Consider the following 57,671-nt stretch of genomic DNA (forward strand, 5'->3'; position numbering starts at 1 on the left):
CCATGCGGTCTGCGGTTCCCAGCCAGCGTACCTGCCAGCCCTGATCCATTAAATGGTGCGCAACCGCCAGTCCCGGGAACACATGTCCGCCGGTACCGCCTGCCATCACCATTAACCGCTTCGGTTGATTCATCGTGAACCTCGTGTAAACGCCTGGGCTTTTTCCAGACGCGTTTCATAATCTATGCGCAACAACAGCATGATGGCCGTCGACATAATCAACAGACTGGAACCACCATAACTGATCAACGGCAACGTCAGACCTTTGGTCGGCAGCATACCCGCTGCGGCCCCGACGTTAACCAATGCCTGGAAACTAAACCAGATACCAATTGAGCAGGCCAGGAAGCCTGAGAAACGGTGATCGATCTCCAGCGCTTTCCGGCCGATGGACATGGCGCGGAAAGCGACGAAGAATACCATTAATAGCGCTAATACCACACCGATATAACCCAGTTCTTCCGCAATAATGGAGAAGATGAAGTCAGTATGCGCTTCCGGTAAATACTCCAGTTTCTGTACCGAGTTACCCAGCCCCTGTCCCCAGAGCTCACCACGACCAAAGGCCATGAGTGACTGCGTCAGCTGATAACCGCTGCCGAACGGGTCTTCCCACGGGTTCCAGAAAGAGGTCACGCGGCGAATACGGTAAGGCTCGGCGAGGATCAGCAGCACAACCGCTGAAATCCCCATCCCAATGATGGCGATGAACTGCCACAGCTTCGCGCCCGCCAGGAACAGCATGGCCAGCGTGGTCACAAACAGTACCACCACGGTACCGAGGTCAGGCTGCGCCAGCAGTAAGACCGCCAGCACCAGAATCACGCCCATCGGTTTTAAGAAGCCGCGCAGGTTGTTACGCACTTCATCTACTTTACGCACCAGGTAGTTCGCCAGGTAGCAGAACAGGGAGAGCTTGGTAAATTCCGCAGGCTGAATACGCAGCGGGCCAAAGGCGATCCAGCGTGATGCCCCGTTTACGGAACTCCCCACCACCAGAACGATCAGCAGCATAATGATCGAGGCGATCAGCATCGCCGTACTGTGCCGCTGCCAGAACTCCATCGGTAGACGCAAGGTCACCAGCGCCAGGCAGAATGCCAGGATGATGTACAGACCATCACGTTTGGCAAACAGGAAAGGATCGTTCGCCAGACGCTGCCCGACGGGCATTGACGCTGACGTCACCATAATAAAGCCGACCGCCGCGAGCCCCATTGTGAGCCAGAACAGCGTGCGGTCGTACATGATCAGGCTGTCGTTATCTTTTTGACGAGAGCCCATCACCCAGCCTTTGAGCGCCGCAAACAACCACACCAGGATCCCAAATCCTGGCAGGCGCGGCATTTTCAGGCGAGGGAGAGATAAACGCATCAGCCTAACTCCTTCGCCAGGCGGGTAAAGACATCACCACGCTGTTCGAAATTCTTGAATTGATCGAGACTGGCACAGGCCGGAGAGAGCAGCACCATATCACCCGGCTTCACGCGAGGGGCAATCAGCCGCATCGCCTGTTCCATGGTTTCGGTTTGCTCGGCGATCTCAGGGCGCAGTTCAGCCAGCTCGCTGCCGTCACGGCCGAAGCAGTAGAGACGGATGTTATCGCCGGAGAGATACGGCTTCAGGGACGAGAAATCAGCTGACTTACCGTCGCCACCCAGCAGCAGATGCAGGGTACCGTCAACGTGCAGCCCGTTCAGCGCGGCCTCCGTGCTGCCCACGTTGGTGGCTTTGGAGTCGTTGATCCAGCGCACGCCGTTGTGCTCCAGCGCCAGCTGGAAACGGTGCGCCAGGCCAGAAAACGTGGTTAACGCTTTCAGGCTCGAGGAGCGCGGCAGCCCCACGGCATCCGCCAGCGCCAGCGCCGCCAGCGCATTGGTATAGTTGTGCTGACCAGAGAGCTTCATCTCTTTCACGTTCAGCACTTTCTCACCTTTCACGCGCAGCCAGGTTTCGCCCAGCTGGCGGTTCAGATGGTAATCACCCATGGTGATGCCAAAACTGATGCAGCGCTCGTCTGCGCCACGCACCGGCATGGTCAGCGCGTCATCGGCGTTCACCACGCAGACTTTGGCATTCTCATAAACGCGCAGCTTGGCGGCACGGTACTGCTGCAGACCAAAGGGATATCTGTCCATGTGATCTTCAGTCACGTTGAGGATCGTCGCAGCGGCAGCATGCAGGCTGGAGGTCGTTTCCAGCTGGAAGCTGGAAAGCTCGAGAACATACAGTTCACAACCTTTATCCAGCAGCATCAGAGCAGGCAAACCAATGTTACCGCCAACGCCGACATTCATGCCCGCCGCTTTCGCCATTTCCCCCACCAGGGTGGTGACGGTGCTTTTACCGTTAGAACCGGTAATCGCGATAACGGGAGCCTGCGCTTCGCGGCAGAACAGCTCGATATCGCCGACAATCTCAACGCCCGCATCTGCGGCAGCGCTCAGTGAAGGATGCGCCAGCGCCATACCCGGGCTGGCGACAATCAGATCGGCTGCCAGCAGCCAGTCATCATTCAGACCACCCAGGTGGCGTTCAACCTGTTCCGGCAGCTTGTCCAGACCCGGCGGAGAGACACGCGTATCCATCACGCGCGGCGTCACGCCACGCGCGAGGAAAAAGTCCACGCAGGAAAGCCCCGTAAGGCCTAACCCGATGATAACGACTTTTTTGCCCTGGTAATCTGCCATGATTAACGTACCTTCAGCGTTGCCAGGCCAATCAGCACCAGCATCAGCGAAATAATCCAGAAGCGCACAATGACGCGCGGCTCCGGCCAGCCTTTCAGTTCATAGTGGTGGTGAATCGGCGCCATACGGAAGATGCGCTGACCGCGCAGCTTGAAGGAGCCGACCTGCAAAATCACCGACAGCGTCTCAACCACAAACACGCCGCCCATGATCACCAGCAGGAACTCCTGGCGCAGCAGCACGGCAATAATGCCCAGCGCGCCGCCCAAAGCCAGTGAACCGACGTCACCCATAAAGACCTGAGCCGGATAGGTGTTGAACCACAGGAAGCCAAGACCCGCGCCGACAATCGCCGTACAGACGATCACCAGTTCACCCGCATGACGCAGATAAGGGATGTGCAGGTAGTTCGCAAAGTTCATGTTACCGGTCGCCCACGCCACCAGCGCAAAACCGGCCGCCACGAAGACGGTAGGCATGATTGCCAGGCCATCCAGACCGTCGGTCAGGTTAACGGCGTTACCGGTGCCGACAATCACAAAGTACGCCAGCAGAATGTAGAACAGACCCAGTTGCGGCATTACGTCTTTAAAGAACGGCACGACCAGCTCGGTCGCTGGCGTGTCTTTCCCGGCAAGATACAGCGCGAAGGCCACGCCCAGCGCGATCACCGACATCCAGAAATACTTCCAGCGGGCAATCAGGCCTTTGGTATCTTTGCGGACGACTTTGCGGTAATCATCGACGAAACCGATGATCCCGTAACCCACCAGTACCGTCAGCACACACCAGACGTACGGGTTGGACGGGTACGCCCACAACAGCACGGAAACGACGATGGCAGTCAGGATCATGATCCCGCCCATGGTCGGCGTACCGCGCTTGCTGAAGTGCGATTCCGGGCCGTCATTACGCACAACCTGGCCGAAAGAGAGCTTTTGCAGACGGGCAATCATGCGCGGGCCCATCCACAACGAGATGAACAGCGCAGTCAGCAGGCTGACGATGGCGCGAAACGTCAGATATGAAAAGACGTTAAAGCCTGAGTAATATTTGACCAAATGTTCGGCCAGCCAAACTAACATGTCCCGTTCTCCTGTAATGCGTGCACAACCTCTTCCATGGCGGCACTACGTGAACCTTTCACTAACACTGTCACAATTTGTTTTTCTGTCATTAATGCCTTAAGGCGCTCAATCAACGCGGCTTTATCGGCAAAATGCTCGCCAACGCCGCTGGCCTGACTAATCGCCTGGCTCAATTTTCCTGTGCTCAGTACACAGTCCAGCCCCGCCGCTTTCGCCGCTTCACCGACCTGGGTATGACAGGCTTCGCTTTCGTCGCCCAGCTCTGCCATGTCGCCAACCACCATGATGCGGTAACCCGGCATTTCAGATAACACCTGCACCGCCGCCGTCATCGAGCCAACATTCGCGTTGTAGGAGTCATCCAGCAGCAGCTTGTTTTCCGAAAGCTGAATCGGGAACAGGCGTCCCGGCACGGCTTTCAGGTTCGCCAGCCCGGCTTTGATTGCCTCATGTGAAGCGCCCACCGCCGTTGCCAGCGCCGCCGCCGCAAGGGCATTGGCGATGTTATGGCGACCCGGCAGCGGCAACAACACCTCCACGCCACCCGTTGGGGTAGTGAGGGTGAACTCGGTGCCGTGCGACGTCACATGGATATTGGTCGCCGTAAAATCACTGTTGGCCGCATTTGGAGAGAAGCGCCAGGTTTTACGCGCACCAATGATGCTCTGCCAGTTCAGCCAGTCGTTGTTGTCGGCGTTCAGAATGGCGATACCGTTATCCGGCAGGCCGGTGTAAATCTCGCCTTTCGCTTTCGCCACGCCTTCCAGCGAGCCAAAGCCTTCCAGGTGCGCAGCCGCGAGGTTATTCACCAGCGCCGCTTCCGGGCGAGTCAGGCTTACGGTCCAGGCGATTTCACCCTGGTGGTTTGCGCCTAACTCGATCACCGCATAGTCATGCTCTTTGGTCAGGCGAAGCAATGTCATCGGCACGCCGATGTCATTATTGAGGTTGCCCGCGGTAAAAAGCGTATTGCCGCACTGGCTGAGGATCGCCGCCGTCATCTCTTTCACTGACGTTTTGCCTGATGACCCTGTCAGCGCGACGACGCGAGCCGGCACCTGCTGACGAACCCAGGCAGCCAGCTCACCGAACGCGAGACGCGTATCTTTCACCACAACCTGCGGCAGATCGATATCAAGCTTGCGGCTGACCAGCAGCGCACCGGCGCCGTTCTCTTTGGCCTGCTCGGCAAAATCATGCGCGTCAAAACGCTCGCCTTTCAGCGCCACAAAGAGACAGCCTGCGGTGACTTTACGGGTGTCCGTCGTCACGGCATCGATGGTCAGGTCTTGCCCGTGCAGGTCGCCGTGCAGTACTTCTGCGGCCTGGCTTAAGGAGAGGCTAATCATGCGACAACTCCCAGCAGGCGAGCTGCCGTTACGCGATCCGAGTAGTCCAGACGGCGATTGCCAACGATCTGATAATCTTCATGGCCTTTGCCCGCCAGCAGAACAACATCATTCTCCTGTGCCTGCATGATGGCGTTCGTCACGGCTTCCGCCCGGCCTTCCACGACGCGCGCGCGACCTGCGTCCAGCATACCCGCCAGAATGTCATTAATGATGGCGCGCGGCTCTTCGGTACGCGGGTTGTCATCGGTGACAACCGGAATATCCGCGAACTGTTCCGCAATCGCCCCCATCAGCGGGCGTTTGCCTTTGTCGCGATCGCCGCCGCAGCCAAACACGCACCAGAGCTTACCGGTACAGTGCAGGCGCGCCGCTTCCAGCGCTTTTTCCAGCGCATCCGGCGTGTGGGCATAATCAACCACAACGGTCGGCTTACCCGGCGCGCTAAACACTTCCATACGGCCACAAACCGGCTGCAGTCGCGCGGCGGTTTTCAGCAGTTCAGCCATCGGGTAACCCAGCGCCAGCAGCGTTGCCAGCGCCAGCAGCAGGTTGCTGACGTTAAACGCCCCCATCAGGCGGCTTTCAATTTCGCCTTCCCCCCAGGAAGAGGCAAAGCGGATGGTCGCCCCGCTGTCGTGATAATTTACCTCAACCGCCTTCAGCCAGCGGCCGTGGCAGTTCGGATTGATATGGTCTTCCATCGAGACGGCAACCGCATCCGGCAGCTTCGCCAGCCAGCGGCGGCCCACTTCATCGTCGGCGTTGATGATGGCCTGACCGTAATGGTGAGTAGAGAACAGCAGCCATTTCGCGGCTTCGTAGTGCTCCATATCGCCATGATAATCAAGATGGTCGCGGCTCAGGTTGGTAAACACGGATGCAGCAAATTTCAGCGCCGCGACGCGGTGCTGTACCAGACCGTGCGAAGAGACCTCCATCGCGGCAAAGGTTGCTCCCTGCCCTGCCAGACCGGCAAGCACGTGCTGTACGTCAACCGCCGAGCCGGTGGTGTTTTCCGTCGGGCTTACTTTGCCCAGCAGACCGTTACCTACGGTTCCCATCACTGCACCGGTTTCACCCAGCAGCTGTGCCCACTGCGCCATCAGCTGCGTGGTGGTGGTTTTACCGTTCGTACCCGTTACGCCAACCAGACGCAGCTGGTCGGAAGGTTCGTGATAAAAACGTCCCGCCAGTGCGGAAAGACGTTCGTTTAACTGGCTGAGATAGATGACCGGCACGCCGTGCATTTCACGGATCTCACCGTCGGTTGCCTCATCTTTAGCCTCAGCAATAATGGCAGCCACACCTTGCGCAATCGCCTGCGGGATATAACGACGCCCGTCCGCCTGATGACCGACCACCGCCACAAAAAGATCGCCAGAAGCCGCTACGCGGCTGTCCAGAACCATCTCTCGCAGTGCTCGCTCCGGTGCATTTGGCACCCACGGAGCGAGAAGGTCGCGCAAATTACGATCTGCCACCTGTACCCTCGCCTTGATTAATTACAAATTCACTTTTTTCGCCCGTCGCCAGCGCATCCGGTTCAATGTTCATGGTGCGTAACACGCCGCCCATGATGGCCCCGAACACAGGCGCGGAGACGGCGCCGCCGTAGTATTTACCCGCCTGTGGATCGTTTATCACGACCACCAGCGCAAAACGCGGATTGCTTGCAGGCGCAACGCCTGCGGTATAGGCAATGTATTTGTTGATGTAGCGGCCGTCTGGCCCCACTTTTTTCGCTGTACCGGTTTTAATGGCGATACGATAGCCTTTAATCGCCGCCTTCACGCCGCCGCCGCCCGGCAGCGCCACGCTTTCCATCATGTGCACCACGGTACGAACGATGGATTCCGGGAAGATACGCTCGCCCGGGACCGGTGGATCAACTTTGGTAATCGACAGCGGGCGATAGACGCCATAGCTGCCAATCGTTGCGTAGACTCGCGCTAACTGTAACGGGGTTACCATTAGCCCGTAGCCGAAAGAGAAGGTGGCCCTCTCTATGTCAGACCACCGTTGTTTTTGAGGATATAAGCCACTGCGTTCTCCGACCAACCCCAAATTGGTCGCCTTTCCCAGTCCAAAACGTGAGTAAGTTTCTACTAACGCTGAGGACGGCATCGCTAACGCCAGCTTTGAAACACCGACGTTACTCGACTTCTGTAACACCCCGGTCAGGGTCAATTCGCTGTAGCGCGCCACGTCTTTTATCTCGTGGCCGTTAATACGGTATGGGACAGTGTTCAGGACCGTGTTTTCATTGACAATACCGCGCTGGAGCGCGGTCATCACCACCATCGGCTTCACCGTGGAGCCGGGTTCGAACACGTCGGTAATTGCCCGGTTACGCATGGCATCTTTTGCGGTGCCGGTAAAGTTGTTCGGGTTGTAGGACGGGCTGTTGGCCATCGCCAGCACTTCACCGGTGCTGACATCCACCAGCACGGCGCTGCCTGACTCCGCCTTGTTGAACGCCACCGCGTTGTTCAACTCGCGGTAGACCAGCGCCTGCAGGCGCTCGTCGATACTCAGGGCCAGGTTATGCGCTGCCTGACTGTCCGTGGAAGAGATATCTTCGATGACGCGCCCGTAACGGTCCTTACGCACGATTCGCTCGCCCGGCTGGCCGGTGAGCCACTTATCGAAGCTTTTCTCAACGCCCTCAATCCCCTGGCTGTCGACGTTGGTAAAGCCAATGAGGTGAGCGGTTACTTCGCCGGATGGGTAGTAACGGCGGGATTCTTCACGCAGATGAATACCCGGCAGCTTCAGTTTGCGAATGTAGTCCGCCATGTCAGGGTTAACCTGACGCGCCAGATAGATAAAACGTCCTTTCGGGTTCGCGTTAACGCGGGAAGCCAGCTGATCCAGCGGCATTTTCAGCGCATCAGAGAGGGCTTTCCAGCGGTTATCAAGGGTAATGCCACCGGCGTCGTGCAGCTCTTTCGGATCGGCCCAGATCGCTTTCACCGGCACGCTCACCGCCAGCGGACGACCGGAGCGGTCGGTGATCATCCCGCGGGACGTGGAAACCTCCTGAACGCGCAGAGAGCGCATATCGCCCTGGCGTACCAGCATGTCAGGGGCGACGATTTGCAGCCAGGCCACGCGGCCCAGTAGAAAACCCAGCGCCAGTAAAATGCAGCCGCAAAGCAACGCAAAACGCCAACTGATAAAGTTGGCCTGTTCTTCCTGACGTTTTGGTTTTAGCGTTTTTGCCGCTGCTTTCATGCGTCGCGTTTTCCCTTATTTTTGTACTACGATATTTTCCTGTGAAGGATCAACATGCTGCAGCTGCAGCTTTTCCGTTGCGATCCGTTCAACCCGGCTGTGATCGCCGAGCGCGTTTTCTTCAAGGATCAGATTTCGCCATTCAATATCCAGCGCATCGCGTTCCAGTACCATCTGCTCGCGTTGCGCAGTCAATAAACGTGTGTGGTGGGCGGTGGTGACCACCGTCACAGCCGTGACAATGATGCAAATGAACAGACAGAGTGGCAGTTTCCCAAACCGCAAAAGATCGTCGCCGATCACGCCAGGCAAGGCATGGCGCTCGTTGCTTCCTAACGAATCCTTAACTTTGCTTAGGGTCTCTGTCACTCTGCCGATCATGCGTTCGTCCTCTCTGCAACACGCAGCACTGAACTACGGGCGCGTGGATTCTCTGCCACCTCTTCTTCGCCCGGCATCAACTTGCCTAATGCTCGCAACTGACGGCCACCCAGCTTCCTGAGTTGTTCTTCCGTCATCGGCAGCCCCGCGGGTACCTGTGGACCGCGGCTTTGTTCACGCATAAAGCGTTTCACAATACGGTCTTCCAGCGAATGGAAGCTGATGATGGATAACCGCCCACCCGGGGCCAGCACGTCGAGCGAGCTTTTTAGCGCCAGCTCTATTTCCTCCAGTTCACTGTTTACCCAGATGCGAACCGCCTGGAAGGTACGGGTCGCGGGATGTTTGTGCTTATCCTTCACCGGCGTTGCCGCCGCGATCACCTCGGCCAACTCTTTGGTGCGGGTCATCGGCTCAATGCGATTGCGCTCAACAATGGCGCGCGCAATACGTTTGCCAAAGCGCTCTTCGCCGAAGGTTTTGATGACCCATGCAATATCCGCTTCGTCAGCGGTCTGTAACCACTCGGCGGCAGACTGGCCGCGAGTCGGGTCCATACGCATGTCCAGCGGACCGTCACGCATAAAGGAGAAACCGCGTTCAGCATCATCAAGTTGGGGTGAAGAGACGCCAAGATCGAGAAGAATCCCGTCAATCTTGCCCGTCAGGCCGCGCTCAGCCACATAGTCCGCGAGCGCAGAAAAGGGTCCATGCACGATGGAAAAGCGTGGGTCATTGATAGTCTGTGCAACGGCAATTGCCTGCGGATCGCGATCGATTGCCAGCAGACGCCCCTCCTCACCCAGTTGGGAGAGGATCAAACGCGAGTGACCACCGCGACCAAAAGTGCCATCAATGTAGATGCCATCCGGACGAATATTCAGGCCGTTAACGGCCTCGTCCAGTAACACCGTTTTATGTTTATAATTTTCCATCATATTTATAGAGACAAGTCCTGCAGCCGTTCCGATAATGTCGCGGAATCAGACTGCTCAGCGTCGATATCTTCCTTGACCTGTTGATACCAGGTCGTTTCATCCCACAGTTCAAATTTGTTGAACTGCCCGACCAGCATCACTTCTTTGGTCAGACCGGCATGTTGCCGTAACACAGGTGCGATCAGTAATCGCCCTGCGTTATCCATCTGACATTCACTGGCATGTCCCAATAACAACCGCTGCACGCGGCGTTCCTGCGGGTTCATGCTCGACAGTCGCGACAGCTTTTGCTCAATAATTTCCCATTCAGGCAGGGGGTAAAGCAGCAGGCAGGGGGAGTTAATGTCAATGGTGCAAACCATTTGACCCGCAGCGTTCTCAATCAGCTGGTCGCGGTATCGGGTTGGTACCGATAAACGCCCTTTACTGTCGAGATTGACTAACGTAGCTCCACGGAACATGCCAGTCTCACCCCTCCTCACCACTTTAACCCACAAATTCCCACCTAAAGGAGTTTACGGAGCGAGGGAAAAGCTTGTCAAGCCAGGACTCTCGGCATAAGGACTCGAAAGCCCTCTATTTACAGAGATAAACAGTCCTGGTTAATAACTGCACAACTGGCGAGGCAAAATTAACGTTATGAATATTTGTAAGAAAAAAACCGAATATGCACACTAGCGTTAAGGCTCACTCAATATCATCGCAGATAAATATAAAGTGTCAGTTTGCGACGCGGGCAGCATTTTATGACAGATTCTCAGGGGATGACAGCGCCAGATTCACTCAGGCGAGCGGTAAGCGCAGTGGTTATCGCGTAAGCTGTCAAAGGAAGAGGAAAAAACGTCTGAATATTCATCGACCGAAGAGGGTTTGTAACAAAATAATACAAAGAGTGCCGTTTAAAATCGCTGAGATGTTGTTTAAAGGGCAATTTAAAAGCCAAAATGAATAAAGAAAAATAGGCGATTATGATCTCCCAAGAATTATCCTAATTTCTCTCCGGGAATTATCTGCACAAATTATTGCAGCAAAAAGGGGCAGATTTCACCGCCCCGGTCATTTCATTTTTGGCGGCTTAAAATTCCGCGATGGTAGAGGTTACGTTTGATACGCGTCAGGCCCGGCTTCGGTTTGCGGGGTTCATCCAGACTCGCCAGCACAATCTCCAGCACGCGTTCAGCCACATCGCGATGGCGCTGTGCAACCGCCAGCACCGGGCACTGAAGGAAGTCGAGCAGCTCATTATCCCCGAACGTGGCAATCGCCAGATCGGAAGGCAGTTTACCTTCACGACGTAAGGTCACATCCATGACACCCTGCAAGAGCGCAAACGAGGTAGTGAACAGCGCCTGAGGCATCGGATGCGTTTCCAGCCATTTTTCGAATAGCTGCGCGGCGGCTTCACGTTCGTAGCTGTTGGCATAGAGGTAGTGAACCTCGCGCGGATCGTCTTTCCAGGCCGTTCTGAATCCCTGCTCGCGCAGGAAGCTCACGGAAAGTTCAGGCAGCGCGCCCAAATACAGTACCGTTTCCGCCGGGAACGTCCGCAGCTCTGCGGCCAGCATTTCGGCATCGTCCTGATCGGCACCCACCACGCTGGTGAAATGCTCGCGATCGAGGGCACGGTCAAGCGCAACGATCGGGAACGGATCATTCGCCCAGCGCTGGTAGAAAGGATGCTCCGGCGGTAAGGAGGTCGAAACAATAATGGCATCCACCTGGCGCTGAAGCAGATGTTCAATGCAGCGCATTTCGTTATCAGGCTGGTCTTCCGAGCAGGCAATCAGCAATTGATAGCCGCGCTGACGCGCCTGACGTTCAAGATAGTTGGCGATACGGGTATAGCTGGTGTTTTCCAGATCCGGGATCACCAGACCAATAGAGCGGGTGCGCCCGGCGCGCAGACCGGCTGCGACAGCATTCGGATGGTAGTTATGTTCACGAACCACCGCCATAACTTTTTCAACGGTCTTGTCGCTGACACGGTACTGCTTTGCTTTACCGTTAATCACATAGCTGGCCGTTGTTCGTGACACGCCGGCTAGCCGGGCGATTTCATCCAGTTTCACAATTGCCCCTTAAAAAAAGAAAAGAGTCCATGGCCCTGTCAAGGTTATGGTTAAATCTTTTAACATCTAAACGCAGAAAAGCCTTCGCGGCAACCGCTTTTATCTGCGTTGTCGGCTGATTACGCAAAAAAAAGCCCGGCTTTGGTGACCGGGCAGAAAGAGGCGAACCTTTTTGACAACTAACGCATGATTTTCTCGCCGCGTGACAGACCCACAACACCCGATCTCGCCACCTCGACAATTTTTGCGACATCCCGTACGGACGCCAGGAACGCATCCAGCTTGTCGCTCGTCCCGACCAGCTGAACGGTATAAAGAGAAGGCGTGACGTCGATAATCTGTCCGCGGAAAATATCCGCATTGCGTTTGACTTCTTCACGCCCGTAGCCGCTGGCCTGAATTTTCACCAGCATGACCTCACGTTCAACGTAGGCCCCTTGCCCCAGCTCGCTCACGCGCAGCACGTCGACCAGCTTATGCAGCTGTTTCTCAATCTGTTCAAGCACCTTAGCGTCGCCGACGGTTTGGATCGTCATACGCGACAGCGTTGGGTCTTCCGTCGGGGCGACGGTCAGGCTTTCAATGTTATAGCCGCGCTGCGCAAAAAGGCCAATGACGCGCGACAGTGCGCCAGACTCGTTTTCCAGTAAAACTGATAATATCCGGCGCATATCAGGTTCTCTCCGTTTTGCTTAACCACATTTCATCCATACCACCACCCCGAATATGCATCGGATAGACGTGCTCGGTTCCATCAACAATCACATCCATAAAGACGAGGCGGTTGTTTTTAACGTGCTCAAGCGCTTGTGCGAGCTTCGTTTCCAGCTCGGCCGGATCGGTTACCCGCATGCCAACATGGCCGTAAGCTTCAGCAAGACGAACAAAATCCGGCAGCGATTTCATGTATGACTGTGAGTGACGGCCAGAATAAATCATATCCTGCCACTGCTTCACCATGCCGAGGTAGCCGTTATTCAGGTTCAGCACGAGAACCGGCAGTTCATACTGCAGCGCGGTAGACAGCTCCTGAATGTTCATCTGGATACTACCGTCTCCGGTCACGCAGACGACGGTTTCATCCGGCAGCGCCAGCTTCACGCCCAGCGCGGCAGGCAGACCAAAGCCCATGGTGCCTAAGCCACCCGAGTTGATCCAGTGTCGCGGTTTATCAAACGGATAATACAGGGCAGCAAACATCTGATGCTGGCCCACGTCTGAGGTCACATACGCTTCACCTTTCGTCAGTCGCCACACCGCTTCGATGACCGCCTGCGGCTTAATGTTTTCGCTCTGCGTGTCATATTTCAGGCACTGACGCGCGCGCCACTGTTCAATCTGCTGCCACCAGTCGCGGATCTCATCCAGCGGCTGGGTCGCTTTCTCCTGGGCCAGCAGCTCCAGCATCTGTTCCAGAACCTGACGTGCATCACCGACGATCGGCACATCAGCCGACACCGTTTTAGATATTGACGTCGGATCGATATCAATATGCAGCACGGTGGCATTCGGGCAATATTTCGCCAGGTTGTTGGTGGTACGATCGTCAAAACGCACACCGACGGCAAAGATCACATCGGAGTGATGCATCGTCATGTTGGCTTCATAGGTACCGTGCATACCCAGCATACCCAGCGCCTGGCGGTGGGTGGCGGGAAACGCCCCCAGCCCCATCAGCGACGACGCAACAGGAAGGTTGAGTTTTTCAATCAGTTCACGAAGCTGGGCTTCACAGGCTGCATTGATCGCTCCGCCCCCGACATAGACGACCGGTTTCTTGGCTGCCAGAAGCGTTTGCAACGCCCGCTTGATCTGACCTTTATGCCCCTGCGTTGTCGGGTTGTAAGAACGCATGCTCACCGATTCCGGCCAGACGTAAGGCAGCTTGTTTGCCGGGTTCAGAATGTCTTTAGGCAGATCGACCACCACCGGTCCCGGGCGTCCGCTTGCCGCCAGCCAGAAGGCTTTTTTCAGTACGCCGGGAATATCTTCGGTTTGCTTAACCAGGAAGCTGTGCTTCACCACGGGACGCGAAATCCCGACCATGTCGCACTCCTGAAAAGCATCGTAGCCAATCAGCGAGGTGGCTACCTGCCCGGAGAGGATCACCAGCGGGATAGAGTCCATATACGCCGTCGCAATGCCGGTAATGGCATTTGTCGCGCCGGGGCCTGACGTGACTAACACCACGCCCACTTCACCCGTCGCACGCGCCAGGCCGTCGGCCATGTGTACGGCCGCCTGCTCGTGACGTACCAGAACATGGTCAATGCCCCCTACCGTATGGAGGGCATCATAAATATCGAGGACCGCGCCGCCAGGGTAGCCGAACACTTGCTTTACGCCCTGATCGATCAGCGACCGGACGACCATTTCCGCGCCAGACAACATCTCCATGCTTTGCCTCCAGGCATTTTGTTATAGACGGACTGCCGAATTCATTTCCGCACCGTCTTACGATTGGGATGAACCAATCTTATATTTTGCAGAGTGTTCTTTACCTTAACCGCTCGTTATGAGGCAGGCAATTAGCAAACCCGGAGAGATAAACGGTGCGTAAAGCAGAAAACGCAGCCGTTAACAGAAGATATGGTTAATTCCTCTGAGAATAGAGGACGGTGTGATAAATCATCGCTGAAAAGCAGGACAATGCAGGAAATCATCTATTTTTGCGTGCCGAAGAGCCGCCCGAAAAAAAGACTCACAGAACAAAATAGCAACTATCCAAAAAAACTCAGGATAAATCACATGATCCGATGCGATTTATCCCGATGCGTTTACCGGCGACAGATACCAACCAGCAACTCTTCCATCCACTGATGTCCTTTATCCCGACCGGCCGCTTCATGCCAGGAGAGATAACAGGTTCGGCTATTTAACTTGAGCGGCAGTGGCAAAATTTGCAGATTTAATGGGTCAGAAAACTCTTCTGCCAGCCAGCGCGGTGCAATCGCCACCAGCTGTGTCTGGGAGACCACGTTTAATACGCTGACCATAGCCATGCCCTGATAAGCCACGCACGCCTGTTTATCCGCAGTGTCATACCACGGCAGGCTAAAGGAAGCATATCTGTCGAGAGCAACAACGGCGTGCTGTTCGTTATAAACATCGTGTTCTCGCAGCGGAGAATTCAGACGTGGGTGTTTTTTACTGGCGACGAGAACCATTTCATCTTTAAAGAGCGGTACGCAGGAAAATTCCGGACGGCGGAACTCTTCATACCCCAGAACGAATTCGATCTCCTGATAGCGTAACTGATGTTCCGTGTTTTGATTAAGGGATGATTTAAAAACCAGATTGATATTTGGTGCGATCTCTTCAACTTTATTATAAATAATCGACGTTAAATAATTATCTAATGGACTGCAGACACAAAGATGGAATACGCGCTCGCTGCTCAAGGGTTCAAAGCCCGATCCCGGCAGCTCATTTTGCACCAACTGCAACGCCTGGCGGATGGAACCGAACAGCTGGAATGCGCGTGCCGTAGGCTGGATCCCCCTCCCGTAACGAACGAATAATTCGTCGTTAAACATGAGCTTGAGTCTGGCAACGGCATTACTCACAGCAGGTTGCGACATCCCCAACGCCTGGGCGGCGCGGGTGATATTCTGTTCCTGCATGACCGCATCAAACACCGTCAGAAGATTAAGATCCACCGTGCGTAACTGCGGTTTAATCCCATCAGTAGCTTGAGGTTGTTTAATATTATTTTCTGGCACTTCTGACTCCACTGTCACGCTAAACTCCCTTTGCCAACGTACGCTAATCATCTCGAAAAATATGATTTATCATGCAAATACGATCAGCGAAAGAGAATTATTTAAAATTCAGAATATATAAAGACGCTATATAAACGAAAAGAAAATAGCGCAAATGATATGTTTGACTTTAGGATTCAAATGAAACCATAAACCAAACAAATACACAATGACCGCCAGGTTAATGATGACTTAAGTATTATTAAACTGTTATCGCCACCGCTCTGCAGTTAGTTAATAACATGTTATCTCTTTTCGTTTTTCAGCGAAGCGCAATAGATTCACCATAATTATAACTTAATGATATTAAAACCCTTTACGTACAGAAGATTCTCAGTAACGCGCGTCACTCATTTGAAACAATTATATTTATTTGTTTCTGCAACTGTTTTCTTCAGTCCAAAATTAGACAATTAGTCGGGTCGTAAAAGCCAAAACCAGCACAATTAGCTAAAGTAATTATCCTGCTGATTACGCCCGTCGGGCCCGTTTTTATCATCAGGGGTTGACATCAACTGGCGTATCCAGTACCACTAAAAGCATATTGAATTTAACGGAGCACGATTCATGATTCGCACCATTCGTTTCACCGGTCTACTACTACTAAACGCATCCACTGTGCGCGGTAGACTGGCGGGCGAAATTCAGCGTTGAATCGTCACCAGTAAGACTAAAAACCCGCGCCACTGCGCGGGTTTTTTTATGCTCGTAGCAAGGCGCCCTAAGACTGACAAGGACCTAACCCATGAGCCAGCAAGTCATTATTTTCGATACTACTTTACGTGACGGTGAACAGGCATTACAGGCAAGCCTGAGTGTAAAAGAGAAACTGCAGATCGCGCTGGCTCTCGAACGTATGGGTGTCGACGTGATGGAGGTGGGTTTCCCGGTCTCGTCTCCGGGTGATTTCGAATCCGTCCAGACTATCGCCCGCACCATTAAAAACAGCCGCGTGTGCGGTCTGGCACGCTGTGTTGAAAAAGATATCGACGTCGCGGCTGAGTCGCTGAAAGTGGCCGAAGCGTTCCGTATCCACACCTTTATTGCCACCTCACCTATGCACATCGCCACCAAGCTGCGCAGTACGCTGGATGAGGTGATTGAGCGCGCGGTATATATGGTGAAACGCGCACGCAACTACACCGATGACGTTGAATTCTCCTGTGAAGATGCGGGCCGCACGCCAATTGAAGATCTGGCCCGTGTGGTGGAAGCCGCCATCAATGCCGGTGCCAAAACCATCAACATTCCGGACACTGTCGGCTACACCATGCCGTTTGAGTTCGCCAATATCATCACCGGCCTGTATGACCGCGTACCGAACATTGATAAAGCGATTATCTCCGTCCACACCCACGATGATTTGGGCCTGGCCGTGGGCAATGCCATCGCAGCCGTCCACGCCGGCGCGCGTCAGGTAGAAGGCGCGATGAACGGTATCGGTGAACGCGCGGGCAACTGCTCGCTGGAAGAAGTGATCATGGCGATCAAAGTGCGCAAAGACATCATGGACGTGCACACCCGCATCAATCACAACGAGATCTGGCGCACCAGCCAGACCGTCAGCCAGATTTGCAACATGCCGATTCCGGCCAACAAAGCGATCGTCGGCACTGGCGCCTTTGCGCACTCCTCCGGCATTCACCAGGATGGTGTGCTGAAGAACCGTGAAAACTACGAAATTATGACCCCGGAATCCATCGGCCTGAATCAGGTCCAGTTGAACCTGACCTCCCGTTCCGGCCGTGCGGCGGTGAAGCACCGCATGGAAGAGATGGGTTATAAAGACAGTGATTACAACATGGATCAGCTGTACGACGCTTTCCTGAAGCTGGCCGATAAAAAAGGTCAGGTGTTCGACTACGACCTGGAAGCGCTGGCCTTTATTAACAAGCAGCAGGAAGAGCCAGAGCACTTCCGTCTGGATTACTTCAACGTGCAGTCCGGCTCCAGCGACATCGCCACTGCCTCTGTCAAGCTGGCCTGCGGTGATGAAATTAAGGCCGAAGCGGCGAACGGAAACGGCCCTGTGGATGCCATTTATCAGGCGATCAACCGCGTCACCGAGTACGACGTTGAGCTGGTGAAATATGACCTGACGGCCAAGGGCCACGGCAAAGATGCGCTGGGCCAGGTCGACATTGTTGTGACCCACAATGGCCGCCGTTTCCATGGCGTGGGCCTGGCGACCGATATCGTTGAATCCTCCGCGAAAGCGATGGTGCATGTGCTGAACAACATCTGGCGCGCCGCCGAAGTCGAAAAAGAGTTGCAACGCAAAGCTCAGAATAAAGAGAACAACAAGGAAACCGTGTAATGTCGAAGAATTACCATATTGCTGTGTTACCGGGCGACGGTATTGGCCCGGAAGTGATGGCACAGGCGCTGAAAGTACTGGAAGCCGTTCGCGCGCGTTTTGCGATGAAAATCACCACCAGCCACTACGATGTGGGCGGTATTGCGATTGATAACCACGGTACGCCACTGCCGAAAGCGACCGTAGAAGGCTGTGAAAATGCCGATGCCGTGCTGTTTGGTTCCGTCGGTGGCCCGAAGTGGGAACACCTGCCGCCTGCAGAGCAGCCAGAGCGCGGCGCGCTGCTGCCGCTGCGTAAACATTTCAAGCTGTTCAGCAACCTGCGTCCGGCGAAGCTGTACCAGGGCCTGGAAGAGTTCTGCCCGCTGCGCGCGGATATCGCCGCCAACGGCTTCGACATTCTGTGCGTGCGTGAACTGACCGGCGGGATCTATTTCGGTCAGCCAAAAGGGCGCGAAGGCAGCGGCCAGCATGAGAAGGCGTTCGATACTGAGGTCTATCACCGCTTCGAAATTGAACGTATCGCCCATATCGCCTTTGAGTCAGCGCGCAAGCGCCGCCATAAAGTGACCTCCATTGATAAAGCGAACGTGCTGCAGTCTTCCATCTTGTGGCGCGAGATCGTCAGCGAAGTCGCGAAGCAGTACCCGGACGTTGAGCTGTCGCACATGTACATCGACAACGCGACCATGCAGTTGATTAAAGATCCGTCCCAGTTTGACGTGCTGCTGTGCTCCAACCTGTTCGGCGACATTTTGTCAGACGAGTGCGCGATGATCACCGGCTCTATGGGCATGCTGCCATCCGCCAGCCTGAATGAAGAAGGTTTTGGCCTGTACGAGCCGGCAGGCGGTTCCGCGCCGGATATTGCGGGCAAAAACATCGCTAACCCGATTGCGCAGATCCTCTCTCTGGCCCTGCTGCTGCGCTACAGCCTGGATGCAGGCGATGCAGCAACCGCAATTGAAAATGCCATTAACCGGGCGTTAGAAGAAGGCGTTCGTACCGGTGATTTATCACGCGGCGCGGCGGCAGTCAGTACCGATGAAATGGGCGACATTATTGCCCGCTATGTCGCTGAAGGGGTGTAATCATGGCCAAAACGTTATACGAAAAATTGTTTGATGCGCACGTTGTCTACGAGGCACCAAACGAAACCCCACTGCTGTACATTGACCGTCATCTGGTACACGAAGTGACCTCTCCTCAGGCATTTGACGGCCTGCGCGCGCACAAGCGCCCGGTACGTCAGCCGGGTAAAACCTTCGCGACGATGGATCACAACGTTTCCACCCAGACCAAAGACATTAATGCCTCGGGTGAGATGGCGCGTATCCAGATGCAGGAGCTGATCAAGAACTGCAACGAATTTGGCGTTGAGCTGTACGATCTGAACCACCCCTATCAGGGCATCGTTCACGTGATGGGGCCAGAGCAGGGAATTACCCTGCCGGGCATGACCATCGTCTGCGGCGACTCCCATACCGCAACCCACGGCGCGTTTGGCGCCCTGGCGTTCGGGATTGGCACGTCTGAAGTTGAACACGTGCTGGCGACGCAGACCCTGAAGCAGGGCCGCGCCAAAACGATGAAGATTGAAGTGAAGGGCAAAGCGGCACCTGGCATTACCGCGAAAGACATCGTGCTGGCGATCATCGGTAAAACCGGCAGCGCAGGCGGTACCGGCCACGTCGTTGAATTCTGCGGCGACGCGATTCAGGCGCTGAGCATGGAGGGTCGCATGACCCTGTGCAATATGGCCATTGAGATGGGTGCCAAAGCCGGTCTGGTCGCGCCAGATGAAACGACCTTCAACTATGTGAAGGGCCGTCTGCACGCGCCGAAAGGCCAGGATTTTGACGACGCGGTAGCGTACTGGAAAACCCTGAAAACCGACGACGGGGCAAGGTTTGATACCGTTGTCACACTGCAGGCAGAAGAGATTGCCCCTCAGGTGACCTGGGGAACCAACCCGGGCCAGGTAATTTCCGTCAACGACGCCATTCCCGATCCGGCCTCCTTCGCCGATCCTGTCGAGCGCGCCAGTGCGGAAAAAGCGCTGGCCTATATGGGGCTGAAACCCGGCGTACCGTTGACCGACGTGACCATTGATAAGGTATTTATCGGCTCCTGCACCAACTCCCGTATCGAAGATTTGCGTGCGGCGGCAGAGATTGCCAAAGGCCGTAAGGTCGCACCGGGCGTGCAGGCGCTGGTGGTTCCAGGCTCCGGTCCGGTGAAAGCCCAGGCGGAAGCCGAGGGTCTGGATAAGATCTTTATCGAAGCAGGCTTTGAGTGGCGCCTGCCTGGCTGCTCCATGTGCCTGGCCATGAATAACGATCGCCTGAATCCGGGTGAGCGCTGTGCCTCCACCAGCAACCGTAACTTTGAAGGCCGTCAGGGCCGCGGTGGGCGTACCCATCTGGTCAGCCCGGCAATGGCCGCCGCTGCGGCAGTCACCGGTCATTTCGCCGACATTCGCAGCCTGAAATAAGGAGACAATCATGGCAGAGAAATTTACCCAACATACGGGCCGTGTTGTCCCGCTGGACGCCGCTAACGTTGATACGGACGCGATCATTCCTAAGCAGTTTTTGCAGAAGGTGACCCGCACCGGCTTTGGCGCGCACCTGTTCAACGACTGGCGTTTCCTGGACGATAAAGGCGAGGTGCCTAATCCGGAATTCGTTCTGAACTTCCCGGAGTACAAAGGCGCATCCATCCTGCTGGCGCGGGAAAACTTTGGCTGTGGTTCATCCCGTGAACATGCGCCGTGGGCGCTCACGGACTACGGCTTTAAAGTGGTCATTGCCCCCAGCTTCGCGGATATCTTTTATGGCAACAGCTTCAACAACCAGCTGCTGCCGGTGACGCTGAGCGACGAACAGGTCGATGAATTGTTCGCGCTGGTTAAGGCAAATCCGGGCATGTCGTTTGAAGTGGATCTGGAAGCGGAAGTGGTGAAAGCCGGGGATAAAACCTACAGCTTCAGCATTGATGCGTTCCGCCGCCACTGCATGCTAAACGGTCTGGACAGCATTGGTTTGACGCTCCAGCACGAAGACGCCATCTCCGCGTACGAGAAAAAACAGCCTGCGTTTATGGGCTAAAGGCAATGGCCCGCAAAAAGCGGGCCATTGATTTGTTTTGTGAAGCCGCCTTCCAGAATCAGACATCCTTAACCCGGCAAGTCAGCCCAAGCGTAACCACCGAAATCGCGGCAATCATCCAGTAAACTGAGCCATGCCCGTAACTTTGCGCCAGCGCCCCCTGAATCACGCCTGCCAGAATCACTCCGGTTGAAATACTGTTGGTAAAAAGCGTGGTCGCCGACCCGGCGCGGCCCGGCATTAAATCCTGGAACCAGAGCATGCCGATCCCGGCAACGATACCAATAAACACAGCATTAAACAGCTGCAGCGCCAGCAGCGCTTCACGCGAATGGAAAAGGATCAGTCCCGCGTAAAACAGCACCCCGGCCGCCACGGCGACGATCATCATCCGACGCTTCCCAAAGCGCTTAACGTAATAGCCCGCCAGAATCATCGCCGGAATTTCCAGCCCGGCAGCGGTGCCCATTAAGATCCCCGCGAGCTTGTCCGGTAAGCCCAGATCGCTGCTGATCCACAGCGGCATGTCGATGATGTACATGGTGTTGCAGGTCCACATCAGCGTGGAGGCAATAAACAGCATGCGGACGTTTTTGTCCTGCCAGCCGCTCACCTGGGTGAGCGGTTTATCCGCTGTCTGTTCGACGCGCGCCACGGACGGCAGCGCAAAGGCTATCAGCGCCAGGCTGATGACAAAAATCCCGGCCGCGATGGAAAACATCGCGGTAAAGCCGTAGTTCAACGCCAGCATGAAGGCCAGCGGCGGGCCAATGACCCACGCCAGCGAGAGCTGGGCACGCATCACCGAGCTGAACATCACCACTTCCCGCGCCGAGCTATCCGCATATTCCCGGGCCAGCGCAAACAGCTGCGGCATGGCGGTGTTCGCAAGAGAGGCCAGCAGCACGCCGCAGGTAATGAGCGTCAGGTAATGGCGGTTAAAGGCAAAGAGCAGCGCGTTGCCCACGGCCATGGCGCAGCAAAAGAGGATCAGCTTACGACGATCGCCCTGGCTGTCCGAACGCTTCGCCAGCGCGAGGCTGACCAGGATCCCGGCTATCGCATTGACGGTATAAAACAGCCCCACCCAGAACGGCTGTGCCCCCACCTCGCGGCTGAGAAACAGGCTCAGCGTCGGCGCCTGCAGCGCTCCCGCCACGCCCATCATAAAGGCCACCAGCATAAAAGCGGCATACACGCCGTTCAGGCGTCGCCCCATCGTCATCAACCACAGCATGCGCAAGTCCTTGTGAAAGCGAATCGAAATTGGGTGAAAGAATAAACGAAAAAAGCCAGCAAAAACATTTTGCTGGCGGGTGATTAGCACCAATACTCAGTCACACATGATCGAGGCGAGTCAGCGAGAAGAGGCCGGTTTCGTAACGTCCCACTGCATCAGTTCTTCTAACATTTTCAGCCGTTGCTCTGCACACGGGCGGGCCAGCCAGGACGATCCTTTTGTCGCTGAAAAGTACTGCTGATAAAACTGACGTGCGGTAGACCTCTTCATCATTTACCTCCTCGCTTCATCGGGAAGCATTATTGGCCTAATATAGGGATTAATAAATTGCTGGTTTTTTGTCAGGAGTTCCTCTTTTATGCCTTCCGGTCGTCTGCAGCAACAATTTATCCGCCTCTGGCAGTGCTGCGAGGGGCAATCGCAGGAAACCACGCTCAACGAGCTGGCTGACCTGCTTAGCTGTTCCCGCCGCCATATGCGCACGCTGCTCAATACCATGCAGCAGCAGGGGTGGTTAAGCTGGGAAGCGGAGGCGGGACGCGGTAAACGCTCGCGGCTGACCTTTCTCTACACCGGGCTGGCATTGCAGCAGCAGCGTGCAGAAGACCTGCTCGAGCAGGACCGTATCGATCAGCTGGTCCAGCTGGTGGGCGACAAGGCCGCCGTGCGCCAGATGCTGGTCTCCCATCTCGGACGCAGTTTTCGTCAGGGCCGACACATTCTGCGGGTGCTCTACTACCGTCCGATGAAAAATCTGTTGCCCGGCACGGCGTTACGGCGTTCTGAAACCCACATGGCCCGACAAATCTTCAGCGGCCTGACGCGGATAAATGAGGAAAACGGGGAACTGGAGGCGGATATCGCGCACCACTGGCAGCAGCTTTCCCCGCGCCACTGGCGCTTCTTCTTACGCCCCGGCATCCACTTTCACCACGGTCGCGAACTGGAGATGCACGACGTCATCGCCTCTCTGGAACGCGCCCGCAGGCTGCCGCTCTACTCGCATATTTCGCGCATCCACTCCCCCACGGCCTGGACGCTGGATATTGAGCTGTCGCAGCAGGACAAGTGGCTTCCCTGGCTGCTGGGCTATGTGCCGTCGATGATTTTGCCTGCCGAGTGGGAATCCTTGAACAATTTTGCCAGCCTGCCGATTGGCACCGGGCCCTACTCCGTCTCCCGCAATAACAGCAACCAGCTGAAAATCCGCGCGTTCGATGACTACTTTGGCTATCGGGCGCTGATCGACGAAGTGAACGTGTGGGTATTGCCGGATCTCAATGAGGACCTGAGCTGCGGGCTGACGCTTGAAGGCCCCACCACCGGAGAAAAGGCCGTGGAGAGCCGCCTGGAGGAGGGCTGCTACTATCTCCTCTTTGACCGCCGCACCCACCGTGGGGCAAACCCGGCTGTCCGCAAGTGGATCAGCCACGTGCTGTCTCCTTCCAATCTTATCTACCATGCGGAAGAGCAGTACCAGACATACTGGTTCCCGGCGTACGGCCTGCTTCCGCGCTGGCACCATGCCCGACCAACGCGCTGCGACAAACCCGCAGGGCTGGAGTCCATCACCCTGACCTACTACCGCGATCATGTTGAGCATCGTTTTATCGCGAGGATCATGACCCGCCTGCTGGCAGCGGAGGGAGTCAGGCTGGACATCAGGGAAGTGGACTATGACGAATGGCATCAGGGGGAAATCGCCAGCGATATCTGGCTCAACAGCGCTAACTTCACCCTGCCGCTCGATTTTTCCCTCTTCTCGCATTTGTATGAAGTCCCGCTGATCCAGCACTGCATCGACCGGGACTGGCAGCAGGATGCCGCCCTGTGGCGTGCGGGCGAGATGAATCTTGCCGTGTGGTGCCAGCAGCTGCTGGCCGAGCAGGCGATCGTCCCGCTGATCCACCACTGGCTGATGATCCAGGGCCAGCGCAGCATGCGCGGCCTGCGGATGAACACCCTGGGCTGGTTTGATTTTAAATCCGCCTGGTTTGCGCCCCCGGAGCCATAACGCTTTCGTAATATTCACCAAATCATTACAATAGCGCCGTTCTCAACGGGGTGCTGCATCACAGATGTGCGCTGAGATAATACCCGTCGAACCTGATCCGGATAACGCCGGCGAAGGGATTTGAGGCTGTCGCTCAAAATCCTTTGCCACTCAACCCTGAGGTGCAAAGTGTTAAAAAAAGTTCTCCCCCTGCTGGCGCTGTTCGCGCTGCCCGCTTTAGCCAAGCCCGTTCTGACGGTCTACACCTACGACTCCTTCTCCGCCGACTGGGGCCCTGGCCCGGTTGTCAAAAAAGCCTTTGAAGCGGACTGCAACTGCGAGCTGAAGTTCGTGGCGCTGGAAGATGGCGTTTCGCTGCTCAACCGCCTGCGCATGGAAGGGAAAAACAGCAAGGCCGACGTGGTGCTCGGGCTGGATAACAACCTGCTGGAAGCCGCCTCGCAAACCAAACTCTTTGCCAAAAGCGGCGTCGCGGCAGAGGCCGTTAACGTGCCGGGCGGCTGGAAGAACGACACCTTTGTGCCGTTCGACTACGGCTACTTTGCTTTCGTCTACGATAAAAACAAGCTGAAAAACCCGCCGAAGAGCCTGAAAGAGCTGGTGGAAAGCGACCAGAAGTGGCGCGTGATTTACGAAGATCCGCGGACCAGCACGCCGGGCCTGGGCCTGCTGCTGTGGATGCAGAAAGTCTACGGCGATAAGGCGCCGGAAGCGTGGCAGAAGCTGGCCGCCAAAACCGTCACCGTAACCAAAGGCTGGAGCGAAGCCTATGGCCTGTTCCTGAAAGGTGAAAGCGATCTGGTGCTGAGCTACACCACCTCCCCGGCCTACCACATTATCGCCGAGAAGAAAGACAACTATGCTGCGGCTGATTTTGCGGAAGGGCACTATCTGCAGGTGGAAGTGGCCGCGCGTACCGCCGCCAGCAAACAGCCGGAACTGGCCGAGAAGTTCCTGAAGTTTATGGTTTCACCAGCATTCCAGAACGCCATTCCAGCGGGCAACTGGATGTATCCGGTCACCAGCGTTGCGCTGCCTGCAGGTTTTGAACAGTTGACCAAGCCGAAAACCTCGCTGGAGTTTACGCCGCAGCAGGTCGCCGCGCAGCGTGCCGCATGGGTAAGTGAATGGCAACGCGCCGTCAGCCGTTAATTCCCGGCTGGTTACTCCCCGGATTGCTCGCCGCCGTCGTGATGGTGGCGGTCAGTCTGGGAGCCTTTCTTGCGCTGTGGTTTAACGCACCGGAGAGCGACCTGCTCGCCCTCTGGCACGACAGCTACCTCTGGCACGTTATCCGGTTCTCCTTCTGGCAGGCGTCTCTTTCTGCCCTGCTGTCGGCGATCCCGGCTATTTTTCTTGCACGCGCGCTCTATCGGCGGCGTTTCCCCGGCAGGCAGGCCCTGCTGCGCCTGTGCGCCATGACGCTGATCCTGCCGGTTCTGGTGGCCGTTTTTGGCATTCTGAGTGTCTACGGTCGTCAGGGCTGGCTGGCTTCGCTGTTCGGCCAGCTTGGTATTGAGTGGTCATTCTCGCCTTACGGACTGCAGGGCATTCTGCTGGCGCACGTGTTTTTCAATATGCCGATGGCAACGCGCCTCTTTTTGCAGGCGCTGGAGAACATTCCCGGCGAGCAGCGGCAGATTGCCGCCCAGCTCGGCATGCGCGGCTGGTCGTTCTTTCGTTTTGTCGAATGGCCGTGGCTGCGCCGCCAGCTCCCGCCCGTGGCGGCATTAATCTTTATGCTCTGCTTTGCCAGCTTTGCCACCGTGCTGTCACTTGGCGGCGGGCCGCAGGCCACCACCATTGAGCTGGCGATTTACCAGGCGCTGAGTTACGACTACGATCCCGGTCGCGCCGCACTGCTGGCGATAGTCCAGATGGCGTGCTGTCTGGTGCTGGTGCTGTTGAGCCAGCGGCTGAGTAAAGCCATTCCCGCAGGAAGTCATCAAATAACCGGCTGGCGCGATCCGCAGGACAGCCTGCACAGCCGCATCAGCGATGTTATCCTGATCGCGCTGGCGCTGCTGCTGTTGCTGCCGCCGCTGCTGGCCGTTATCGTTGACGGCCTGAACCTCAATCTTATGTCCGTCCTGCAACAGCCCGTTCTCTGGCAGGCGACCTGGACCTCGGTACGCATAGCGCTGGCTGCCGGATTGCTGTGCGTTATGCTGACCATGATGCTGCTGTGGAGCAGCCGTGAGCTCTACGCCCGCCAGGCGCAAAAAGCCGGACAAATGCTGGAACTGACGGGCATGCTGATACTGGCAATGCCGGGTATCGTGCTGGCAACGGGCTTCTTTTTACTGTTCAACAGCACCCTCGGCCTGCCGGAAAGGGCCGATGGCATTGTGATTTTCACTAACGCCTTAATGGCCATCCCCTACGCGCTTAAGGTGCTGGAAAACCCGATGCGCGACGTCAACAGCCGCTACGGTTTGCTGTGTCAGTCGCTGGGCATGCAGGGCTGGCAGCGGCTGAAGGTTGTGGAACTGCGCGCGCTAAAACGTCCGCTTGCTCAGGCGCTGGCGTTTGCCTGCGTGCTCTCCATTGGAGACTTTGGGGTCGTGGCGCTGTTCGGTAATGACGATTTCCGCACGCTGCCGTACTGGCTTTATCAGCAAATCGGCTCTTACCGCAGTCAGGACGGCGCGGTTACCGCGCTGTTACTGCTGCTGCTGTGCTTTGCCTTATTTACCGTTATCGAAAAACTCCCGGGGCGTGATGTTAAAACTGACTGATGTAACCTGGCTCTATCAGCATCTGCCGATGCGCTTTACGCTCTCCGTTCAGCAGGGCGAGCGGATTGCGGTGCTTGGCCCAAGCGGTGCCGGGAAAAGCACCTTGCTCAATTTGATCGCCGGTTTTCTGCAACCTGCCAGCGGGTCGATAGCCATCGATAATCGTGATTTCACCAACGCCCCTCCGGCTAAACGTCCTGTGTCGATGCTGTTTCAGGAAAACAACCTGTTTACCCATCTGACGGTGCGGCAAAACATCGCGCTGGGAATGCATCCGGGGCTCAGGCTGAACGATGCCCAACGCGAAAAACTTGAAGTGATTGCCGCACAGATGGGGATCGCTGAATTCATCGACAGGCTGCCGGGCGAGCTCTCCGGCGGCCAGCGTCAGCGCGTGGCGCTGGCGCGTTGTCTGGTGCGCGAGCAGCCGCTGCTGCTGCTGGATGAGCCGTTCTCGGCGCTCGATCCCGCGCTGCGCCAGGAGATGCTCGCCCTGGTGCAGGAGGTCTGCCAGCGCCAGCAGCTGACGATGCTGATGGTTTCGCACAGTATCGAAGATGCCGCACGGATTGCGCCGCGATCGGTGGTGATCGCGGAGGGACGCATTTTGTGGGATGGAGCAACAGAAGCATTAATGAGCGGAAAAGAAAGCGCTTCTGGATTATTGGGTATAAAACCGTAGGCCGGGCAAACGCAGTGCCGCCCGGCGCTTAACGGCTCACAACTTTCAACAGGATCTCACCGTACACCGGCATCAGCGGGTGGCGAATCAGCGCCACAAGCGCCACCACGGCCACACCCAGCGTCAGCGGGGCCAGCCACAAAAGACGAGAGCGCGGAAGATAGCGCGTCAGGCGATCGACGCTCGCTTTCGCGCTGCGCCACAGCCGCCAGCAGAGCCAGACCGCCAGCCACAGCAGCACCGCCGTGCCCAGCAGCAGCCACTTAAACTCACCGCTTTGCATACCGTCAGGAATATCAATCGCCGCACCGGCCAGAATACCCGGCAGGAAGTAGAACGGCGGCCAGAAGACGCAGCCGATGATGTTCGGCACCACAAATTTCGCGACGGGGAGATCCAGCATCCCGGCCACCATCGGCACCAGCGGACGCGTTGGCCCAACAAAGCGGCCCACGAGGATGGTAAACATGCTGTGCTGGTGCAGCGCATGCTCGGTCTTATCCAGCAGCGCTTTGTTCTTTTTCATGAACGACCAGCGGTGCAGCGGCTTCTTAAAGCGCCAGCCCAGCCAGAAGGAGATCCAGTCGCCCAGCAGACAGCCGATTATCCCGGCCAGCCATGCCTGCCAGAAATTGACCTCACCGCTGCCGATCAGCGCCCCAAGCCCCGCCATCATCACGGTGCCGGGCAGGATTAACCCGACAAGGGCCAGCGATTCCAGAAACGCCACCAGCGCCACGGCGATGAGCGAGTACATAACGGACTGGGTAATAAAGTGTTCCAGCAATGCCTGCATAACTATTCCGGTCAGAAAACGAATCAGCGATTCTGCTTAGCGCCCCGCACCGCGTCAAGGCAACAATTGTCTGAATAGTTTACAGGTTGCTTTCTGCATTCACCTGTTTGTTTATCTTTTTTTACCGTTTATTCACATCCCGCGCGAAATTCACTGGGGCTGGCACCGGTACATTTTTTAAATACGCGGGAGAAATAGAGCTGATCCTCAAAGCCCACGTTGCGCCCCACGGTGGCGATGGGCATCCGGGTGGTGCTGAGCAGCAGCTTCGCCTGGCTGATGCGCTGATCCTCGCGCCAGCTCAGTACGCTGACGCCAAGCTGCTGGCGGAACAGGTGCGACAGCCGCGACGGCGACAGGCAGACGTGCTGGGCGACGCTGGCAATATCAAACTGGCTATCGGCCAGGTGGTCGCTGATGTACTGGCAGGCGTCGCGCACGCGGTTATCCAGCGGCGGGTTAAGCGACGCGTTAATCGCCTCCATCCGCCGCAGCAGCAGCTGTTCAAGGAGGTTTATCGCCAGCAGTTCGGCATAGCGTCCACCAGCCTGCCCCGCCTCGATTATCTGGGCAAAAAGCTCGCGAAACTGCGCCAGATGCACCTCATCCGGGCGATAAAACCCGGTGTGTGCAAAAATAGCCGGCCAGGAAAGCCACTCCTGCCAGTAGGCGCGCGGACGGAAGTAGACCCACTGGTGATACCACTCTTTGGCATCCGGATGACGGCCATAGTGGTGGATCTCCCCCGGCGGGAACAGCAGGATATCGCCCGGGCGGCAGACGAACTGCTGGTCACCGTTCTTGATGATCCCTTCCCCCCGCACGGTCAGGTTGAGGATATACCCTTTCATCCCGAGCGGTCGGTCGACGTAAAAGTCGAGATATCCCTCAGCCTCGATAGGGGTCAGCCCCGCCACAAGGTGCGCGTTAAACGAGTATCCCGGCAGCAGGGGATCGTTCTGCGTTTCGGCCATAGATTCAGTTCTCCCAAGGGTCCTGAAGGAAACCAATTGTCCATATCACTAAATGCAGGTTAAAAATGGCCCGCGAAAAGATCCAAAAAGCATCACGCCGCTTTTACGTCCGCCATGTTTCAGCCTTTCCCCCTGATTTCTCCGCCAGAGCAGGCAGATAACCAGTAACAAAAGTGTCTATAAGTGCGGCAGAAATGTCCACATTGAATATTTGCACAGCGTCACACTTTCCGTTGTAACAGCAATTTAGTCCATAAGATTAGCGGATCCTGCCTGACGACTTTTGTCCCCAGTCTCTAATGTTCTTCCATACCTGTTTTTTCGATGGAGCAACACCATGGCAATTGCGATTGGCCTCGATTTTGGCAGCGATTCAGTTCGCGCGCTGGCAGTGGACTGTACGTCCGGCCAGGAGATAGCAACCAGCGTTGAGTGGTATCCGCGCTGGCAAGAAGGGCGCTACTGCGATGCGCCAAACAACCAGTTCCGTCACCACCCGCGGGACTACATCGAGTCGATGGAAGCGGCGATCAAAACCGTTCTGGCAGACCTGACCGACGCCCAGCGGGCCGATGTTGTGGGGATTGGCGTCGACAGCACCGGCTCTACGCCTGCCCCTGTCGATGCCGAAGGCCACGTGCTGGCACTGCGCCCGGAGTTTGCCGACAACCCGAACGCCATGTTCGTGCTGTGGAAAGACCATACCGCCGTGGAAGAGGCCGAAGCCATCACCCGCTTATGCCATCAGCCGGGCAAAACCGACTACTCACGGTATATCGGCGGGATTTACTCCAGCGAGTGGTTCTGGGCCAAGATCCTGCACGTCACCCGCGCGGACGCGTCTGTCGCACAGGCAGCGGCGTCATGGATTGAGCTATGCGACTGGGTTCCCGCCCTGCTCTCCGGCACCACGCGCCCGCAGGATATCCGCCGCGGCCGCTGCAGCGCCGGGCATAAATCCCTGTGGCATGAAAGCTGGGGCGGTCTGCCTCCGGCCGCGTTCTTTGATGAGCTCGACCCGATCGTCAACAAGAGCCTGTCATACCCGCTGTTTACCGACACCTTCACCGCCGATATTCCCGTCGGCACCCTCTGCGAAGAGTGGGCGACGCGTCTCGGCCTGCCGCAGAACGTAGCTATCTCCGGCGGCGCGTTTGACTGCCATATGGGCGCCGTGGGCGCGGGCGCGCAGCCAAACACGCTGGTCAAAGTGATCGGCACCTCCACCTGCGACATCCTGACGGCAGATAAATCCACCGTCGGCGACCGCGCGGTAAAAGGCATCTGCGGCCAGGTTGACGGCAGCGTGGTGCCAGACTTTATCGGCCTCGAAGCCGGTCAGTCCGCGTTTGGCGATATCTACGCCTGGTTTGGCCGCGTGCTCGGCTGGCCGCTGGATCGGCTGGCGGCGGCACATCCTGAACTGAAAACCCAGATCGCCGAGAGCAAAAAGCAGCTCCTGCCGCAGCTTACCGACGCCTGGGCTAAAAATCCGTCTCTCGACCACCTCCCGGTGGTGCTGGACTGGTTTAACGGCCGCCGCACGCCGTTTGCCAACCAGCGCCTGAAAGGGGTGATTACCGACCTCAACCTGGCGACCGACGCGCCTGCGCTGTTCGGCGGTCTGATTGCCGCCACCGCCTTCGGCGCCCGCGCGATTATGGAGTGCTTCACCGAGCAGGGCATCGACGTGAATAACGTGATGGCGCTGGGCGGCATCGCCCGTAAAAACCCGGTGATCATGCAGGCCTGCTGCGACGTGCTGAACCGTCCGCTCCAGATTGTGGCCTCCGATCAGTGCTGCGCGCTGGGGGCGGCAATTTTCGCCGCCGTAGCCGCTGGCGTCCATGCGGATATCCCCACCGCGCAGCAGCATATGGCGAGTGCCGTCGAAAACACCCTTCAGCCGCGTGCCCAGCAGGCACAACGCTTTGAACAGCTTTATCAGCGCTACCAGCAATGGGCAAAAAGCGCCGAACTTCACTATCTCCCTGTCGCCGCCCCGGCCAAAAGCACCGCGGACACTACGGCAACCCTGACCCATTAAGGACACGATGATGACCATTTTTAATAACTATGAAGTGTGGTTTGTGATTGGCAGCCAGCATCTTTACGGACCGGAAGCGCTGCAGCAGGTAACGAAACACGCGGAGCACGTCGTTAACGCGCTGAACGCGGAAGCCAAACTGCCGTGCAAGCTGGTGCTGAAACCGCTGGGCACGACGCCGGACGAAATCACCCACATCTGCCGCGACGCCAACTACGACGATAAATGCGCCGGTCTGGTTGTGTGGCTGCACACCTTCTCACCGGCAAAAATGTGGATCAACGGCCTGTCTATCCTCAACAAACCGCTGCTGCAGTTCCATACCCAGTTTAACGCCTCCCTGCCGTGGGACAGCATCGACATGGACTTTATGAACCTGAACCAGACCGCACACGGCGGCCGCGAGTTCGGCTTCATCGGCGCGCGTATGCGTCAGCAGCACGCGGTGGTCACCGGCCACTGGCAGGATGGCAAGGCGCAACAGCGTATCGGCGCCTGGATGCGTCAGGCGGTCTCTAAACAGGATACCCGCCACCTGAAAGTGGTGCGTTTCGGCGACAACATGCGTGAAGTGGCGGTCACCGACGGCGATAAAGTCGCCGCGCAGATCAAGTTCGGCTTCTCCGTGAATACCTGGGCGGTGGGCGATCTGGTGCAGGTGGTGAATGACATCAGCGATGGCGACGTGAGCGCGCTGGTGGACGAGTACGAAAGCAGCTACCGCCTGACGCCTGCGGCACAAATCAACGGCGACAAGCGCCAGAACGTGCTGGACGCGGCGCGCATTGAGCTGGGCATGAAGCGCTTCCTGGAACAGGGCGGTTTCCACGCCTTTACCACCACCTTTGAAGATCTCCACGGTCTGAAACAGCTGCCGGGTCTGGCAGTACAACGCCTGATGCAGCAGGGCTACGGCTTTGCGGGCGAAGGCGACTGGAAAACTGCCGCTCTGCTTCGCATCATGAAGGTGATGTCGACCGGTCTGCAGGGCGGCACCTCCTTTATGGAGGACTACACCTACCACTTCGAAAACGGCAATGACCTGGTGCTCGGCTCGCACATGCTGGAAGTGTGTCCTTCCATCGCGGTAGAGGAAAAGCCGATCCTCGACGTGCAGTACCTCGGCATCGGCGGTAAAGCCGATCCGGCGCGTCTGATCTTCAATACCCGTACCGGCCCGGCCATTAACGCCAGCCTGATCGATCTGGGCGATCGTTTCCGCCTGCTGGTGAACTGCGTCGATGCGGTTGAAACGCCGCACTCCCTGCCGAAACTGCCGGTCGCCAACGCCCTGTGGAAAGCACAGCCGGATCTGCCGACCGCGTCAGAAGCCTGGATCCTGGCCGGCGGCGCGCACCATACCGTCTTCAGCCACGCGCTGGATCTGAACGACATGCGTCAGTTCGCCGAACTGCATGATATCGAGCTGACCGTCATTGATAACGATACCCGCCTGCCCGCCTTCAAAGACGCGCTGCGCTGGAACGAAGTCTATTACGGTTCAAAACGCTAAGCCCTGAATGCCCGGTGGCACCGCGTTTACCGGGCCTACGGTTCTGTAGGCCGGATAAGCGAAGCGCCATCCGGCACTGGAGACAACAATGTTAGAAGAGCTCAAACGCCAGGTGCTCGAAGCCAACCTGGCGCTGCCGAAACATAATCTGGTCACCCTGACCTGGGGCAACGTCAGCGCCGTTGACCGCGAAAAAGGCGTGTTCGTGATCAAGCCTTCCGGCGTCGATTACGCGGTGATGACGGCGGACGATATGGTGGTGGTCAGCATCGAAACGGGTGAAGTGGTGGAAGGGAACAAAAAGCCCTCCTCCGATACGCCAACCCACCGCCTGCTGTACCGCTCATTCCCAACCATCGGCGGTATCGTGCATACCCATTCACGCCATGCCACCATCTGGGCGCAGGCGGGCCAGTCCATCCCGGCGACCGGCACCACCCACGCGGACTACTTCTACGGCACCATTCCCTGCACGCGTCTGATGACAGATGCGGAGATCAACGGCGAGTATGAGTGGGAAACCGGCAACGTCATTGTCGAAACCTTCGAAAAACAGGGAATCGATGCGGCGCAAATGCCCGGCGTGCTGGTGCACTCCCACGGCCCGTTCGCCTGGGGTAAAAACGCGGAAGATGCGGTGCATAACGCCATCGTGCTTGAAGAGATCGCCTATATGGGGATCTTCTGCCGCCAGCTGGCGCCGCAGCTGCCGGATATGCAGCAAACCCTGCTCGATAAGCATTATCTGCGCAAGCACGGCGCGAAGGCCTACTACGGGCAGTAAACTGTATATAAACCCAGCATTAAAATCTCAACCAGGCTATAATCAGGCCTGGTTTTGTTTTATGGGATAACGGCGTGGCGCAGGCGCAAGAAGGCTTTTTACTGACCCGACACTGGCGGGATACGCCTCAGGGCACCGAGGTTGAATTCTGGCTGGCAACGGACAACGGCCCGCTGCAGGTGACGCTGCCGCCGCAGGAGTCCGTGGCGTTTATTCCTGAAGCGCACGTCGAAAAAGTGAAACAGCTGCTGCGCGGTGAAAACGGCTGGCGCATTACCCCGCTTGAACTGAAAGATTTCCACCGTCAGCCGGTTCACGGCCTTTACTGTCGCGCCCATCGTCAGCTGATGCGCTATGAAAAACTGCTCCGTGAAGCAGGCGTGACGCTCTACGAAGCCGACATCCGCCCACCGGAGCGCTTTCTGATGGAGCGGTTTATTACCGCGCCCGTCTGGGTCGATGGTTCTCCGCAAAATGGCGGTCTCATCAACGCGCGGCTAAAGCCGAACCCGCACTACCGCCCGCCGCTGAAGTGGGTCTCCCTGGATATCGAAACCACCCGTCACGGCGAACTGTACTGTATAGGACTTGAAGGCTGCGGCGATCGGGTTGTCTATATGCTCGGGCCACCGAATGGTGATGCCTCCGCGCTGGATTTCCGGCTTGAGTATGTTACCAGCCGGCCGCAGCTGCTGGAGAAGCTCAACCAGTGGTTTGCCGACTTCGATCCCGACGTTCTGATCGGCTGGAATGTGGTGCAGTTCGACCTGCGCGTGCTGCAAAAACACGCCGAGCGTTACCGCATCCCGCTGATGCTCGGGCGCGGCAACAGCGAGCTTGAGTGGCGCGAACACGGTTTTAAGAACGGCGTCTTCTTCGCACAGGCGAACGGCCGCCTGATTATCGACGGTATCGAGGCGCTCAAGTCCGCCTTCTGGAACTTCTCGTCATTCGCCCTCGAAGCGGTGGCGCAGGAGCTGCTTGGCGAAGGCAAATCCATCGACAACCCCTGGGACAGAATGGACGAGATCGACCGGCGCTTTAACGAAGACAAGCCCGCGCTCGCCACCTATAACCTGAAAGACTGTGAGCTGGTCACGCGGATTTTCCACAAAACCGAAATCATGCCCTTCCTGCTGGAGCGCGCGACGGTAAACGGCCTTGCGGTCGACAGGCACGGCGGCTCCGTGGCGGCCTTTAGCCACCTCTATTTTCCCCGAATGCACCGGGCAGGATACGTCGCCCCCAACCTCGGGGACGTGCCGCCGCAGGCCAGCCCCGGCGGCTACGTCATGGATTCCCGACCAGGACTGTATGACTCCGTTCTGGTCCTGGACTACAAAAGCCTCTACCCGTCGATAATTCGCACCTTCCTGATCGATCCCGTCGGGCTGGTTGAGGGGCTGGCCCAGCCGGATGATGAACACAGCACCGAAGGCTTCCTCGGCGCACGCTTCTCGCGGGAAAAACACTGCCTGCCCGACATCGTGGGCAACATCTGGCACGGCCGCGATGAGGCCAAGCGCCACGGCAACAAGCCCCTCTCACAGGCGCTGAAAATCATCATGAACGCCTTCTACGGGGTGCTGGGCACTAGCGCCTGTCGCTTCTTCGACCCGCGGCTGGCGTCGTCGATCACCATGCGTGGGCACGAGATCATGCGTCAGACTAAAGCGCTGATTGAATCCCGGGGCTATGACGTCATCTACGGCGACACGGACTCCACCTTTGTATGGCTTAAGGGCGCGCATTCCGAAGACGATGCCACGCAAATCGGCAAAGCGCTGGTTGCCTTCGTGAACGACTGGTGGCAGGAACATCTGCAGAAAGCGCGGTTAACCAGCGCGCTGGAGCTGGAATTTGAAACCCATTTTGCCCGCTTCTTAATGCCCACCATCCGCGGTACCGATCAGGGCAGCAAGAAGCGCTATGCCGGGCTGATTCAGGAAGGCGACGCGCAGCGGATGGTCTTTAAAGGGCTCGAGACAGTGCGTACCGACTGGACGCCGCTGGCGCAGCAGTTCCAGCAAACGCTCTATTTGCGGGTATTTCGCAATGAGCCGTATCAGGACTACGTGCGCGAGACGATCGCCAGCCTGATGGCAGGCGAACTTGACGCGCAGCTGGTGTATCGCAAACGCCTGCGCCGCCCGCTCGCGGACTACCAGCGTAACGTTCCTCCGCACGTTCGCGCCGCGCGCCTCGCGGACGAAGAAAACGTCCGCCGCGGCCGCGCGCCGCAGTATCAGAATCGGGGAACCATCAAATACGTCTGGACGATAAACGGTCCGGAACCGGTGGATTATCAGCACTCGCCTCTGGATTATGAACACTATCTGACGCGTCAGCTTCAGCCGGTTGCCGACGGAATTTTGCCCTTCATCGACGATGATTTTGCTACACTAGTGACAGGGCAACTTGGCCTATTTTGACGCGTGACGAAATGGCTGCCATCCAGTACCATAGCGCCCTTTCCATTCCCGGACCCATTTTTCGATGACCGTCTTTTTTGACGGTGGTCGAACTATTGCCTGCAATTAAAGATTAGAGCCGAACAACTATGCCTTTTACACTTGGTCAACGCTGGATCAGCGATACAGAAAGCGAACTTGGATTAGGAACCGTCGTTGCCGTTGATGCGCGCATGGTTACCCTCCTCTTCCCTGCCACCGGTGAAAACCGCCTGTACGCCCGCAATGACTCCCCTGTAACCCGCGTGATGTTTAATCCGGGTGACACCGTGACCAGCCACGACGGCTGGCAGCTCAAGATTGAAGACGTAAAAGAAGAGAATGGACTGCTCGCCTACATCGGCACTCGCCTGGACACCGACGAGGCCAATGTCATCCTGCGCGAAGTGCTGCTCGACAGCAAGCTGGTGTTCAGCAAGCCGCAGGACCGCCTGTTTGCCGGGCAAATCGACCGTATGGATCGCTTCTCCCTGCGCTATCGCGCGCGTAAGTTCCAGAGTGAACAGTACCGCATGCCCTGGAGCGGCCTGCGCGGCCAGCGCACCAGCCTGATCCCCCACCAGCTGAACATCGCCCATGACGTGGGCCGTCGCCATGCGCCGCGCGTGCTGCTGGCAGATGAAGTGGGCCTGGGTAAAACCATCGAGGCGGGCATGATCCTGCACCAACAGCTGCTTTCCGGCGCTGCCGAGCGCGTGCTGATTGTGGTGCCAGAAACCTTACAGCACCAGTGGCTGGTTGAGATGCTGCGCCGCTTTAACCTGCGTTTCTCTCTGTTCGATGACGAACGCTACGCCGAAGCCCAGCACGATGCGGACAACCCGTTTGAAACCGAACAGCTGGTGATTTGTTCTCTCGACTTCGTGCGCCGCAGCAAGCAGCGTCTTGAGCACCTGTGCGATGCCGAGTGGGACCTGATGGTGGTCGACGAAGCGCACCACCTGGTCTGGAGCGAAGACGCGCCGAGCCGCGAATACATGGCTATCGAGCAGCTTGCCGAGCGCGTGCCTGGCGTCCTGCTGCTGACCGCTACGCCGGAACAGCTGGGTCTGGAAAGCCACTTCGCGCGTCTGCGCCTGCTCGATCCAAACCGTTTCCACGACTTCGGGCAGTTTGTGGAAGAACAGAATAACTACCGTCCGGTTGCGGATGCCGTCGCGCTGCTGCTGGCGGGCAAGCGTCTTTCTGATGACGAACTCAACACCCTGAGCGATCTGATTGGCGAGCAGGATATCGAGCCGCTGCTGCAGGCCGCTAACAGCGACAGCGACAACGCGGAATCCGCGCGTAAAGAGCTGATCGACATGCTGATGGATCGCCACGGCACCAGTCGCGTCCTGTTCCGTAACACCCGTAACGGTGTGAAAGGGTTCCCGAAACGCGAGCTGCATACCATTAAGCTGCCGCTGCCGACGCAGTATCAGACGGCAATTAAAGTTTCCGGCATCATGGGCGCGCGCAAAACGCAGGAAGAGCGCGCCCGCGACATGCTCTACCCGGAACAAATCTACCAGGAATTTGAAGGCGATACCGGCACCTGGTGGAACTTCGATCCGCGCGTAGAGTGGCTGATGGGCTACCTGACCGCGCACCGCTCCCAAAAGGTGCTGGTGATCTGCGCCAAGGCGGCCACCGCGCTGCAGCTGGAGCAGGTCCTGCGCGAGCGCGAAGGCATTCGCGCCGCCGTGTTCCACGAAGGCATGTCCATCGTTGAACGCGACCGCGCTGCGGCGTGGTTTGCCGAAGAGGACAGCGGCGCTCAGGTTATGCTGTGTTCTGAAATCGGTTCTGAAGGCCGTAACTTCCAGTTCGCCAGCAACCTGGTGATGTTCGATCTGCCGTTCAATCCGGATCTGCTGGAGCAGCGTATCGGTCGTCTGGATCGTATCGGTCAGGCGCACGATATTCAGATCCACGTGCCGTATCTGGAAAAAACGGCCCAGTCCGTGCTGGTGCGCTGGTTCCACGAAGGTCTGGATGCGTTTGAACATACCTGCCCGACGGGTCGCACCATTTACGATCAGGTGCACGGCGATCTGATCGGCTATCTGGCCGCGCCGGAAAACACCGACGGCTTTGACGATCTGATTAAGTCCTGTCGTGAGAAGCATGACGCGCTGAAAGCGCAGCTTGAACAAGGCCGCGACCGCCTGCTGGAGATCCACTCCAACGGCGGTGAAAAAGCGCAGGCGCTGGCTGAGAGCATTGAAGAGCAGGATGATGACACCAGCCTCATCAGCTTCTCCATGAACCTGTTCGACATCGTTGGCATTAACCAGGACGACCGCGGCGAGAACCTGATTGTCCTGACCCCGTCCGATCACATGCTGGTGCCAGATTTCCCGGGCCTGCCGGAAGATGGCTGCACCATCACCTTCGAGCGTGATGTGGCGCTGTCCCGCGAAGATGCCCAGTTCATCACCTGGGAACACCCGCTGATCCGTAACGGGCTGGATCTGATCCTCTCTGGCGATACCGGCAGCAGCACCATCTCGCTGTTGAAAAACAAGGCGCTGCCCGTAGGCACGCTGCTGCTGGAGCTGATCTACGTTGTGGAAGCGCAGGCGCCGAAACAGCTGCAGCTCAACCGCTTCCTGCCACCAACGCCGGTGCGTCTGCTGCTGGATAAAAACGGCACGAACCTCGCAGGACAGGTTGAATTTGAGAGCTTCAACCGCCAGCTGAGCGCGGTGAACCGCCATACCGGCAGCAAGCTGGTCAATGCGGTGCAGCAGGACGTGCATGCCATTCTCCAGCAGGGTGAAACCCAGATTGAAAAAGCGGCCAGAGCGCTGATTGACGCCGCGCGCGGTGAAGCCGACGAGAAACTGTCTGCAGAGCTGTCGCGTCTGGAGGCGTTGAAGGCCGTGAACCCGAACATCCGTGACGACGAGCTGGCGGCGATTGAAAGCAACCGTCAGCAGGTGCTGGAAAGCCTGAATCAGGCAAGCTGGCGTCTGGATGCCCTGCGTCTTATCGTTGTGACGCATCAGTAAACGGAGCGCAAGATGGTGATGGAGCCGTACAATCCGCCGCAGGATCCCTGGCTGGTCATTCTGTATCAGGATGAACACATTATGGTGGTCAACAAGCCCAGCGGGCTGTTGTCCGTACCGGGACGTCTGGATGAGCACAAAGACAGCGTGATGACGCGCATTCAGCGCGATTATCCTCAGGCGGAGTCGGTCCATCGCCTGGACATGGCGACCAGCGGCGTGATTGTGGTGGCGCTGAACAAAGCGGCAGAACGCGAGCTGAAGCGCCAGTTCCGCGAACGCGAGCCGAAGAAGCAGTATGTCGCCCGCGTCTGGGATCACCCGGCGCAGGCGGAAGGGCTGGTGGATTTACCGCTGATCTGCGACTGGCCGAATCGGCCAAAGCAGAAGGTGTGTTATGAAACCGGTAAGGCCGCGCAAACTGAGTATGAAGTGCTTGAGTACGCGCCGGATAATACCGCGCGCGTCCTGCTTAAGCCGATTACCGGACGTTCACACCAGCTGCGCGTGCATATGCTTGCGCTGGGTCATCCGATTCTGGGCGACCGCTTTTACGCGCCGCCTGAAGCGCTGGCCTTAGCGCCACGTCTGCAGCTGCACGCGCAGACGCTTACCATCACCCATCCGGCCTTCGGTAACGCGATGACGTTTAAAGCCCCGGTCGATTTTTAAATTCCTGATGTGAATATTTACTGCCAGCTCACTGTCGACGGTAAATATTCACACAGCATATATATCTCCCCTACTCATCTGAAAACCCGCCCAAGTTCATTCACGATAATTATCTCTTCCTTAAATAACAATCAGTATTTTTAGAAAGACTAAGGTTTGGATTAAAAAATATTAAATTGAACACGATGCAATTTATTACTGATAATCCAGCTCATTTTAAGGAAATACTAACTCTACCCTATCCAAACGGAGTTGTTTTTCTACTCAACAGCCACACTTAGTTTACTCATTGATTCACAAGGAAGTGTATGAACCGTTCGTATAACATCGTCTGGAATTGCGCCAGAAATATGTACATCGTTGCCTCGGAGTTTTCAAAAGGGGACAGCAAAGTTAAATCCTGCGTACGCGCCGGAAGCGCGATCGCAACGTTTATCTTGACAGGTGTTGTGGGTACCGCACACGCCAGTGACACGACGTTTGTTGCAGTCCCGGGTAGTAATACCATCAGTGGTGAATATTCAACGACGAGCCCTAATACCTCGGCGGTATCCGCCTCTGGCTCTGATGTCATCGTCACCGATAACGGCGCCTTAACGATATCCACAACCGGGGATGCAGGCATGGGGCTATCCGTGTCGAATGGAGCGAAAATCACGCTCGATGATTCGGGATCCACAATCCGCACTTCCGGGGAAGGCAGTCATGCGATAACCATTGTCGGTGATAACTCAGAAGCCATGTTGAACAACCTTACCGTTTCGACGGAAGGCGAGATCGCATCTGCCGTATTGTTTAGCTCTAATGCAAAAGGCACCATTGACGGGGGGAGCTATACGGCGACGGGAGAGGGTTCTTATGGTGTTGAGATATTGAATGGCGCAGACCTGACGATAAAAAACGCGACCATTACGACTTCCGGGTATGGCATGGCTCGGGCTATTGTTAACCGATATGCCACCCTTTCATTAGACAATGTGAATATAAACACCACGGGAGATTTTGGTAATGCAGGTATATATAACGACGGTGAATTGACCGGCTCAAACGTCACGATTACCACTACCGGAAGCCAGAGCTTTGGTATTCAAAACTATACCAACACATTTAATTTAGCGGCATCCCACGTTGAAACTTACGGTGAGCAGTCAGTTGGCATAATGAATACCGGACGCGCAGAACTCACTGACACTCATATCGTCACTCATGGGAAAAATGCTGACGCAATATCCTCTGACGGGGCAAAGAGCACATTCGTACTGAATAACGGTTCAACGATCGCGTCCGGAGAAAATTCGCGGGCAGTGGCGATGACTAACGGTGGAACCCTTGAGGCGAACAGCACAGATATCACCAGCGAACAATCTGCTGCCATTGCCTTAGAAAGCGCCAGCAGCGCGACCGTCACCCACAGCAACGTTTCCGGTAGCAATGTCGCCTTCTTGTTCAGCGGTGGAAAAAATGTCGCTACGATTGACGGAGGGAGCATTACGGCAACCGCGTCAGGAGGAAGTGCTTTTGCGGTGGATTCCGGATCTGCCGATATTAACGTGAAGAATGTGCAAACGATGAACGCAGACAATCTGCTCACCGTGGCCAATACCACTGATGCAGTCACCCTTCGCGCTGAAAACAGCAAGCTGTCCGGCGCCGTTAAGGCCAGCGGTGATAACGTCAGCATGACGCTGGATGCGAACAGCCAATGGCTGCTGACGGCCGATTCCAGCGTCGGTAATCTTACCAGCAGCGGACGCATCACACTCGGCGATGAAAACGGCAGTACTGGTACACTCAATGTCGGTAATCTCACCCTTCGGGCTAACAGCCAAACTGATGTCTATCTTGACGCAAACGCGACCAGTGCGCCTATTGTCGCTCAGAATGCGACGCTTGATGGCACACTAAATATTACAGGTTACGGTAGTGCCAGCACGCTTTCCGCGGATAGCGCCTTCACGGTGATTGACGCTGAAAATGCAATCAGTGGCAATTTTACCAACCTCACCGTCGCGGGCATGGCATCTGGCTCCGTTGACTTCATCACCTTTAGCGGCACCATTGATCCCGCCGACGTGACCAATTACGTCCTGACACCGTCATTAACCTGGTATGCCAGCCAGAACCCAGCGGCAACAGCGGCTCACGGCACATTCACTCTGAACAATCCTGACGGCAGCTTTACGCTGAGCACGGCGCTTGTCGATCAAAACGCCGAAGCCACGACCGGATGGGACGGAAAATCGCTGACCAAAGAGGGGCAAGGTACGCTGATCCTTAATGCCGCAAACAGTTACAGCGGCACAACGGATGTGAACCAGGGCACGCTCTGGCTGGACGAGGCTGGCGTTATCGGCGTACAAAACAGCGAGCAGGCCGTGAATGTCGCGGCAGGCGCCACGTTTGGCGGTTCCAACGGTGTGGTGAACGGCAATGTTAATAGCAAGGGTACCGTTCAGTTCAACGACACGCTAACGATCAATGGTGATCTGAGCAACGCAGGCAGCATTGTCAGCGGCAATATTGAGGGAACCAATGGTGCGACGACCGGCAACACGCTGATCGTAAACGGCGATTACACCAGCAACCAGGGCTCTGTGACGCTAAATACGCAGTTAGGCGACGACACGTCTCCAACCGATATGCTTAACATTACGGGGAATACGTCCGGGAACACCACCCTGTACATTAACAACGTTGGTGGTCAGGGCGCACTGACCCAAAACGGTATTGAAGTGATTACGGTCGGCGGTGAATCAAACGGCACCTTTGTTCAGGGTAATCAGGTCCAGATTAACGCCTACGAATACCGCCTGTATCAGGACTCAGGGGACTGGTATCTTCGTTCCCAGGCCACGAGTGATAATGGCGACGTAACGCCTCAGTATCGTGCCGATATCGGTTCATACCTCAGCAACCAGTGGCTGGCTCGCGATCTGCAAATGCAGACCCTGTCAGACCGAGAAGGCAGTCAGTTCAAATCGGAAAACGGCACGACATGGGCGCGTTTCAAAGCAGGTAAGAACCAGTCTACTGCGGCAGAGAGCAATATTGATATCGACAGCAACTACTCCCAGTTCCAGATTGGGGGCGATGTTGCCGCCTGGAACAACGGCGAACAAAGCCTGGTGGTCGGGGTTATGGGTAGCTATATCAACGCCAGCAGCGACAGCACTGGCAATAAAGGTGCTGACGGCAGCCGCTTTAGCGCTGACGGTAAAGTCGATGGCTATAACCTCGGAGTCTATGCAACGTGGTTTGCCGATGCCCGACAGCATCAGGGTTTTTATGTCGACAGTTGGTATCAGTATGGGATGTACCACAACAGCGTAGATAACGGTGACGTTGGCTCAACGGATTACGATTCAAACGCCAACGCCGTTTCGCTGGAAACAGGCTACCGCTACGATATCGCACTCGGCGACAACACGCTGAGCCTCACGCCGCAGGCACAGGTCGTCTGGCAGGATTACAGTGCGGATGACATAAAAGACAGCAGCGGCACGACGATTGATGGGCAAAACGGCGAAAGCTGGACCACCCGTTTAGGCCTGCGCATTGACAGCAAGATGAATAAGTCGAACGACGCGGTTATCCAGCCGTTTGCGGAGGCCAACTGGCTGCATACCTCTGAAGACACGGCAGTCAACTTTGGTGACACACAGATCAAACAGGACCTTCCTGCCGATCGTGCGGAGCTGAAAGCGGGTATTCAGGCAAATGTGAGCAAGCAATGGAGCGTTATTGCCCAGGTCTCCGGACAGAAAGGTGATAATGATTACAGCGATGTAAACGGTAGCCTGAACGTACGCTACAGCTGGTAACGCTGTATAAAGGGCCTGGCAGCTCATGCCGTCAGGCCCTTCATCATTCTAAAAAGGGGCTTATTTGAAGCCTTTCTTCTCTTTAATCAGCTCGTACGCTTTCTGAATTTCCTGCGCTTTTTGCTTCGCCATCTCCATCATTTCAGGCGGTAAGCCTTTTGCAACGAGCTTGTCTGGATGGTGCTCGCTCATGAGCTTACGATAGGCACGTTTGATGGTGGTCTGATCGTCAGAGGGTTTTACGCCAAGCACGTTGCAGGCATCTTCCAGCGTCGGACCACGCTGCGCCTGCTGCCAGGCACCGCCAGAAGACTGCTGGTGATACCCGCCGCCAAACTGCGCGCCACCCTGCATCATGCGCAGGAACTGATCGAACTGCATACGGGAGATACCCAGCTCTTCCGCAATCACGTATAAAACATCGCGTTCGTTAGGGTGAAGCGAGCCGTCGGCGAAGGCCGCCTGAATCTGAATTTCCAGAAACATCCGAATTAAATCAAAACGGCCGAAGCAGATGCTGCGGAACTGGCGCATTTTTTCGCGAAGCGGGTAGTTATCGGATTTCCCAATGCGAAACGCATTTTGCGCCTCCAGGCGGGAGTCACCGTGCAGATTCATGCGATCCATAAAGACGCTGGCAATCTGAATATCGGCTTCCGTGACGCGCCCTTTGGATTTGGTTAAATGCCCCATCACCTCAAAAGTGGTGGAGAAAAAGAGTGACTGGCGCTCGCGCTGGTTGGCAAACCAGGCCATTTTACGGCTGCGCGCCTTATCAAACATATGGCCAATAATAAGCCCCAGCACTATTCCCCAGAACCCGGCACCCATGATGATGGCGAACGCAACGCCGATTATTTTACCCCAATACTGCATATACTCCCCGGATAGTCATATTCCTGGCCGACGCAACGTCATCATCACTGTGTTCAAGTCACGGTCAATTGAAGGACATCGCCTATAATTTGCTTTATCATACTCGTCATTCGATAGCGAGCCTAACACTCTGGCACGCAAACGGGCAGGATTAACGCTGGTACTGCGCAGATGAGTAAGATAGTCTCTGAGCGTTTGTAAGCCGTAGCCACTGATGACGGAACAATAAAATACAACGTATGAAAAAACGTATCCCCACCCTCCTGGCCACAATGATTGGCACCGCCCTGTACAGTCAACAGGGGCTGGCGGCCGATCTCGCCTCGCAGTGTATGCTTGGCGTCCCAAGTTATAATCGCCCACTGGTGAGTGGCGATACCAATAGCTTGCCGGTAACCATTACTGCCGACAGTTCAAAAGGGACTTACCCTGACAATGCCACCTTTACAGGCAATGTCGATATTAACCAGGGCAATAGCCGCCTGCAGGCAGATGAAGTGCAGTTGCACCAGAAGCAGCCGGAAGGTGCGGCCGAGCCGGTACGAACGGTGGATGCGCTGGGTAATGTGCACTATGACGACAATCAGGTCATCCTGAAAGGTCCGAAAGCCTGGTCAAACCTGAATACCAAAGACACTAACGTCTGGAAAGGTGATTACCAGATGGTGGGTCGCCAGGGGCGCGGTGACGCAGACCTGATGAAACAGCGCGGTGAAAACCGCTATACGATCCTGGAAAATGGCACGTTCACGTCGTGTCTGCCGGGTTCAAATACCTGGAGCGTGGTCGGGAGCGAAGTTATCCATGACCGCGAAGAGCAGGTCGCAGAGATCTGGAACGCCCGCTTCAAGGTGGGTCCGGTCCCCATATTCTACAGCCCTTATCTGCAGCTTCCCGTGGGTGACAAACGTCGCTCCGGTTTCCTGATCCCGAATGCCAAATACAGCACCACGAACTACTTTGAGTTCTACCTGCCGTATTACTGGAACATCGCGCCTAACATGGATGCGACGATCACGCCGCACTATATCCACAAGCGCGGTAACGTCATGTGGGAGAACGAGTTCCGCTATCTGACTCAGGCAGGTGCGGGTCTGATGGAGCTGGATTATCTGCCGTCGGATAAAGTCTTCCAGGACGAGCATCCCACTGAAGGTGATAAGCACCGCTGGATGTATTTCTGGCAGCATTCCGGGGTGATGGATCAGGTGTGGCGTTTCAACGTCAATTACACCAAGGTCAGTGACCCGAACTACTTCAACGATTTTTCGTCAAAATACGGTTCGAGTACCGACGGTTATGCAACGCAGATCTTCAGCGTTGGCTATGCGGTGCAGAACTTCGATGCGACGGTAACTAGTAAGCAGTTCCAGGTGTTCTCAAGCCAGACGGCGAGTACCTATGGTGCCGAACCGCAGTTGGACGTTAACTGGTACCAGAATGACGTAGGGCCATTTGATACCCGCATTTATGGCCAGGCAGTGCATTTTGTAAACACCAATTCCTCTATGCCGGAAGCCACCCGTGTTCACCTGGAGCCCGTCATTAACCTTCCATGGTCGAATGACTGGGCTAGTCTGAACACGGAAGCTAAGCTGATGGCGACACACTATCAGCAGAAAAACATAGATGATTACAACGCGAACCCAAACAATACCGGTCACCTGGAAGAATCAGTAAACCGTACGCTTCCTCAGTTCAAAATGGACGGTAAGCTGATCTTCGAACGCGATATGGATCTTCTGGCGGATGGCTATACCCAGACGCTGGAGCCACGTATGCAGTATCTGTACGTGCCTTATCGCGATCAGAGCAACATCAATAACTACGACTCTTCTTTACTGCAGTCTGACTACAGTGGCCTGTTCCGCGACCGTACCTACGGTGGCCTTGACCGCATCGCATCAGCGAACCAGTTAACGACCGGGGTCACATCGCGCGTTTATGATGATGCTGCCGTTGAACGTTTTAACGTTTCTGTTGGTCAAATCTATTATTTCACCGAGTCTCGCACGGGCGATGACAACATTAAGTGGGAGAAAGATAATAAGACGGGTTCGCTGATTTGGGCTGGCGATACCTACTGGCGTATGACCGATCGTTGGGGCCTGCGTGGTGGCGTTCAGTATGACACCCGTCTCGACAATATCGCTAACAGCACGGCGGCTATAGAATATCGCCGGGATGAAGATCGGATGGTGCAATTGACCTATCGTTATGCCAGTCCCGAATATATTCAGGCGACATTACCAAACTATGGTACTGCCGAGCAGTATAAAGACGGTATTTCGCAGGTGGGTGGCGCAGCGAGTTGGCCTATCGCCGACCGTTGGTCAATCGTAGGCGCTTACTACTTTGACACTAACACCAATAAAGCTGCTGACCAGATGTTGGGGCTGCAATATAACTCCTGCTGCTACGCGCTGCGTGTTGGTTACGAACGTAAGCTTAACGGCTGGGAAAACAATCAGAGCAAATACGATAACGTGATTGGCTTTAACTTCGAGTTACGCGGCCTGAGTTCCAACTACGGTCTGGGTACGCAGAAAATGCTGCGCTCGAACATTCTGCCTTACCGCAGTTCCTTGTAATGTGCTTGATTTGCAACGTAATCCGCTTTGCGGTTAATTGAAATGGAAAAAGTATGAAGAACTGGAAAACGCTGCTGCTCGGTGTCGCTATGGTTGCGAATACCAGCTTCGCGGCCCCCCAGGTTGTTGATAAAGTCGCTGCTGTGGTTAACAACGGCGTCGTGCTTGAAAGTGACGTTGACGGTCTGATGAAATCGGTGAAGCTCAATTCGGGCGAAGCGGGTCAGCAGCTTCCGGATGACGCCACGCTGCGCCACCAGATCCTGGAACGCCTGATCATGGATCAGATCGTTCTTCAGATGGGGCAGAAAATGGGTGTGAAGGTCACTGACGAGCAGCTCGATCAGGCGATCGCTAACATCGCAAAGCAGAACAATATGTCTTTAGACCAGATGCGCAGCCGTCTGGCCTATGACGGCATCAGCTACGCTACCTATCGTAACCAGATCCGTAAAGAGATGCTGATTTCGGAAGTGCGTAACAACGAAGTGCGTCGCCGCGTCACTATCCTGCCTCAGGAAGTGGACGCGCTGGCAAAACAGGTGGGTAACCAGAACGATGCAAGCACAGAGCTGAACCTGAGCCACATTCTGATCCCACTGCCAGAGAACCCTACGTCCGATCAGGCTGCGGAAGCAGAAAGCCAGGCACGTTCAATTGTCGAACAGGCGCGTAACGGCGGTGACTTTGGCAAGCTGGCCATCACCTACTCCGCAGACCAACAGGCGCTGAAAGGCGGCCAGATGGGCTGGGGACGTATTCAGGAGCTGCCATCCCTCTTTGCTCAGGCACTGAGCACGGCTAAGAAAGGCGATATCGTCGGTCCAATCCGTTCAGGCGTGGGCTTCCACATTCTGAAAGTGAACGATCTGCGCGGCCAGAGCCAAAATATCTCCGTTACCGAAGTTCACGCTCGCCACATTCTGCTGAAGCCGTCACCAATCATGACTGACGATCAGGCGCGTGCGAAGCTGGAACAGATTGCGGCAGATATTAAGAGCGGTAAAACCTCGTTTGCGAAGGCAGCAAAAGAGTTCTCTCAGGATCCTGGCTCTGCTAACCAGGGTGGCGATCTGGGCTGGGCAGCGGCGGATATTTACGATCCTGCCTTCCGTGACGCGTTGATGAAGCTGAACAAAGGCCAGATCAGCGCGCCGGTACACTCTTCGTTTGGCTGGCATCTGATCGAGCTGATGGACACTCGTAACGTTGATAAAACGGATGCAGCACAGAAAGACAGAGCCTACCGCATGCTGTTTAACCGTAAGTTTTCTGAAGAAGCAGCCACCTGGATGCAGGAACAACGCGCCAGTGCTTACGTGAAAGTGCTGAGCAACTAATGAAACAGCATCGTGTTGTTATCACGCCCGGCGAACCCGCCGGGATTGGGCCTGACCTCGTTGTCCAGCTTGCCCAGCGCAGCTGGCCAGTAGAACTGGTTGTCTGCGCCGATGCAACACTGTTACAAGACCGGGCAGCGCTGCTCGGTCTGCCTTTAACGCTCATCCCTTACGTTGAAGGTCAACAGCCTGCACCGCAGCAAGCCGGTACCCTCACCCTTCTTTCTGTTCCCCTTCGTACGCCGGTCATTCCTGGCCAGCTCAGCACGGAAAACGGCCACTATGTCGTTGAAACCCTTGCGCGCGCCTGCGACGGTTGCCTGAAGGGCGAATTTGCCGCCCTGATTACCGGCCCCGTCCACAAAGGCGTGATCAACGAAGCGGGCATACCGTTTACCGGGCATACGGAGTTCTTTGAAGAGCGCTCGCACAGTCCGAAAGTGGTGATGATGCTGGCGACGGAAGAAATGCGCGTTGCGCTGGTGACCACCCATCTGCCGATCAAAGCGATTCCTGATGCGATCACGCCTGAACTCCTGCGCGAGATCATCGGGATTTTGCATCACGATCTGCAGACAAAATTTGGGATCCCGCAGCCGCATGTGCTGGTCTGCGGCCTGAATCCGCACGCCGGCGAAGGCGGGCACATGGGTACCGAAGAGATCGACACCATCATTCCGGTACTCAACGAAATGCGGGCGAAGGGGATGAATCTCAGCGGTCCGCTGCCTGCTGATACCCTTTTCCAGCCGAAATACCTGGATAATGCCGACGCCGTGCTCGCGATGTACCACGATCAGGGCCTGCCCGTGCTAAAATACCAGGGCTTTGGCCGCGGCGTGAATATCACCCTCGGTTTACCCTTTATTCGAACGTCCGTTGACCACGGTACTGCGCTGGATCTGGCAGGCCAGGGGAAGGCGGATGTCGGCAGTTTTATTACGGCGCTTAATCTCGCCATCAAAATGATTGTTAATACTCAATGACTAATCGAGTCCATCAGGGCCACTTAGCCCGTAAACGTTTCGGGCAAAACTTCCTAAACGATCAGTTCGTGATCGAAAGCATTGTCTCGGCTATTAATCCGCAAAAAGGCCAGGCGATGGTCGAAATCGGCCCGGGTCTTGCCGCGCTGACCGAACCGGTAGGCGAGCGCCTCGACGAGCTGACCGTCATCGAACTGGACCGCGATCTGGCCGCACGCCTGCAAACGCACCCATTCCTCGGGCCGAAGCTGACCATCTATCAGCAGGACGCCATGACCATGAACTTCGGCGAACTGTCAGAAAAAATGGGTCGGCCGCTGCGCGTATTCGGCAACCTGCCGTATAACATCTCCACGCCGCTCATGTTCCACCTCTTTAGCTATACTGATGCCATTGCCGACATGCACTTCATGTTGCAAAAAGAGGTGGTTAACCGCCTGGTTGCAGGCCCGAATAGTAAAGCGTATGGTCGTTTAAGCGTGATGGCGCAATATTACTGCAACGTGATCCCGGTACTCGAAGTACCGCCGTCAGCGTTCACACCACCACCGAAAGTGGATTCAGCGGTTGTGCGCCTTGTGCCGCACAAAACGAAACCGTACCCGGTAAAAGATCTGCGTGTACTGAGCCGCATTACCACTGAAGCCTTTAACCAGCGTCGTAAAACGATCCGTAACAGCCTCAGCAATTCCTTCACCGTTGAGGTGTTAGCTGAGCTTGGGATCGACCCGGCAATGCGTGCGGAGAACATCTCCGTAGAGCAGTACTGCAAGCTGGCTAATTACATCAGCGAAAATGCGCCGCCGAAGGAGAGTTAAGCCATGATTGATTCGCCCCGCGTATGTGTCCATGTACAAAGCGTTTATGTTGAATCACAGTCCTCACCGGATGAAGAACGTTATGTCTTTGCTTACACCGTGACCATTCGCAATCTGGGGCGGACGCCCGTGCAGCTGCGCGGACGCTACTGGCTTATCACCAACGGCAATGGCCGCGAAATCGAAGTCCAGGGGGAAGGTGTGGTCGGTGAACAGCCTCATATCGCCCCTGGCGAAGAGTACCAGTACACCAGCGGCGCGGTGATTGAAACGCCGATGGGTACCATGCAAGGCCATTATGAAATGGTCGACGTCGATGGCAATGATTTCCGCGTTGCCATTCCTGTGTTCCGTCTCGCCGTAACCACACTCATTCATTAATCTAATGTCTACATATCTGATTGGCGACGTTCACGGTTGCTACGATGAACTGATCGCATTATTAAAACAGGTCGACTTTACGCCAGGACAGGACACACTCTGGCTGACGGGCGATTTAGTCGCGCGTGGCCCCGGCTCCCTTGAAGTATTACGTTTCGTCAAATCGCTAGGCGACAGCGTGCGCATGGTGCTGGGCAATCACGATCTGCATCTGCTGGCGGTGTTCGCCGGGATCAGCCGCAACAAGCCTAAAGATCGCCTCACCCCGCTGCTGGATGCGCCAGATGCCGACGATCTGATTAACTGGCTGCGCCGTCAGCCGCTGCTGCAGGTCGACGAAGAGAAAAAGCTGGTCATGGCGCATGCCGGGATCACGCCACAATGGGATCTTGAGACGGCGAAAACCTGTGCGCGCGACGTTGAGGCGGTGCTGGCGAGCGACTCCTATCCTTTCTTCCTCGATGCCATGTACGGCGATATGCCGAACCACTGGAGCGAGGATCTCAGCGGTCTGGCGCGTCTGCGCTTTATTACCAACGCCTTCACCCGCATGCGTTTCTGCTTCCCGAACGGACAGCTGGACATGTATTCCAAAGAGACGCCGGAGAGCGCGCCCGCTCCGCTAAAACCGTGGTTTGCCATTCCGGGGCCGGTGACAAGTGAGTACAACGTGGTATTTGGTCACTGGGCTGCACTGGAAGGAAAAGGAACGCCGGAAGGGATCTACGGTCTGGATACCGGATGCTGCTGGGGCGGAGAGTTAACCTGCTTACGCTGGGAAGATAAAACTTACTTTGTTCAGCCGTCCAACCGACAGCTGGATTTAGGGGGAGACGAGGCGGTTGCCTCCTGATATGCACTTCCCTCTCCCGGCCGGGAGAGGGGAAAAATCACTTAACGACGTTCCAGAATCTCGAAGCAGTAGCTGTGGGAGTTCTGTGCATCCGCGTCGTGGAATTCACTGAATACCGATTCCCACTCGTCCGGATCGTAGTCAGGGAAATGGGTATCCCCTTCCACTTCCGCATCAATGTGGGTCAGATACAGCTTCTGCGCTTTTGGCAGGAACTGCTCGTACACGCGCCCGCCGCCAATCACCATGATCTCTTCGGCATTGCCGCATGCAGCAATCGCCTCGTCGACTGATTTTACCCATTCGACGCGATCGTCAGTGCCCGGCTGGCTGCTGATAACGATATTTTTACGGCCCGGCAATGGACGACCAATCGACTCCCAGGTCAGGCGGCCCATCACTACCGGCTTGTTTAACGTAGTACGTTTAAACCATGCGAGATCGGCAGGCAGGTTCCACGGCATGGCATTTTCCATACCGATAACGCGGTCCACCGCCAGCGCTGCAATCAGACTGATCATTGAAAATTTCCCGGATGCAAAAAATTGCCGCCACTATACGGAAAGCTTAATCTTTCGTCGACTGGCGGCAGGGTAAAGATAAAGAAATTTTTTATTATTGCTGGCAACTCCACTTCACGCGGAAGGTTTACTCTCCGGCTCGTCAGCCGGATCCCCGGTATGCTTGCCCTCTTCCGTGCCCTGCCAGCCGTGACGCTGGATCAGCGACAGGTGATTACGGTCCTCGTTAATGATTTCCGTCAGCATCGCGCTGGTGCGTTTAAACACCGCCGCACGCTCGGTGGCCGTACTCCCGGCCATCGCCGCCATCTCTTCGACCATCTCGGTGTTAAAGCGGCGGAACAGGTCCGCACGCTCGCGCGCTTCGTACGCGCCGAGCCCCAGATTTTCCAGCGCCATGCGGCCAGACTTCAGCGCACCTTCAAAGGTTTCACGCTCCGGTGCTTCTACCCCCGCCTGCCGCAGCCGGATATAGTGATCAACATCGCGGGCGCGTGAAATGATGGTCAGATTCGGGAAATGTTCTTTCGCCATTTCCACCATCTGCAGGCTGGTCTCCGGATCGTCAATGGCGTTAATCAACACCTCCGCTTTTGCCGCCCCGGCAGATTCCAGCAGATCGATGCGGGTCGCATCGCCGTAAAACACCTTCATATCAAATTTTCGCAGGGTATCGACATGGTCGGGGTCGTGATCGAGGATAACCATTTTCACCCCGCTGGACAGCAGCAGACGGCCAACGATCTGCCCGTAGCGGCCAAATCCGGCAATAATGACGCGCGGCTGCTCTTCGTCAATTTCATCGGCTTCGCGCTCCTGCTCGCTACCCGATTTTTCCAGACGCGTCAGCACCACCAGCAGAATAGGCGTCGCGGCCATCGACAGCGCGACCGCGAGCGTCAGCGCTTTCGCCCATTCTGGGTCGAGGACGTTTGCCATCTGTGCTGCGCCAAAGACCACAAACGCAAATTCACTCCCCTGCCCCAGCAGAACCGCAAACCAGCTGCGCTGCTTATTCGGCACCTTGAGCGGACGCGCAATCAGCCACAGCATCGCCATTTTAATGATCAGGAAGCCAACCAGCAGGATGACGATCCGCAGCGGGTGCGTCACCAGCGTGCCGAAGTCGACGGACATCCCCACGCCGATGAAAAACAGCCCCAGCAGCAAGCCTTTAAACGGCTCGATATCGCTTTCCAGCGCGTGACGGTATTCGGAACTCGCCAGCAGAACGCCGGCCAGGAACGCCCCCATCGCCATCGACAGCCCGGCTTCCTCCAGCAGCAAACCAAAGCTAAACACCAGGAAGAGCGCCACGGCGCTGAACACTTCGCGAAGGCCCGAGCGGGCAACGAACCGCAGCAGCGGACGGGTGACGTAGCGACCAAGCAGCACCACCAGCGCCAGCGCCCCCACCACTTTTAATGCCGACAGCGCGATCGCCCCCAGCGTCGTGGCGGAACCGCTGGCCGCCAGCAGTGGGATCATCGCCACCAGCGGGATAGCGGCAATGTCCTGGAACAGCAGCACCGAGAACGCGCTGCGTCCCATCTGGGAGACCGTCAGATTGCGCTCGTTCATGGCCTGCATGGCAATGGCGGTCGAGGAGAGCGCCAGCGTCATGCCGATAAGCTCTGCCACTTTCCAGTCCATGCCCAGCAGGATGCAGAACCCACCCAGCAGCAGGCCGCAGGCCACCATCTGCAGCGCCCCGCCGCCAAACACCGAGGCGCGAAGCTTCCACAGGCGCTGCGGATCGAGTTCCAGACCAATCACAAAGAGCATCAGCACAACGCCGATTTCAGCGAAATGGAGGATTGCCTCTGCATCCGTCACCAGTCGAAAGCCCCACGGCCCAATGACGCAGCCCGCAATCAGATAGCCGAGAACAGAGCCCAGTCCCAGGCGAACCGCCACGGGCACAATCAGCGCCGCCGCGCCGAGGTATATCAGCGCCTGTATCAGCGTATGGCTATCCATGGTGCGCCTCCTGCCACTCAAGTAAGCGTTGTTTATAATGGCGCGCCTGCGCCTGCAGCGTTTCATCGTCGCAGACAAAGGTGCAGTGCATCGCAAAAGGCGGGAGCCAGTTCAGCCCGCAATAAAGTGCGGTCGCCTGCAGCGGCTGTGCCAGAACCTCAAACCCCGGGAAGGAACCAATATCAAAGTGGCTTTCCCCTCCACCCGTGGTGACCGCCCACATCAGGCTTTTCCCTTTTAGGGCATGGCCATTGTGGCCATACGCCCAGCCGTGGGAGAAGACTTTATCAATCCACAATTTCAGGAGCGGGGGCGTGCTGTACCACTGCATGGGATGCTGCCAGACGATCAGATCGGCACGGGAGAGCGCCTCCTGTTCGGCGGCAATATCGATGTTGAAATCGGGATAGAGTTGATAGAGGGAACGTATCTCGACGTTTTCAAGCGTCCTTACCTGCTCAAGCATCCGCTTATTCGCATGCGAGTGCTGCGGATAGGGGTGCGCATAAATTATGAGTATCATCAAATGGCCTGTCTTTTTCTCTTCTTGTAGCAGTGAGTGTAGACAGTTAACCCGCCCGGTGAAAGGGGCGCAGCAGCCATGAAAAGGAAAGCGCAGCTATTGGTAATCATCATTCGTTGGACGATTTTTCCTCTCCAAAAAAATCCAGGACGTGAATACCTCACTTCAATCCATAAAGGAATAAGATATTTTAAGAAAATCTAAAATAATTATTTAATAAATCGATCTATACATAAAACATTGAAAAAATAATAATTTTACGCTCTTTGTAGCGAGCTCATTCTTTTTCTCCGCATACTGACGTGATTTTAATACGTCGTATCGCGCCTTTCTAATTCAAATGGATGTGTAAATGAGCAACAAAAATTTCAGACTCAATAAAACGACTAAAACTCTGGGAAGTCTCTTTCCTGCCCTATTGTTATTCACCCCCGCCGTCGCTTTTGCCAGCACGATTGACCAATCAACCTCAATTCCACAAAACTTCTCCACCGACGCTGAATACGTCATTAATAAAGACGTTACGATAACCTCTTCCGGGAATGAAGCTGCCGTGTCGGTCATTGGGATTGATGTTTCAAACGTTGCAAATATGGGAAATATTTCTGGTTACGGGAATGGACTTGATATTAGCACTGGAGCACAACGTTTAGTAGTGAATAACGAGGAAGGGGCGACAATTTCCTCTACTTCCGCGACAGGTGTTAATATTGATACCATGCAAGGGGACTTGATTAACAAAGGGAATATTACTGCGGCTGAAAATGGTGTTTTCGTCAGTAAAAACTCATCTGCTGTCAGTATTTCCAATACCGCTACCGGTCTTATTAAAGGCAAATCAGGTCTTAATGCTGAAGTAGGTGTTGCCATTAATAACGCTGGCACCATCAAGGGTACAGAAGTTGACGGTATTACCCTGAGCGATGGCAATATTAAGCTCACGAACACGGGTACCGTAGAGGGCCTTCAGCACGGAATCAACGTAACGAATACCGCTAAAGTCGACATCATAAACAGTGGTTCAATCGGTGGCGGCAATACGGCAATCTCCTTTGCCAGTAATAAAAATAATACGCTGGTACTCAATACCGGCTCCTCGCTCAACGGTGATGTGATCTCTACCGGCTCAACGGGAAATAGCCTCACGCTGGTTGGTGCCGGAATAGAAGACAGCAATTTTGTTGGCCTGAATAAGGGAGACGGTTTTGCCTCTGTCAAAATGGAGGGTGAAAGCTGGACGCTGACGGGTGATCTCGACGTGATCGGTTCTGGCGATTCCCTTCAGGTTAACAGCGGTGATTTAACGCTGGCGGGAACCGTCTCTAATAGCGGCAATACGCTGGTTACTAAAGATGCCTCTCTACAATTAGGCAATGGCAAAAAAACAGCTTCGCTCAGTGGCGGTCTGAAAAACAACGGTACGGTAATATTTAATCAGGGCAACAATTCCACTTTCGCCACCGATATGACCGGTAGCGGCAAGGTTGAGAAAGTAGATTCACACACCCTGACCCTCACCGGCAAGAACAGCTACACGGGCGATACTGTTCTGCACGGCGGCACCACCCTGGTCGCTAATGGTGCTACGCTCGGCGTAAAGAACAGTAACGCCACCGTCACCATTGAAAATGGCGCTACGTTTGCTACTGCAGGTGAAGTGAACAATAACATTCATGTTCTGGCGGGCGGTACGCTGGCGGCATGGAATGCAGTCCAGGGTAACGCCACGCTCAGCGCTGCCGGCGTTGATACTATCAACGGCAACGTGACTAATGGCGGCACGCTGTTACTCAGCGCCGCCAATAACAGCGTTGGCAACAATTTCACCATTAACGGCGACTATACCGGCTCCGCGGGCAGCCAGATCGTGTTAAACAGTACGCTCGGTGAGGATAATGCACCAACCGACCATCTCACCATCACCGGGAGCAGCTTTGGCCAATCCGGGGTCAGCGTCAGCAACATGGGGGGGCTGGGCGCGCAAACCGTAAACGGTATGGAAATTGTCAGAGTTGGCGGCAGTTCAGAAGCTCAGCTCACCCTGGCAAAACCGGTTGTTGCGGGTGCGTATGAGTATAATCTTTATCAGCACGGCGACGGAAACTGGTATCTGGAATCGAAGGCAACGCCATCAGACATTCCGGCAGACGATACCGATACCGACAACGGTGGTAATACCGACAACGGCAGTAACACCGACAATGGCGGTAACACCGACAATGGCGGTAACACCGACAATGGCGGTAACACCGACAATGGCGGTAACACCGACAACGGCAGTAACACTGACAACGGTGGTAACACCGACAACGGCAGCAATAGCGGTCCCGAAGTCATGGCTCCTGAGGTCGGCGCTTACTTAGGTAACTACCTTGCCGCGCAGAGCATGTTCCTGCACAAGCGTGACGATCGCGATCAGATCACCTTCCGTAACGAGGAAGATCTTAACACCTGGATGTACGTCAAAGGCCGCTACCATGAAAACAATGCGGGCGGTGACAAAGTTAGCTATGACACCACCACCACTGTCCTTCAGGTAGGCAGCGATTTCATGAGTAAGCCAATGGACAACGGCATCCTGCGTGCGGGTGGCATGTTCGGGGCAGGTCAGGCGAAGACCCACTCTGATGCAAAACACAACGTACGTGATGCGCAGGGCAAAGTGGATGGCTTTAACGTCGGCCTGTATGCAACCTGGCAGGAAGATCAGAAGCTGCGTCTGGGCAGCTACGTTGATACCTGGGCCGCCTATAGCTGGTACAACAATAAAGTGACCAGCAACCGTAATGATGAAGATTACGACAGTGAAGGCTTCGCGGCATCCGTCGAAGTGGGCCATGCATGGGTGATTGATTCAGAAAATGAGCGCACCTGGAAAATCGAACCTCAGGCGCAGGTTATCTACAGCTATCTGGATCAGGAAAACCATACCGATCGCGACGGCGTGCGGATTACCACGCTGGACAACGACGGTCTGTTTGGTCGTCTGGGCGTCAAATCAAGCTACTTCGAACAGAAAGACGTGAAAGCCTGGCAGCCGTACGTTGCCGTGAACTGGCTGAAAGGCGCAGGTCAGAACGATCTGGCGTTTAACGGCGAGACCGTCAGCAACGA

The 57,671-nt window shown here is 56.0% G+C and carries 45 protein-coding genes and 1 riboswitch (2 of these 46 running past the window's edge); of the genes, 23 read left to right on the top strand and 22 right to left on the bottom strand.

Going from position 1 to position 57,671, the window contains the following annotated elements; genetic code table 11:
• From murG to leuO, 14 genes are all read right to left on the bottom strand, one after another.
• Positions 1 to 133: the beginning of an undecaprenyldiphospho-muramoylpentapeptide beta-N-acetylglucosaminyltransferase gene (murG, locus tag C6A40_RS02955; RefSeq protein WP_021240525.1), read on the bottom strand. Its footprint begins 932 nt before the window's first position; 133 of the gene's 1,065 nt are visible here — the first part of the coding sequence; the start codon lies at positions 131 to 133; its stop codon lies off the left edge, out of view.
• Positions 130 to 1,374 carry a cell division protein FtsW gene (gene ftsW / locus C6A40_RS02960; protein WP_008501983.1) on the bottom strand — a complete coding sequence of 415 codons (1,245 nt, stop codon included), beginning with the start codon at positions 1,372 to 1,374 and terminating at the stop codon, positions 130 to 132. The genes murG and ftsW overlap by 4 nt, the downstream gene beginning before the upstream one ends.
• Positions 1,374 to 2,690, bottom strand: a complete 1,317-nt coding sequence (murD, locus tag C6A40_RS02965) for a UDP-N-acetylmuramoyl-L-alanine--D-glutamate ligase (protein WP_023345434.1) — start codon at positions 2,688 to 2,690, stop codon at positions 1,374 to 1,376. The genes ftsW and murD overlap by 1 nt, the downstream gene beginning before the upstream one ends.
• Positions 2,691 to 2,692: 2 nt before the next feature.
• Positions 2,693 to 3,775, bottom strand: a complete 1,083-nt coding sequence (gene mraY / locus C6A40_RS02970) for a phospho-N-acetylmuramoyl-pentapeptide-transferase (RefSeq protein ID WP_008501985.1) — start codon at positions 3,773 to 3,775, stop codon at positions 2,693 to 2,695.
• Positions 3,769 to 5,127: a UDP-N-acetylmuramoyl-tripeptide--D-alanyl-D-alanine ligase gene (gene murF / locus C6A40_RS02975; protein WP_045335673.1), complete on the bottom strand. Its 1,359-nt coding sequence runs from the start codon at positions 5,125 to 5,127 to the stop codon at positions 3,769 to 3,771. The genes mraY and murF overlap by 7 nt, the downstream gene beginning before the upstream one ends.
• Complete coding sequence (gene murE, locus C6A40_RS02980) at positions 5,124 to 6,611, bottom strand: UDP-N-acetylmuramoyl-L-alanyl-D-glutamate--2,6-diaminopimelate ligase (RefSeq protein ID WP_023326692.1); 1,488 nt, start codon at positions 6,609 to 6,611, stop codon at positions 5,124 to 5,126. The genes murF and murE overlap by 4 nt, the downstream gene beginning before the upstream one ends.
• Entirely contained in the window at positions 6,598 to 8,364 is a 1,767-nt protein-coding gene (locus C6A40_RS02985; protein ID WP_008501988.1) for a peptidoglycan glycosyltransferase FtsI, read from the bottom strand. The genes murE and C6A40_RS02985 overlap by 14 nt, the downstream gene beginning before the upstream one ends.
• 15 nt (positions 8,365 to 8,379) lie before the next feature.
• Positions 8,380 to 8,745, bottom strand: coding sequence for a cell division protein FtsL (gene ftsL, locus C6A40_RS02990; protein WP_008501989.1), 366 nt, complete (start codon positions 8,743 to 8,745; stop codon positions 8,380 to 8,382).
• Positions 8,742 to 9,683 carry a 16S rRNA (cytosine(1402)-N(4))-methyltransferase RsmH gene (gene rsmH, locus C6A40_RS02995; RefSeq protein ID WP_021240527.1) on the bottom strand — a complete coding sequence of 314 codons (942 nt, stop codon included), beginning with the start codon at positions 9,681 to 9,683 and terminating at the stop codon, positions 8,742 to 8,744. Before rsmH ends, ftsL begins: the two co-directional genes overlap by 4 nt.
• Positions 9,684 to 9,685: 2 nt before the next feature.
• A complete protein-coding gene (gene mraZ / locus C6A40_RS03000) occupies positions 9,686 to 10,144 on the bottom strand; it encodes a division/cell wall cluster transcriptional repressor MraZ (protein ID WP_021240528.1) in 459 nt (152 codons plus the stop codon).
• Between the two features lie 600 nt (positions 10,145 to 10,744).
• Positions 10,745 to 11,752, bottom strand: a complete 1,008-nt coding sequence (gene cra / locus C6A40_RS03005) for a catabolite repressor/activator (RefSeq protein ID WP_008501993.1) — start codon at positions 11,750 to 11,752, stop codon at positions 10,745 to 10,747.
• Positions 11,753 to 11,931: 179 nt separating this feature from the next.
• Positions 11,932 to 12,423: an acetolactate synthase small subunit gene (gene ilvN, locus C6A40_RS03010; RefSeq protein ID WP_008501994.1), complete on the bottom strand. Its 492-nt coding sequence runs from the start codon at positions 12,421 to 12,423 to the stop codon at positions 11,932 to 11,934.
• Position 12,424: 1 nt separating this feature from the next.
• Complete coding sequence (ilvI, locus tag C6A40_RS03015; RefSeq protein ID WP_008501995.1) at positions 12,425 to 14,149, bottom strand: acetolactate synthase 3 large subunit; 1,725 nt, start codon at positions 14,147 to 14,149, stop codon at positions 12,425 to 12,427.
• Positions 14,150 to 14,529: 380 nt separating this feature from the next.
• Positions 14,530 to 15,474 carry a transcriptional regulator LeuO gene (leuO, locus tag C6A40_RS03020; protein WP_025912169.1) on the bottom strand — a complete coding sequence of 315 codons (945 nt, stop codon included), beginning with the start codon at positions 15,472 to 15,474 and terminating at the stop codon, positions 14,530 to 14,532.
• A gap of 606 nt (positions 15,475 to 16,080) precedes the next feature.
• On the opposite strand from leuO, the gene leuL reads away from it, so the two are divergent.
• The 5 genes from leuL to leuD all read left to right on the top strand — a co-directional run bounded on the left by leuL (position 16,081) and on the right by leuD (position 20,940).
• On the top strand, positions 16,081 to 16,167 hold the full coding sequence (gene leuL, locus C6A40_RS25575) for a leu operon leader peptide (protein WP_071530973.1): 87 nt from the start codon (positions 16,081 to 16,083) through the stop codon (positions 16,165 to 16,167).
• Between the two features lie 91 nt (positions 16,168 to 16,258).
• Positions 16,259 to 17,830, top strand: coding sequence for a 2-isopropylmalate synthase (leuA, locus tag C6A40_RS03030; protein ID WP_021240530.1), 1,572 nt, complete (start codon positions 16,259 to 16,261; stop codon positions 17,828 to 17,830).
• On the top strand, positions 17,830 to 18,921 hold the full coding sequence (gene leuB / locus C6A40_RS03035) for a 3-isopropylmalate dehydrogenase (RefSeq protein WP_021240531.1): 1,092 nt from the start codon (positions 17,830 to 17,832) through the stop codon (positions 18,919 to 18,921). Before leuA ends, leuB begins: the two co-directional genes overlap by 1 nt.
• 2 nt (positions 18,922 to 18,923) lie before the next feature.
• Positions 18,924 to 20,324 carry a 3-isopropylmalate dehydratase large subunit gene (gene leuC, locus C6A40_RS03040; RefSeq protein WP_045335670.1) on the top strand — a complete coding sequence of 467 codons (1,401 nt, stop codon included), beginning with the start codon at positions 18,924 to 18,926 and terminating at the stop codon, positions 20,322 to 20,324.
• 10 nt (positions 20,325 to 20,334) lie between these two features.
• Complete coding sequence (gene leuD, locus C6A40_RS03045; RefSeq protein ID WP_023616037.1) at positions 20,335 to 20,940, top strand: 3-isopropylmalate dehydratase small subunit; 606 nt, start codon at positions 20,335 to 20,337, stop codon at positions 20,938 to 20,940.
• A 58-nt stretch (positions 20,941 to 20,998) separates the two neighbouring features.
• Here leuD and C6A40_RS03050 read toward each other — a convergent pair whose 3' ends face one another.
• Together C6A40_RS03050 and sgrT are read right to left on the bottom strand one after the other, a co-directional pair.
• Positions 20,999 to 22,177, bottom strand: a complete 1,179-nt coding sequence (locus C6A40_RS03050; RefSeq protein WP_023293296.1) for a sugar efflux transporter — start codon at positions 22,175 to 22,177, stop codon at positions 20,999 to 21,001.
• A 120-nt stretch (positions 22,178 to 22,297) separates the two neighbouring features.
• Complete coding sequence (gene sgrT / locus C6A40_RS03055) at positions 22,298 to 22,450, bottom strand: glucose uptake inhibitor SgrT (RefSeq protein ID WP_008502002.1); 153 nt, start codon at positions 22,448 to 22,450, stop codon at positions 22,298 to 22,300.
• Positions 22,451 to 22,538: 88 nt separating this feature from the next.
• Between sgrT and sgrR the strand changes: the two genes are divergently transcribed.
• The 4 genes from sgrR to thiQ all read left to right on the top strand — a co-directional run bounded on the left by sgrR (position 22,539) and on the right by thiQ (position 27,614).
• Positions 22,539 to 24,194: an HTH-type transcriptional regulator SgrR gene (gene sgrR / locus C6A40_RS03060; protein WP_045335667.1), complete on the top strand. Its 1,656-nt coding sequence runs from the start codon at positions 22,539 to 22,541 to the stop codon at positions 24,192 to 24,194.
• A gap of 36 nt (positions 24,195 to 24,230) precedes the next feature.
• Positions 24,231 to 24,331, top strand: a riboswitch (TPP riboswitch).
• A gap of 31 nt (positions 24,332 to 24,362) precedes the next feature.
• Positions 24,363 to 25,346, top strand: a complete 984-nt coding sequence (thiB, locus tag C6A40_RS03065) for a thiamine ABC transporter substrate binding subunit (protein WP_023345430.1) — start codon at positions 24,363 to 24,365, stop codon at positions 25,344 to 25,346.
• A complete protein-coding gene (thiP, locus tag C6A40_RS03070) occupies positions 25,322 to 26,932 on the top strand; it encodes a thiamine/thiamine pyrophosphate ABC transporter permease ThiP (RefSeq protein WP_023293299.1) in 1,611 nt (536 codons plus the stop codon). Before thiB ends, thiP begins: the two co-directional genes overlap by 25 nt.
• Entirely contained in the window at positions 26,916 to 27,614 is a 699-nt protein-coding gene (thiQ, locus tag C6A40_RS03075) for a thiamine ABC transporter ATP-binding protein ThiQ (RefSeq protein ID WP_025912163.1), read from the top strand. The genes thiP and thiQ overlap by 17 nt, the downstream gene beginning before the upstream one ends.
• A gap of 28 nt (positions 27,615 to 27,642) precedes the next feature.
• Here the strand turns inward: thiQ and C6A40_RS03080 are convergent, their stop codons facing one another.
• On the bottom strand, positions 27,643 to 28,410 hold the full coding sequence (locus C6A40_RS03080) for a DedA family protein (protein ID WP_008502007.1): 768 nt from the start codon (positions 28,408 to 28,410) through the stop codon (positions 27,643 to 27,645).
• Between the two features lie 128 nt (positions 28,411 to 28,538).
• Positions 28,539 to 29,384 carry an arabinose operon transcriptional regulator AraC gene (gene araC, locus C6A40_RS03085; RefSeq protein WP_023293301.1) on the bottom strand — a complete coding sequence of 282 codons (846 nt, stop codon included), beginning with the start codon at positions 29,382 to 29,384 and terminating at the stop codon, positions 28,539 to 28,541.
• A gap of 337 nt (positions 29,385 to 29,721) precedes the next feature.
• Between araC and araB the strand changes: the two genes are divergently transcribed.
• The 7 genes from araB to C6A40_RS03120 all read left to right on the top strand — a co-directional run bounded on the left by araB (position 29,722) and on the right by C6A40_RS03120 (position 43,688).
• The gene (gene araB / locus C6A40_RS03090; RefSeq protein WP_045335662.1) at positions 29,722 to 31,431 is read left to right on the top strand and encodes a ribulokinase; all 1,710 of its coding nucleotides are present in this window, start codon (positions 29,722 to 29,724) and stop codon (positions 31,429 to 31,431) included.
• 10 nt (positions 31,432 to 31,441) lie between these two features.
• Entirely contained in the window at positions 31,442 to 32,944 is a 1,503-nt protein-coding gene (gene araA, locus C6A40_RS03095; protein ID WP_021240541.1) for an L-arabinose isomerase, read from the top strand.
• A gap of 88 nt (positions 32,945 to 33,032) precedes the next feature.
• Entirely contained in the window at positions 33,033 to 33,728 is a 696-nt protein-coding gene (gene araD, locus C6A40_RS03100; protein ID WP_045335660.1) for an L-ribulose-5-phosphate 4-epimerase, read from the top strand.
• A 74-nt stretch (positions 33,729 to 33,802) separates the two neighbouring features.
• Entirely contained in the window at positions 33,803 to 36,160 is a 2,358-nt protein-coding gene (polB, locus tag C6A40_RS03105; protein ID WP_045335658.1) for a DNA polymerase II, read from the top strand.
• Positions 36,161 to 36,288: 128 nt separating this feature from the next.
• The gene (rapA, locus tag C6A40_RS03110) at positions 36,289 to 39,195 is read left to right on the top strand and encodes an RNA polymerase-associated protein RapA (protein ID WP_032675932.1); all 2,907 of its coding nucleotides are present in this window, start codon (positions 36,289 to 36,291) and stop codon (positions 39,193 to 39,195) included.
• A gap of 12 nt (positions 39,196 to 39,207) precedes the next feature.
• Positions 39,208 to 39,867, top strand: a complete 660-nt coding sequence (rluA, locus tag C6A40_RS03115; RefSeq protein WP_058657659.1) for a bifunctional tRNA pseudouridine(32) synthase/23S rRNA pseudouridine(746) synthase RluA — start codon at positions 39,208 to 39,210, stop codon at positions 39,865 to 39,867.
• Between the two features lie 308 nt (positions 39,868 to 40,175).
• Positions 40,176 to 43,688, top strand: a complete 3,513-nt coding sequence (locus tag C6A40_RS03120) for an autotransporter outer membrane beta-barrel domain-containing protein (RefSeq protein WP_072050935.1) — start codon at positions 40,176 to 40,178, stop codon at positions 43,686 to 43,688.
• A 60-nt stretch (positions 43,689 to 43,748) separates the two neighbouring features.
• Here the strand turns inward: C6A40_RS03120 and djlA are convergent, their stop codons facing one another.
• Positions 43,749 to 44,564 (bottom strand): co-chaperone DjlA, encoded by an 816-nt coding sequence (gene djlA, locus C6A40_RS03125; protein WP_008502016.1) that lies wholly within the window; start codon positions 44,562 to 44,564, stop codon positions 43,749 to 43,751.
• A 239-nt stretch (positions 44,565 to 44,803) separates the two neighbouring features.
• On the opposite strand from djlA, the gene lptD reads away from it, so the two are divergent.
• Genes lptD through apaH form a run of 6 tightly spaced genes read left to right on the top strand, consistent with a single transcriptional unit; the run spans position 44,804 to position 51,533 of the window.
• Positions 44,804 to 47,155 (top strand): LPS assembly protein LptD, encoded by a 2,352-nt coding sequence (gene lptD / locus C6A40_RS03130; protein ID WP_008502017.1) that lies wholly within the window; start codon positions 44,804 to 44,806, stop codon positions 47,153 to 47,155.
• Between the two features lie 53 nt (positions 47,156 to 47,208).
• Complete coding sequence (gene surA / locus C6A40_RS03135; protein ID WP_008502018.1) at positions 47,209 to 48,495, top strand: peptidylprolyl isomerase SurA; 1,287 nt, start codon at positions 47,209 to 47,211, stop codon at positions 48,493 to 48,495.
• Positions 48,495 to 49,481, top strand: coding sequence for a 4-hydroxythreonine-4-phosphate dehydrogenase PdxA (pdxA, locus tag C6A40_RS03140; protein WP_008502019.1), 987 nt, complete (start codon positions 48,495 to 48,497; stop codon positions 49,479 to 49,481). The genes surA and pdxA overlap by 1 nt, the downstream gene beginning before the upstream one ends.
• Positions 49,478 to 50,299, top strand: a complete 822-nt coding sequence (gene rsmA, locus C6A40_RS03145; RefSeq protein WP_023326680.1) for a 16S rRNA (adenine(1518)-N(6)/adenine(1519)-N(6))-dimethyltransferase RsmA — start codon at positions 49,478 to 49,480, stop codon at positions 50,297 to 50,299. The genes pdxA and rsmA overlap by 4 nt, the downstream gene beginning before the upstream one ends.
• A 3-nt stretch (positions 50,300 to 50,302) precedes the next feature.
• The gene (apaG, locus tag C6A40_RS03150) at positions 50,303 to 50,680 is read left to right on the top strand and encodes a Co2+/Mg2+ efflux protein ApaG (protein ID WP_045335649.1); all 378 of its coding nucleotides are present in this window, start codon (positions 50,303 to 50,305) and stop codon (positions 50,678 to 50,680) included.
• 4 nt (positions 50,681 to 50,684) lie between these two features.
• The gene (apaH, locus tag C6A40_RS03155) at positions 50,685 to 51,533 is read left to right on the top strand and encodes a bis(5'-nucleosyl)-tetraphosphatase (symmetrical) ApaH (RefSeq protein WP_032654900.1); all 849 of its coding nucleotides are present in this window, start codon (positions 50,685 to 50,687) and stop codon (positions 51,531 to 51,533) included.
• 41 nt (positions 51,534 to 51,574) lie between these two features.
• Here the strand turns inward: apaH and folA are convergent, their stop codons facing one another.
• From folA to kefF, 3 genes are all read right to left on the bottom strand, one after another.
• A complete protein-coding gene (gene folA, locus C6A40_RS03160) occupies positions 51,575 to 52,054 on the bottom strand; it encodes a type 3 dihydrofolate reductase (RefSeq protein ID WP_008502023.1) in 480 nt (159 codons plus the stop codon).
• Positions 52,055 to 52,168: 114 nt separating this feature from the next.
• Positions 52,169 to 54,034: a glutathione-regulated potassium-efflux system protein KefC gene (gene kefC, locus C6A40_RS03170; RefSeq protein ID WP_045335647.1), complete on the bottom strand. Its 1,866-nt coding sequence runs from the start codon at positions 54,032 to 54,034 to the stop codon at positions 52,169 to 52,171.
• Complete coding sequence (gene kefF / locus C6A40_RS03175) at positions 54,027 to 54,557, bottom strand: glutathione-regulated potassium-efflux system oxidoreductase KefF (protein ID WP_008502025.1); 531 nt, start codon at positions 54,555 to 54,557, stop codon at positions 54,027 to 54,029. Before kefF ends, kefC begins: the two co-directional genes overlap by 8 nt.
• Positions 54,558 to 54,909: 352 nt before the next feature.
• Between kefF and C6A40_RS03180 the strand changes: the two genes are divergently transcribed.
• Positions 54,910 to 57,671, top strand: the 5' portion of a protein-coding gene (locus C6A40_RS03180) for an autotransporter outer membrane beta-barrel domain-containing protein (RefSeq protein ID WP_193550751.1). It continues 148 nt past the right edge of the window; only the first 2,762 of its 2,910 coding nucleotides appear in the window; the start codon lies at positions 54,910 to 54,912; its stop codon lies off the right edge, out of view.

The sequence above is a fragment of the Enterobacter sp. GER_MD16_1505_Eko_090 genome, assembly GCF_003331015.1.
In the GTDB taxonomy this organism is placed as follows: Bacteria; Pseudomonadota; Gammaproteobacteria; order Enterobacterales; family Enterobacteriaceae; genus Enterobacter; species Enterobacter roggenkampii.

What these genes read in the sequence shown, in the direction of transcription:
- ftsW (WP_008501983.1), bottom strand. Translation starts at nt 1,374, where the DNA reads ATGCGTTTATCTCTCCCTCGCCTGAAAATGCCGCGCCTGCCAGGATTT.
- murD (WP_023345434.1), bottom strand. Translation starts at nt 2,690, where the DNA reads ATGGCAGATTACCAGGGCAAAAAAGTCGTTATCATCGGGTTAGGCCTT.
- mraY (WP_008501985.1), bottom strand. Translation starts at nt 3,775, where the DNA reads ATGTTAGTTTGGCTGGCCGAACATTTGGTCAAATATTACTCAGGCTTT.
- murF (WP_045335673.1), bottom strand. Translation starts at nt 5,127, where the DNA reads ATGATTAGCCTCTCCTTAAGCCAGGCCGCAGAAGTACTGCACGGCGAC.
- C6A40_RS02985 (WP_008501988.1), bottom strand. Translation starts at nt 8,364, where the DNA reads ATGAAAGCAGCGGCAAAAACGCTAAAACCAAAACGTCAGGAAGAACAG.
- ftsL (WP_008501989.1), bottom strand. Translation starts at nt 8,745, where the DNA reads ATGATCGGCAGAGTGACAGAGACCCTAAGCAAAGTTAAGGATTCGTTA.
- rsmH (WP_021240527.1), bottom strand. Translation starts at nt 9,683, where the DNA reads ATGATGGAAAATTATAAACATAAAACGGTGTTACTGGACGAGGCCGTT.
- mraZ (WP_021240528.1), bottom strand. Translation starts at nt 10,144, where the DNA reads ATGTTCCGTGGAGCTACGTTAGTCAATCTCGACAGTAAAGGGCGTTTA.
- ilvN (WP_008501994.1), bottom strand. Translation starts at nt 12,423, where the DNA reads ATGCGCCGGATATTATCAGTTTTACTGGAAAACGAGTCTGGCGCACTG.
- ilvI (WP_008501995.1), bottom strand. Translation starts at nt 14,149, where the DNA reads ATGGAGATGTTGTCTGGCGCGGAAATGGTCGTCCGGTCGCTGATCGAT.
- leuL (WP_071530973.1), top strand. Translation starts at nt 16,081, where the DNA reads ATGATTCGCACCATTCGTTTCACCGGTCTACTACTACTAAACGCATCC.
- leuA (WP_021240530.1), top strand. Translation starts at nt 16,259, where the DNA reads ATGAGCCAGCAAGTCATTATTTTCGATACTACTTTACGTGACGGTGAA.
- leuB (WP_021240531.1), top strand. Translation starts at nt 17,830, where the DNA reads ATGTCGAAGAATTACCATATTGCTGTGTTACCGGGCGACGGTATTGGC.
- leuC (WP_045335670.1), top strand. Translation starts at nt 18,924, where the DNA reads ATGGCCAAAACGTTATACGAAAAATTGTTTGATGCGCACGTTGTCTAC.
- leuD (WP_023616037.1), top strand. Translation starts at nt 20,335, where the DNA reads ATGGCAGAGAAATTTACCCAACATACGGGCCGTGTTGTCCCGCTGGAC.
- C6A40_RS03050 (WP_023293296.1), bottom strand. Translation starts at nt 22,177, where the DNA reads ATGCTGTGGTTGATGACGATGGGGCGACGCCTGAACGGCGTGTATGCC.
- sgrT (WP_008502002.1), bottom strand. Translation starts at nt 22,450, where the DNA reads ATGAAGAGGTCTACCGCACGTCAGTTTTATCAGCAGTACTTTTCAGCG.
- sgrR (WP_045335667.1), top strand. Translation starts at nt 22,539, where the DNA reads ATGCCTTCCGGTCGTCTGCAGCAACAATTTATCCGCCTCTGGCAGTGC.
- thiP (WP_023293299.1), top strand. Translation starts at nt 25,322, where the DNA reads ATGGCAACGCGCCGTCAGCCGTTAATTCCCGGCTGGTTACTCCCCGGA.
- thiQ (WP_025912163.1), top strand. Translation starts at nt 26,916, where the DNA reads ATGTTAAAACTGACTGATGTAACCTGGCTCTATCAGCATCTGCCGATG.
- C6A40_RS03080 (WP_008502007.1), bottom strand. Translation starts at nt 28,410, where the DNA reads ATGCAGGCATTGCTGGAACACTTTATTACCCAGTCCGTTATGTACTCG.
- araC (WP_023293301.1), bottom strand. Translation starts at nt 29,384, where the DNA reads ATGGCCGAAACGCAGAACGATCCCCTGCTGCCGGGATACTCGTTTAAC.
- araB (WP_045335662.1), top strand. Translation starts at nt 29,722, where the DNA reads ATGGCAATTGCGATTGGCCTCGATTTTGGCAGCGATTCAGTTCGCGCG.
- araA (WP_021240541.1), top strand. Translation starts at nt 31,442, where the DNA reads ATGACCATTTTTAATAACTATGAAGTGTGGTTTGTGATTGGCAGCCAG.
- araD (WP_045335660.1), top strand. Translation starts at nt 33,033, where the DNA reads ATGTTAGAAGAGCTCAAACGCCAGGTGCTCGAAGCCAACCTGGCGCTG.
- rapA (WP_032675932.1), top strand. Translation starts at nt 36,289, where the DNA reads ATGCCTTTTACACTTGGTCAACGCTGGATCAGCGATACAGAAAGCGAA.
- rluA (WP_058657659.1), top strand. Translation starts at nt 39,208, where the DNA reads ATGGTGATGGAGCCGTACAATCCGCCGCAGGATCCCTGGCTGGTCATT.
- C6A40_RS03120 (WP_072050935.1), top strand. Translation starts at nt 40,176, where the DNA reads ATGAACCGTTCGTATAACATCGTCTGGAATTGCGCCAGAAATATGTAC.
- djlA (WP_008502016.1), bottom strand. Translation starts at nt 44,564, where the DNA reads ATGCAGTATTGGGGTAAAATAATCGGCGTTGCGTTCGCCATCATCATG.
- lptD (WP_008502017.1), top strand. Translation starts at nt 44,804, where the DNA reads ATGAAAAAACGTATCCCCACCCTCCTGGCCACAATGATTGGCACCGCC.
- surA (WP_008502018.1), top strand. Translation starts at nt 47,209, where the DNA reads ATGAAGAACTGGAAAACGCTGCTGCTCGGTGTCGCTATGGTTGCGAAT.
- pdxA (WP_008502019.1), top strand. Translation starts at nt 48,495, where the DNA reads ATGAAACAGCATCGTGTTGTTATCACGCCCGGCGAACCCGCCGGGATT.
- rsmA (WP_023326680.1), top strand. Translation starts at nt 49,478, where the DNA reads ATGACTAATCGAGTCCATCAGGGCCACTTAGCCCGTAAACGTTTCGGG.
- apaG (WP_045335649.1), top strand. Translation starts at nt 50,303, where the DNA reads ATGATTGATTCGCCCCGCGTATGTGTCCATGTACAAAGCGTTTATGTT.
- apaH (WP_032654900.1), top strand. Translation starts at nt 50,685, where the DNA reads ATGTCTACATATCTGATTGGCGACGTTCACGGTTGCTACGATGAACTG.
- folA (WP_008502023.1), bottom strand. Translation starts at nt 52,054, where the DNA reads ATGATCAGTCTGATTGCAGCGCTGGCGGTGGACCGCGTTATCGGTATG.
- kefC (WP_045335647.1), bottom strand. Translation starts at nt 54,034, where the DNA reads ATGGATAGCCATACGCTGATACAGGCGCTGATATACCTCGGCGCGGCG.
- kefF (WP_008502025.1), bottom strand. Translation starts at nt 54,557, where the DNA reads ATGATACTCATAATTTATGCGCACCCCTATCCGCAGCACTCGCATGCG.